The 55,548-nt window shown below is 72.1% G+C and carries 53 protein-coding genes, 5 tRNA genes, 1 other RNA gene and 1 pseudogene (1 of these 60 only partly in view); 23 read left to right on the forward strand and 37 right to left on the reverse strand.

The window, feature by feature from the left end; genetic code table 11:
• Positions 1 to 366 precede the first annotated feature (366 nt).
• Positions 367 to 972, forward strand: coding sequence for a TetR/AcrR family transcriptional regulator C-terminal domain-containing protein (locus AB0447_RS23480; RefSeq protein WP_366478686.1), 606 nt, complete (start codon positions 367 to 369; stop codon positions 970 to 972).
• Here the strand turns inward: AB0447_RS23480 and AB0447_RS23485 are convergent.
• Together AB0447_RS23485 and AB0447_RS23490 are read right to left on the reverse strand one after the other, a co-directional pair.
• On the reverse strand, positions 969 to 2,588 hold the full coding sequence (locus AB0447_RS23485) for an MDR family MFS transporter (RefSeq protein WP_366478687.1): 1,620 nt from the start codon (positions 2,586 to 2,588) through the stop codon (positions 969 to 971). The genes AB0447_RS23480 and AB0447_RS23485 overlap by 4 nt on opposite strands.
• Positions 2,589 to 2,626: 38 nt before the next feature.
• A complete protein-coding gene (locus tag AB0447_RS23490) occupies positions 2,627 to 3,040 on the reverse strand; it encodes a MarR family transcriptional regulator (protein ID WP_366478688.1) in 414 nt (137 codons plus the stop codon).
• Positions 3,041 to 3,159: 119 nt separating this feature from the next.
• Between AB0447_RS23490 and AB0447_RS23495 the strand changes: the two genes are divergently transcribed.
• The gene (locus tag AB0447_RS23495; protein WP_366478689.1) at positions 3,160 to 3,381 is read left to right on the forward strand and encodes a hypothetical protein; all 222 of its coding nucleotides are present in this window, start codon (positions 3,160 to 3,162) and stop codon (positions 3,379 to 3,381) included.
• 6 nt (positions 3,382 to 3,387) lie between these two features.
• Here the strand turns inward: AB0447_RS23495 and AB0447_RS23500 are convergent, their stop codons facing one another.
• From AB0447_RS23500 to AB0447_RS23540, 9 genes are all read right to left on the reverse strand, one after another.
• Complete coding sequence (locus AB0447_RS23500; protein ID WP_366478690.1) at positions 3,388 to 4,242, reverse strand: hypothetical protein; 855 nt, start codon at positions 4,240 to 4,242, stop codon at positions 3,388 to 3,390.
• A gap of 52 nt (positions 4,243 to 4,294) precedes the next feature.
• Positions 4,295 to 5,143, reverse strand: coding sequence for an RNA polymerase sigma factor SigF (locus tag AB0447_RS23505; protein WP_366478691.1), 849 nt, complete (start codon positions 5,141 to 5,143; stop codon positions 4,295 to 4,297).
• Between the two features lie 221 nt (positions 5,144 to 5,364).
• The gene (locus tag AB0447_RS23510; protein ID WP_366478768.1) at positions 5,365 to 6,213 is read right to left on the reverse strand and encodes an RNA polymerase sigma factor SigF; all 849 of its coding nucleotides are present in this window, start codon (positions 6,211 to 6,213) and stop codon (positions 5,365 to 5,367) included.
• A gap of 250 nt (positions 6,214 to 6,463) precedes the next feature.
• Complete coding sequence (locus AB0447_RS23515) at positions 6,464 to 6,625, reverse strand: hypothetical protein (protein WP_366478692.1); 162 nt, start codon at positions 6,623 to 6,625, stop codon at positions 6,464 to 6,466.
• Positions 6,626 to 7,034: 409 nt separating this feature from the next.
• On the reverse strand, positions 7,035 to 7,325 hold the full coding sequence (locus AB0447_RS23520) for a hypothetical protein (protein WP_366478693.1): 291 nt from the start codon (positions 7,323 to 7,325) through the stop codon (positions 7,035 to 7,037).
• 111 nt (positions 7,326 to 7,436) lie between these two features.
• Positions 7,437 to 7,523 (reverse strand) — tRNA-Ser (locus AB0447_RS23525).
• A 48-nt stretch (positions 7,524 to 7,571) separates the two neighbouring features.
• Complete coding sequence (tadA, locus tag AB0447_RS23530) at positions 7,572 to 8,000, reverse strand: tRNA adenosine(34) deaminase TadA (RefSeq protein WP_366478769.1); 429 nt, start codon at positions 7,998 to 8,000, stop codon at positions 7,572 to 7,574.
• A gap of 50 nt (positions 8,001 to 8,050) precedes the next feature.
• On the reverse strand, positions 8,051 to 8,596 hold the full coding sequence (locus tag AB0447_RS23535) for a hypothetical protein (protein WP_366478770.1): 546 nt from the start codon (positions 8,594 to 8,596) through the stop codon (positions 8,051 to 8,053).
• Between the two features lie 214 nt (positions 8,597 to 8,810).
• Positions 8,811 to 8,996, reverse strand: a complete 186-nt coding sequence (locus AB0447_RS23540) for a hypothetical protein (protein ID WP_366478694.1) — start codon at positions 8,994 to 8,996, stop codon at positions 8,811 to 8,813.
• Between the two features lie 121 nt (positions 8,997 to 9,117).
• Between AB0447_RS23540 and upp the strand changes: the two genes are divergently transcribed.
• Positions 9,118 to 9,753, forward strand: coding sequence for a uracil phosphoribosyltransferase (gene upp / locus AB0447_RS23545; RefSeq protein WP_150208633.1), 636 nt, complete (start codon positions 9,118 to 9,120; stop codon positions 9,751 to 9,753).
• Positions 9,754 to 9,808: 55 nt separating this feature from the next.
• Here upp and AB0447_RS23550 read toward each other — a convergent pair whose 3' ends face one another.
• Both AB0447_RS23550 and AB0447_RS23555 read right to left on the reverse strand, forming a co-directional pair.
• Positions 9,809 to 10,459 (reverse strand): LytR C-terminal domain-containing protein, encoded by a 651-nt coding sequence (locus tag AB0447_RS23550; protein ID WP_366478695.1) that lies wholly within the window; start codon positions 10,457 to 10,459, stop codon positions 9,809 to 9,811.
• A gap of 80 nt (positions 10,460 to 10,539) precedes the next feature.
• A complete protein-coding gene (locus tag AB0447_RS23555) occupies positions 10,540 to 10,836 on the reverse strand; it encodes a type II toxin-antitoxin system VapB family antitoxin (protein WP_099173160.1) in 297 nt (98 codons plus the stop codon).
• An 88-nt stretch (positions 10,837 to 10,924) separates the two neighbouring features.
• Between AB0447_RS23555 and AB0447_RS23560 the strand changes: the two genes are divergently transcribed.
• Positions 10,925 to 12,544 (forward strand): helicase HerA-like domain-containing protein, encoded by a 1,620-nt coding sequence (locus tag AB0447_RS23560; protein ID WP_366478696.1) that lies wholly within the window; start codon positions 10,925 to 10,927, stop codon positions 12,542 to 12,544.
• A gap of 9 nt (positions 12,545 to 12,553) precedes the next feature.
• Here the strand turns inward: AB0447_RS23560 and AB0447_RS23565 are convergent, their stop codons facing one another.
• Both AB0447_RS23565 and AB0447_RS23570 read right to left on the reverse strand, forming a co-directional pair.
• Positions 12,554 to 13,039: a cupin domain-containing protein gene (locus AB0447_RS23565; protein WP_366478697.1), complete on the reverse strand. Its 486-nt coding sequence runs from the start codon at positions 13,037 to 13,039 to the stop codon at positions 12,554 to 12,556.
• Positions 13,040 to 13,282: 243 nt separating this feature from the next.
• Entirely contained in the window at positions 13,283 to 13,873 is a 591-nt protein-coding gene (locus AB0447_RS23570; RefSeq protein WP_366478698.1) for an HhH-GPD-type base excision DNA repair protein, read from the reverse strand.
• Between the two features lie 97 nt (positions 13,874 to 13,970).
• Here AB0447_RS23570 and AB0447_RS23575 point away from each other — a divergent pair, with 97 nt between their 5' ends.
• From AB0447_RS23575 to AB0447_RS23585, 3 genes are all read left to right on the forward strand, one after another.
• On the forward strand, positions 13,971 to 14,792 hold the full coding sequence (locus tag AB0447_RS23575) for a VOC family protein (RefSeq protein WP_366478699.1): 822 nt from the start codon (positions 13,971 to 13,973) through the stop codon (positions 14,790 to 14,792).
• A gap of 85 nt (positions 14,793 to 14,877) precedes the next feature.
• Positions 14,878 to 15,675 (forward strand): DUF4097 family beta strand repeat-containing protein, encoded by a 798-nt coding sequence (locus AB0447_RS23580; protein WP_366478700.1) that lies wholly within the window; start codon positions 14,878 to 14,880, stop codon positions 15,673 to 15,675.
• Positions 15,676 to 15,693: 18 nt separating this feature from the next.
• A complete protein-coding gene (locus tag AB0447_RS23585; protein WP_366478701.1) occupies positions 15,694 to 16,113 on the forward strand; it encodes a TOBE domain-containing protein in 420 nt (139 codons plus the stop codon).
• Here AB0447_RS23585 and AB0447_RS23590 read toward each other — a convergent pair.
• A pseudogene (locus AB0447_RS23590) lies at positions 16,103 to 16,204 on the reverse strand (molybdopterin-dependent oxidoreductase); the annotation flags it as partial. The gene AB0447_RS23585 and the pseudogene AB0447_RS23590 overlap by 11 nt on opposite strands.
• A 79-nt stretch (positions 16,205 to 16,283) precedes the next feature.
• Positions 16,284 to 17,303, reverse strand: a complete 1,020-nt coding sequence (locus AB0447_RS23595) for a DUF5937 family protein (protein ID WP_366478702.1) — start codon at positions 17,301 to 17,303, stop codon at positions 16,284 to 16,286.
• Positions 17,304 to 17,385: 82 nt separating this feature from the next.
• Between AB0447_RS23595 and AB0447_RS23600 the strand changes: the two genes are divergently transcribed.
• Complete coding sequence (locus AB0447_RS23600) at positions 17,386 to 18,615, forward strand: MFS transporter (RefSeq protein ID WP_366478703.1); 1,230 nt, start codon at positions 17,386 to 17,388, stop codon at positions 18,613 to 18,615.
• A gap of 120 nt (positions 18,616 to 18,735) precedes the next feature.
• Here the strand turns inward: AB0447_RS23600 and AB0447_RS23605 are convergent, their stop codons facing one another.
• Positions 18,736 to 22,347 (reverse strand): BTAD domain-containing putative transcriptional regulator, encoded by a 3,612-nt coding sequence (locus AB0447_RS23605; RefSeq protein WP_366478704.1) that lies wholly within the window; start codon positions 22,345 to 22,347, stop codon positions 18,736 to 18,738.
• Between the two features lie 176 nt (positions 22,348 to 22,523).
• Here AB0447_RS23605 and AB0447_RS23610 point away from each other — a divergent pair, with 176 nt between their 5' ends.
• The 5 genes from AB0447_RS23610 to AB0447_RS23630 all read left to right on the forward strand — a co-directional run bounded on the left by AB0447_RS23610 (position 22,524) and on the right by AB0447_RS23630 (position 26,494).
• Entirely contained in the window at positions 22,524 to 23,537 is a 1,014-nt protein-coding gene (locus tag AB0447_RS23610; protein WP_366478705.1) for an NADP-dependent oxidoreductase, read from the forward strand.
• On the forward strand, positions 23,537 to 24,190 hold the full coding sequence (locus AB0447_RS23615; protein WP_366478706.1) for an NAD(P)H oxidoreductase: 654 nt from the start codon (positions 23,537 to 23,539) through the stop codon (positions 24,188 to 24,190). The genes AB0447_RS23610 and AB0447_RS23615 overlap by 1 nt, the downstream gene beginning before the upstream one ends.
• A 123-nt stretch (positions 24,191 to 24,313) precedes the next feature.
• Entirely contained in the window at positions 24,314 to 24,703 is a 390-nt protein-coding gene (locus AB0447_RS23620) for an SHOCT domain-containing protein (protein WP_366478707.1), read from the forward strand.
• Positions 24,704 to 24,747: 44 nt separating this feature from the next.
• Complete coding sequence (locus tag AB0447_RS23625) at positions 24,748 to 24,903, forward strand: hypothetical protein (RefSeq protein WP_366478708.1); 156 nt, start codon at positions 24,748 to 24,750, stop codon at positions 24,901 to 24,903.
• Positions 24,904 to 25,267: 364 nt separating this feature from the next.
• Positions 25,268 to 26,494 (forward strand): histidine kinase, encoded by a 1,227-nt coding sequence (locus tag AB0447_RS23630; RefSeq protein WP_366478709.1) that lies wholly within the window; start codon positions 25,268 to 25,270, stop codon positions 26,492 to 26,494.
• Here AB0447_RS23630 and AB0447_RS23635 read toward each other — a convergent pair.
• The 11 genes from AB0447_RS23635 to AB0447_RS23685 all read right to left on the reverse strand — a co-directional run bounded on the left by AB0447_RS23635 (position 26,491) and on the right by AB0447_RS23685 (position 37,652).
• Complete coding sequence (locus tag AB0447_RS23635) at positions 26,491 to 27,255, reverse strand: class I SAM-dependent methyltransferase (protein ID WP_366478710.1); 765 nt, start codon at positions 27,253 to 27,255, stop codon at positions 26,491 to 26,493. The genes AB0447_RS23630 and AB0447_RS23635 overlap by 4 nt on opposite strands.
• Before the next feature lie 72 nt (positions 27,256 to 27,327).
• Positions 27,328 to 27,996 (reverse strand): response regulator transcription factor, encoded by a 669-nt coding sequence (locus tag AB0447_RS23640; protein WP_366478711.1) that lies wholly within the window; start codon positions 27,994 to 27,996, stop codon positions 27,328 to 27,330.
• A 147-nt stretch (positions 27,997 to 28,143) separates the two neighbouring features.
• Positions 28,144 to 28,383: a hypothetical protein gene (locus AB0447_RS23645; RefSeq protein WP_366478712.1), complete on the reverse strand. Its 240-nt coding sequence runs from the start codon at positions 28,381 to 28,383 to the stop codon at positions 28,144 to 28,146.
• Between the two features lie 208 nt (positions 28,384 to 28,591).
• Positions 28,592 to 29,611, reverse strand: coding sequence for an LLM class flavin-dependent oxidoreductase (locus AB0447_RS23650; protein ID WP_366478713.1), 1,020 nt, complete (start codon positions 29,609 to 29,611; stop codon positions 28,592 to 28,594).
• Positions 29,608 to 31,455, reverse strand: coding sequence for an ABC transporter ATP-binding protein (locus AB0447_RS23655; RefSeq protein ID WP_366478714.1), 1,848 nt, complete (start codon positions 31,453 to 31,455; stop codon positions 29,608 to 29,610). Before AB0447_RS23655 ends, AB0447_RS23650 begins: the two co-directional genes overlap by 4 nt.
• Complete coding sequence (locus AB0447_RS23660; protein WP_366478715.1) at positions 31,445 to 34,609, reverse strand: lantibiotic dehydratase; 3,165 nt, start codon at positions 34,607 to 34,609, stop codon at positions 31,445 to 31,447. Before AB0447_RS23660 ends, AB0447_RS23655 begins: the two co-directional genes overlap by 11 nt.
• Positions 34,606 to 34,983 (reverse strand): lanthionine synthetase LanC family protein, encoded by a 378-nt coding sequence (locus AB0447_RS23665; protein ID WP_366478716.1) that lies wholly within the window; start codon positions 34,981 to 34,983, stop codon positions 34,606 to 34,608. Before AB0447_RS23665 ends, AB0447_RS23660 begins: the two co-directional genes overlap by 4 nt.
• A complete protein-coding gene (locus AB0447_RS23670; protein WP_366478717.1) occupies positions 34,953 to 35,822 on the reverse strand; it encodes a lanthionine synthetase LanC family protein in 870 nt (289 codons plus the stop codon). Before AB0447_RS23670 ends, AB0447_RS23665 begins: the two co-directional genes overlap by 31 nt.
• A 107-nt stretch (positions 35,823 to 35,929) precedes the next feature.
• Complete coding sequence (locus AB0447_RS23675) at positions 35,930 to 36,100, reverse strand: hypothetical protein (RefSeq protein ID WP_366478718.1); 171 nt, start codon at positions 36,098 to 36,100, stop codon at positions 35,930 to 35,932.
• Positions 36,101 to 36,281: 181 nt separating this feature from the next.
• Positions 36,282 to 36,866 (reverse strand): hypothetical protein, encoded by a 585-nt coding sequence (locus tag AB0447_RS23680; RefSeq protein WP_366478719.1) that lies wholly within the window; start codon positions 36,864 to 36,866, stop codon positions 36,282 to 36,284.
• Positions 36,867 to 37,564: 698 nt separating this feature from the next.
• Positions 37,565 to 37,652: transfer RNA gene (locus AB0447_RS23685), tRNA-Ser, on the reverse strand.
• A 97-nt stretch (positions 37,653 to 37,749) separates the two neighbouring features.
• On the opposite strand from AB0447_RS23685, the gene ffs reads away from it, so the two are divergent.
• The 6 genes from ffs (at position 37,750) to AB0447_RS23715 (ending at position 46,293) form a co-directional block, all read left to right on the forward strand.
• Positions 37,750 to 37,848: signal recognition particle sRNA small type (gene ffs, locus AB0447_RS23690), an RNA gene on the forward strand.
• A gap of 53 nt (positions 37,849 to 37,901) precedes the next feature.
• Positions 37,902 to 40,271 (forward strand): DNA polymerase III subunit gamma and tau, encoded by a 2,370-nt coding sequence (locus AB0447_RS23695; protein ID WP_366478720.1) that lies wholly within the window; start codon positions 37,902 to 37,904, stop codon positions 40,269 to 40,271.
• Positions 40,272 to 40,331: 60 nt separating this feature from the next.
• Positions 40,332 to 41,585: a phosphoribosylamine--glycine ligase gene (gene purD / locus AB0447_RS23700; protein ID WP_366478721.1), complete on the forward strand. Its 1,254-nt coding sequence runs from the start codon at positions 40,332 to 40,334 to the stop codon at positions 41,583 to 41,585.
• A 319-nt stretch (positions 41,586 to 41,904) separates the two neighbouring features.
• Complete coding sequence (locus AB0447_RS23705; RefSeq protein WP_366478722.1) at positions 41,905 to 43,500, forward strand: hypothetical protein; 1,596 nt, start codon at positions 41,905 to 41,907, stop codon at positions 43,498 to 43,500.
• Between the two features lie 305 nt (positions 43,501 to 43,805).
• Positions 43,806 to 45,320 carry a N,N-dimethylformamidase beta subunit family domain-containing protein gene (locus tag AB0447_RS23710; RefSeq protein ID WP_366478723.1) on the forward strand — a complete coding sequence of 505 codons (1,515 nt, stop codon included), beginning with the start codon at positions 43,806 to 43,808 and terminating at the stop codon, positions 45,318 to 45,320.
• A gap of 70 nt (positions 45,321 to 45,390) precedes the next feature.
• A complete protein-coding gene (locus tag AB0447_RS23715; RefSeq protein WP_366478724.1) occupies positions 45,391 to 46,293 on the forward strand; it encodes a phosphoribosylaminoimidazolesuccinocarboxamide synthase in 903 nt (300 codons plus the stop codon).
• Between the two features lie 210 nt (positions 46,294 to 46,503).
• Here AB0447_RS23715 and AB0447_RS23720 read toward each other — a convergent pair.
• From AB0447_RS23720 to AB0447_RS23755, 8 genes are all read right to left on the reverse strand, one after another.
• Positions 46,504 to 46,576: transfer RNA gene (locus tag AB0447_RS23720), tRNA-Gly, on the reverse strand.
• A 22-nt stretch (positions 46,577 to 46,598) separates the two neighbouring features.
• Positions 46,599 to 47,210: a response regulator transcription factor gene (locus tag AB0447_RS23725; protein ID WP_366478725.1), complete on the reverse strand. Its 612-nt coding sequence runs from the start codon at positions 47,208 to 47,210 to the stop codon at positions 46,599 to 46,601.
• The gene (locus AB0447_RS23730) at positions 47,207 to 48,457 is read right to left on the reverse strand and encodes a histidine kinase (RefSeq protein ID WP_366478726.1); all 1,251 of its coding nucleotides are present in this window, start codon (positions 48,455 to 48,457) and stop codon (positions 47,207 to 47,209) included. Before AB0447_RS23730 ends, AB0447_RS23725 begins: the two co-directional genes overlap by 4 nt.
• Before the next feature lie 22 nt (positions 48,458 to 48,479).
• Positions 48,480 to 49,253, reverse strand: coding sequence for an ABC transporter permease (locus AB0447_RS23735; protein ID WP_366478727.1), 774 nt, complete (start codon positions 49,251 to 49,253; stop codon positions 48,480 to 48,482).
• A complete protein-coding gene (locus tag AB0447_RS23740; protein WP_366478728.1) occupies positions 49,250 to 50,305 on the reverse strand; it encodes an ABC transporter ATP-binding protein in 1,056 nt (351 codons plus the stop codon). Before AB0447_RS23740 ends, AB0447_RS23735 begins: the two co-directional genes overlap by 4 nt.
• A 126-nt stretch (positions 50,306 to 50,431) precedes the next feature.
• A tRNA-Gly gene (locus AB0447_RS23745) sits at positions 50,432 to 50,504 on the reverse strand.
• 78 nt (positions 50,505 to 50,582) lie between these two features.
• A tRNA-Gly gene (locus AB0447_RS23750) sits at positions 50,583 to 50,654 on the reverse strand.
• 88 nt (positions 50,655 to 50,742) lie between these two features.
• Positions 50,743 to 51,060: an Lsr2 family protein gene (locus AB0447_RS23755; protein WP_366478729.1), complete on the reverse strand. Its 318-nt coding sequence runs from the start codon at positions 51,058 to 51,060 to the stop codon at positions 50,743 to 50,745.
• Positions 51,061 to 51,374: 314 nt separating this feature from the next.
• Here AB0447_RS23755 and purS point away from each other — a divergent pair, with 314 nt between their 5' ends.
• The 4 genes from purS to AB0447_RS23775 all read left to right on the forward strand — a co-directional run.
• Positions 51,375 to 51,626: a phosphoribosylformylglycinamidine synthase subunit PurS gene (gene purS, locus AB0447_RS23760; protein ID WP_366478730.1), complete on the forward strand. Its 252-nt coding sequence runs from the start codon at positions 51,375 to 51,377 to the stop codon at positions 51,624 to 51,626.
• Positions 51,623 to 52,303, forward strand: a complete 681-nt coding sequence (purQ, locus tag AB0447_RS23765) for a phosphoribosylformylglycinamidine synthase subunit PurQ (protein WP_366478731.1) — start codon at positions 51,623 to 51,625, stop codon at positions 52,301 to 52,303. Before purS ends, purQ begins: the two co-directional genes overlap by 4 nt.
• On the forward strand, positions 52,300 to 54,549 hold the full coding sequence (purL, locus tag AB0447_RS23770; RefSeq protein WP_366478732.1) for a phosphoribosylformylglycinamidine synthase subunit PurL: 2,250 nt from the start codon (positions 52,300 to 52,302) through the stop codon (positions 54,547 to 54,549). Before purQ ends, purL begins: the two co-directional genes overlap by 4 nt.
• Before the next feature lie 160 nt (positions 54,550 to 54,709).
• On the forward strand, positions 54,710 to 55,548 hold the 5' portion of the coding sequence (locus tag AB0447_RS23775) for a hypothetical protein (RefSeq protein WP_366478733.1). The gene runs 403 nt beyond the window's last position; only the first 839 of its 1,242 coding nucleotides appear in the window; the start codon lies at positions 54,710 to 54,712; the stop codon falls past the right edge of the window.

The following is a 55,548-nucleotide window of genomic DNA, read 5'->3' on the forward strand; positions in this document are numbered from 1 at the left end:
CCGGGCCGCTGGGACGCGAAGACGGCGCCTGCCCCCGGCCCCCCGGGGCGGGTGCGCGGGCTGCGCCCGGCACCCGCCTTCCGGGGCTCCGCCCCCGCGCCCCCGCCTTCCGGGGCTCCGCCCCCGGCACCCGCCTTCCGGGGCTCCGCCCCCGCGCCCCCGCGCCTCAAACGCCGGCGAGGCTGAAAATGCCGGGCTGAGAATGCCTCCGGCCGGGACCCGCGCCTCAAAGCCGGCGAGGTTGAAGGCCCCGGCCGGGCTGAGTGTGGTGGGAACGGGCCCTGGAACCGGGTAGGAACGCTCTAGCATGAAGGGGGCGCACCGGGCATACCGGGCTGGACGTCGGGCGCCTCAGGAGGGTGCCCCATGGTGACTTCGGCCGAACCCGCGCGCACCAGTGTCTGGCTGGCCGTCAGGCCGGTCGGCGGGCGGCGGCGCGGTGGAGCGGTGCCGTCCGGGCTGGACCGGGAGCGGATCACCGGTGCGGCCGTGCAGCTGCTGGACGCCGAGGGGCTCGGCGGGTTCTCCATGCGGCGGCTGGCCGGGCAGCTCGGGGTGACGGCGATGTCCCTGTACTGGTACGTCGACACCAAGCACGACCTGTTGGAGCTCGCCCTGGACCGGGTGATGGGTGAACTGTCCATGTCGAGCAAGGGCGCGGACTGGGGCGCACGCCTGCGGGAGCTTGCCTGTGGCTACCGGCGGGTGCTGGCCGGACATCCCTGGGCCCGGCAACTCGCCGCCGAGTACCCCAACATCGGGCCGCACGCGCGGGCCTTCGACACCGCGCTGTTGCGGACGCTGGAGAGCGCCGGCCTGGTGGAACCCGCCAGGGCCGGCGCTCATCTTGCCGTCGTGCAGTTCCTCCAGGGCTGTGGTGGGACCGTCCGGCGGGCGTCCGAAGAGGACTTCGAGGTTGCGGTGGATGTGCTCGTCGCCGGGATCGAGGCGAATGCCGGGGGGAGGGTTTAGGGGGTGGTGTTCGGGGAGGTCGTGGGGGTCTCGGGGGTCGGGCGGGACTTCAGGGCGACCTCCTTGATGAACACCACCAGCAGCAGCGCGGCCAGGGCGGTCGGCGCCGCGTACAGGAAGACGTCGCCGACGCCGTGCCCGTACGCCGACTCGACCACCTCGCGGAACGGCGCGGGCAGCTTGTCGAGGTCGGGGATGCCGCCCCCGCCGGTGCCGCCGTGGCCCAGTGCCGCAGCCTTCGGGCCGAGGGCGGTCAGGCCGTCCTCGACGTAGCCGGAGACCCGGTGGGCCATCAGCGCGCCCAGTGCCGAGACGCCCATCGCGCCGCCGAGCGAGCGGAAGAAGGTGACCACCGAGCTGGCCGCGCCCAGGTCTTCCGGGGCCACCTGGTTCTGGGTGGCGAGGACCAGGTTCTGCATCATCATGCCGAGACCGAGACCGGTGAGCGCCATGAAGACCGCGATGTGCCAGTACTCGGTGTCGTACCGGAGGGTGCCGAGGAGGCCGAGGCCGGCCGTGAGGAGCACGGCGCCGGACACCAGCCAGGCCTTCCACCTTCCGGTCTTGGTGATGATCTGGCCGGAGACCGTGGAGGAGACGAACAGGCCGCCGATCATCGGGATCGTCAGGATGCCGGACATGGTCGGCGACTCGTTGCGGGCCAGCTGGAAATACTGGCTGAAGAACACCGTGCCGGAGAACATGGCCACGCCCACGAAGAGCGAGGCGGCCGAGGCCAGCGTGATGGTCGGGTTGCGGAACAGGCGCAGCGGGATGATCGGGTCGCTCGCCCGGGATTCGGCCAGGACGAAGAGAACGCCGAGCAACAGCGCGCCGCCGGTCATGGCCCAGGTCTGCCAGGACACCCAGTCGTACGAGTCGCCGGCCTGGGTCACCCAGATGAGGAGCAGGGACACGGACGCGCTGATCAGGAATGCGCCGAGCCAGTCGACCTTGACCTCGCGCCGTACCACCGGCAGCCGGAGGGTGCGCTGCAACACGATCAGGGCGATCACCGCGAAGGGCACGCCGACGTAGAAGCACCAGCGCCAGCCCATCCAGTCGGTGTCGGTGATGACTCCGCCGAGCAGCGGGCCGCCGACCGTGGCCACGGCGAAGACGGCGCCGAGGTAGCCGCTGTACCGGCCGCGCTCCCGGGGGGAGATCATCGCGGCCATCACGATCTGCGCGAGGGCGGACAGGCCGCCGACGCCGATGCCCTGGACCACGCGGCAGGCGATGAGGGTGCCGGTGTTCTGGGACAGGCCCGCGACCACCGACCCCAGGACGTAGATCACCAGGGAGATCTGGACCAGCAGCTTCTTGCTGAACAGGTCGGCCAGCTTCCCCCAGAGCGGGGTGCTGGCGGTCATGGACAGCAGCGCGGCGGTGACCACCCAGGTGTAGGAGGACTGGGTGCCGCCGAGGTCGGTGATGTTCTGCGGGAGGGCGTTCGAGACGATCGTGGACGACAGGATCGCCACGAACATGCCGAGCATCAGTCCGGACAGGGCCTTCATGATCTGCGGGTGGGTCATGGGGGTGCCGTCGGGCGGGGTGGGCGCGGTCTCCGGTCGGCCGTCGCCCCGCACACCGGTGGGTGTGGTCGTGGCCATGTGTGTCCTTCGGTGGTCAGACGGTGGTCAGAGTGTGGTCAGAAGCTCGATCGGAGTCGGGCCAGCAGGGTGTTCAGGGCGGCGATGTCCTCGGTGGACCAGTCGGCCAGCGCCCGCTCCAGTGCGGCCGTGTACCGGGCTGCGATGTCGGCGAGGAGCCGGCTGCCCGCCGGGGTGAGGCGGAGGATCCGGCAGCGGCCGTCGCCCGGGTCGGTCTCCCGGTCGATCCAGCCGCGCTCGGCGACGTGGGCCACGTGCCGGCTGGTCACGGAGATGTCGACGGCGAGCAGCTCGGACAGCCGGCTGAGCCGCATCTCGCCGTGCCGGTCGAGCACGGTGAGGACGGCGGCGGGGCCGGGCGGGCAGTCGGCGGGAAGGTTGCGGGCGAGATCGCGCTTGACCGCGCCGATGCCGGTGAGCCGGCGGGCCAGCTCCTCGTAGTGGCTCGGCACGGAGCACCCTCCCCATCTTGTTGCTTAGAGCAACCATAAAAGCGGATGGTTGCTACAGGCAAATGAATCTGGGGGGAGGGGCGGTAAAGGAAAGGGAAAACCCGCTAGGGTCCGTGTCCATGGCTGCACACAGCAACTCACAGGGCCCCGAGGGAAACTACGACCCCGCGGGCAGCACGCAGATGTTCCGAGCCTTCGTGGACGAGGGCGAGCCGGCCCGTCCGGGGGCGGCCGCCGGTCACCGCCAGCAGGCTTCCGGTTCGAAGTCCCTGGTCTGGCTGGGCCTCGGCTTCGGCCTGGTGCTCGTGATCGGTGCGGTGGCCTGGCTCGCCCTGCGCTGACGCCCGCTAGCGCCAGGTCGCGGTGACCTGCTGGGTCTCGATGTGCATGCCCAGCGGGACCCGCCAGGCGTCGACGCACACCGTGTAGGTGCGCGTCTGCGACGTGCCGCCCGCGATCGGTGCGGGCAGCGGCTGGCTGCTGGTGATGGTGGCCCAGTCGATGCCGAGTGCGCCGATGATGTGGGTGGCGAAGGTCACCGTGCCCGAACGCGCCGCGGTGGTCCCGGTGTTGGTGAAGCGCACCGTGACCTTCTCGCACCAGCGGTCGGCCGTCGCCGTGCGGACCGGGGTGCCGAGGAGCAGCTTGGCCGGGGTGGCCGGGGCGGTGGTGCCCGGCTTGGTGGGCGAGGTGGTGGGCGGGGCGGGTGTGGCCGGTGGGCTGGGTGTGCCCGGTCTGCCGGGAGTGGCCGGCGGCGCCGTGGCGCCCGGGGTGCCCGGGGTGCCCGGGTCCCCCGGGGTAGCCGGGGCTGTCGTGCCCGTGTCCGTGTCCGAGCCGCCCGAGCCTCCGGTGCCTCCGGTGCCGCCCGCACCCGGGCCTTCGGAGCCCGTGCCGGTGCCCGGCGGGGTTCCGGGTGTGGCGGAGCCGGGTCGCGGAGACGGGTTCGCCGGGTCGGCCGACGTACTCGAGGTACCGGATGTGTCCGACGGGCCGGACGGGCCGGACGGCGCGGGGGACAGTGCCTGGAACTCCACCGGTCCCTTGGGCGGCACGGTCTCGCCCCAGGCCCGCTCCGGGCCGGCTCCCGCCGCGCCCACGGCCACGTAGCCGTCACGCGCCGGACCGCCACAGCCGGTCAGGACGGCTGCGGCGGCCAGACACCCAGTGAGCGCAGTCAGCGCGGTCAGCGCTCCCCTTCGCATCGCGCCAGTGTTGCTGACGCTACGTCAAATGACCAGAGGAGTACGCCGGTTGCTACTCGCCGATGAGGCCCTGCCGGAGCTGCGCCAGGGTGCGGGTCAGCAGCCGGGAGACGTGCATCTGGGAGATGCCGACCTCCTCGCCGATCTGCGACTGGGTCATGTTGGCGAAGAAGCGCAGCATGATGATCTGCCGTTCCCGGGGCGGGAGTTTGGCCAGCAGCGGCTTGAGCGACTCGCGGTACTCCACCCCCTCCAGCGCGCTGTCCTCGTAGCCGAGCCGGTCCGCGAGGGAGCCCTCGCCGCCCTCGTCCTCCGGGGAGGGCGAGTCGAGCGAGGAGGCGGTGTACGCGTTGCCGACCGCGAGCCCGTCGACCACGTCCTCCTCGGACACGCCCAGTACGGCGGCCAGTTCGGGCACGGTCGGCGAGCGGTCCAGTTTCTGGGCGAGCTCGTCGCTGGCCTTGGTCAGGGCCAGGCGCAGCTCCTGGAGCCGGCGCGGGACCCGGACGGACCAGGAAGTGTCCCGAAAGAATCGTTTGATCTCGCCCACGACGGTCGGCATCGCGAACGTCGGGAACTCCACGCCCCGTTCGCAGTCGAACCGGTCGATCGCCTTGATCAGCCCGATCGTGCCGACCTGGACGATGTCCTCCATCGGCTCGTTGCGGCTGCGGAACCGGGCCGCGGCGTACCGCACCAGCGGCAGGTTCAGCTCGATCAGGGTGTCGCGCACGTAGGCCCGTTCCGGGCTGTCCGCGTCCAGGGTGGCGAGTCGCTGGAAGAGGGAGCGGGAGAGGGTGCGGGTGTCGATGGCTTCCGAGCGGTCAGACGCTGCAGGTGCCGCCGGAGCCTCGCTCTTGACGAGCGTGAGCACCTTGGAGCTGCCCTGGTCTACGGACATGCCACCCCCTTGAGGTCGCGGACGGTCGCGTCGGGCGCGCCCGTCGGAGGAACGCAGCCTCCACCTGAATACCGGAGGCGGGGCTGCGGCAAACGCGGTTCCAGCAGAATGTCACATGTCGGCAACACGCTGTAGCGCCAAGTCGACATATCACTGCAGCGACAGACCGGAATGAGCCCGTTCTGTCGGGAAACGAGCGGAGCGATCTCCACTCGTTCCGGTTACGCCTCGATCCTGTTTGCGGATCGGAGTCGAGCGAAGCTCCGCGCCAGCAGCCGGGAGACGTGCATCTGCGAGACCCCGAGCTCCGCGCTGATCTGCGACTGCGTCAGATTGCTGTAGTAGCGCAGGAGCAGGATCCGCTGCTCGCGCTCGGGCAGTTGTACGAGCAGATGGCGGACCAGGTCCCGGTGTTCGACCCCGGCCAGCTCCGGGTCCTCGTATCCCAGCCGGTCGAGCAGGCCGGGCATCCCGTCGCCCTCCTGGGCGGCCTCCAGCGAGGTGGCGTGGTAGGAGCGTCCGGCCTCGATGCAGGACAGCACCTCGTCCTCGCCGATGCGCAGCCGCTCGGCGATCTCCGCGGTGGTGGGGATCCGCCCGTGCAGGGTGGTGAGGTCCTCGGTGGCCGCGTTCACCTGCACCCACAGCTCGTGCAGCCGGCGGGGCACGTGGACGGTGCGGACGTTGTCGCGGAAGTACCGCTTGATCTCGCCCACCACGGTCGGCATCGCGAAGGTCGGGAACTGCACCCCGCGGTCCGGGTCGAACCGGTCGATCGCGTTGATCAGCCCGATCGTGCCGACCTGGACCACGTCCTCCATGGGCTCGTTGCGGCTGCGGAAGCGGGCGGCCGCGTAGCGGACGAGCGGGAGGTTGGCCTCGATCAGGGCCCCGCGGACCCGGTTATGTTCGCTGGTGCCCGGTTCCAGGCCCTTCAGCTGCCCGAAGAGGACCTGGGTGAGGGCGCGGGTGTCGGCACCCCGGCTCTGCGGCCGGGCGGCCACAGGAGGCTCTTCGGGCGGCTCCTGCTGGGGTGGCACCTGAGGCGCAGTACTGGCCGGCACGGTCACGCCACCCCTATCGATGTCCACTCGGTCGACTCGACCGAGTCGTCCGTCTCATCCGTCAAAAGCGGTCATAGCATCACAAGACATGTGCACTGTGTGCAAGCACCGTATATCGCCGTGTTGAGGGCAAGTTGGACAATTGGCGGCTATCGTCGGGCTGGTGTCGGCGCAGAAGTGCGGCGGATACACAGAAAGCCCTCCACCGCTCGGGGTGAAGGGCCGGTATGTCCCGAATTGGGATCAGCGTACGGGTTCAGTTCACCAGTTCGGTCATGAACTCGCCGATTCCCTTGGCGGCATCCGATATGCCCTGAAAACCGATCTCCACCATCTCGGCGGCGCGCTTCGGCTGGGTGATGATGACGAACAGGACGAACACGGTCAGGGCGCCCGTGATGAGCTTTTTGGTGTCCACGAGCGGTTTCGGCCTCCCCTGCCGGTCCTGCGGAACTCGGGTGAGTCTAACCGGTCGGGTTCGGACACTCACCAGGTCTTTAGGGACCAACGACCCGCCATGAGGGGCCGTTCGCCGCGGGATCCGCGGCCGGGAGGAGCGCAGGATTGTTCGTGAGCCCTCCGGTTCTGGCAGGAAACCGGAGGGTGAGGGACGGGACCTCACTGCGGGGTCCGAGCCGCAAGCTTCCCCCTGACTGCGGCTCGGGCCGACGGGTTCCCTCCTCGTCGGGGGAAGCGGCTTGTCCCCCCGATGCCGCTTTCCCCGTCCCCGCGTGCGAAGGCCCCGACCCCGGTCGGGGCCTTCTGCGTGCCGTGCGTGCCGTGCGTGCCGTGAGCCGTGCGTGCCGTTGAGCCGTGCAGGGCGGGTGCTACCCCAGGCCGCCCGCCAGGCCGAGCACCGGCTGCAGGGGGTCGATGACGGGCGACAGGTGGTTCGGCAGGTTCATCAGTTCGCCGAGCTGGTTCACCCCGGTGCTCACCTTCCCGCCGATCTCCTGTACCGAGGCGGGCTGGGCGTCGGCCGGCATGCCGGGGGCCGCCTGCGGCAGGTCCGGGAGGGTCAGGGGAGCCACCGGCAGGGCGGAGGCGGACGGGGCGGCGAGGCCCGTGGCGGCCCCCGCGAGGGCGATGGCGGCGAGCATGCGCTGGGTCTTGGTCATGCCGTGACAACGGCCGAGCGCGCGGCCGGTCACGCGGCGGCCGGACACCGCTCACCGGTGCGGAGTACGACGAGAGCCCCGACCCTTGCGGGGCGGGGCTCTCGATCAGAGCGGTAGCGGTGGGATTTGAACCCACGGAGGAGTTGCCCCCTCACACGCTTTCGAGGCGTGCTCCTTCGGCCGCTCGGACACGCTACCGAGAGAGAGCTTAGCCCACGCAGGCCCGTGCGCCGAAATCCGTATGCGTCACAGCGCGCGGAAGAAGTCCGTCAGCTGTTCCGCGCACTCCTCGGCCAGCACTCCGCGGATCACCTCGGGCCGGTGGTTGAGCCTGCGGTCCCGTACGAGGTCCCAGAGCGACCCGGCCGCGCCCGCCTTCTCGTCGTCCGCGCCGTAGACGACCCGCGCGACGCGGGACTGCACCAGGGCGCCCGCGCACATCACGCACGGCTCGAGGGTGACCACCAGGGTGCATCCCGGCAGCCGCCACTCGCCGAGCTCCGCCGCGGCCCGCCGGATGGCCAGCACCTCTGCGTGCGCGGTGGGATCCCCCGTGGCCTCACGCTCGTTGTACCCGGTGGCCAGGACCCTGCCCTCGGGGCCGAGCACGACGGCGCCGACCGGTACGTCACCGGCCGGCACCGCCCGGGCGGCCTCCGCCAGCGCCAGGCGCATGGCGTCCCGCCACGGATCCCGCAGGGGATCGGGGTCGTGCAGATCGCTCACTAGCGGACGGTCTCCAGCACATCGGTGGCGCCGAGCGCGTCCGCGAGCTCGCCGAGTGCGTCCTCCTCGAGGGCGAGCAGCTGCTTGCGGCTCACTCCGAGGTCGGCGAGCAGGTCGAGGTCACCGAGCGGCCCCACCGGGGCCGGGTCGGCACCGGGCCGCGCCTCACTGTCGTCTGGGTCCTCCTCCTCGTAGGCGGCGACCGCCTCCTCCTCGCCGTCCTCGGTACCGTCGAGGTCCAGCTCGTCGAGTTCGTCGTCGTCCTCGTCGCGGCCCAACAGCTCGTCGGTGAGCATCGAGCCGTACGAGCTGCGGGCGGCAGACGCGGCATTGGAGACGAAGATCCGCGGATCGTCCTCACCGTCGACCCGGACGACGCCGAACCAGCCGTCCTCCTGCTCGATGAAGGCGACCACCGTGTCGTCGTCGACCGCGGCGGCGCGGGCGAGATCGGTCAGATCCGTCAGCGACTCGACGTCGTCGAGTTCCATGTCGCTCGCTTCCCACCCGTCTTCGGTGCGCGCGAGCAGTGCGGCGAAGTACACCGTGACTCTCCCACTGGTCATAGGCGTGATGCCGGTTGGAGGTCCCCCCGGCCGGAGGTTGGGGGTGGAACGGCCGTCGTGCGTGCCGTTTCGTGCCCCGCCCCATCGGCATCGTGGCAGAAACAGCGGCTTTGCGAGAGGTCTTCCGCGCTTGCGTCGTGCCGCGCCGCGCGCCGGGTGTGCTGCTCGGGGGGTTGCGCGGCCGTGGTACGGCTCACCAGCGGAACGTACGCATCCGCATCTGTTGGCGCATCCGGGCGGCCCGGGCGCGCCGCGGCTGGACTCGGTCGCGCAGCTCGCGGGCCTCGTGCAGCTCGCGCAGGAACTGCGCGCGGCGCGCTCGGCGCTGCGCCGTCGTCTCTGGTTCCTCTTCTTCCCGGATCGGCTGCTCGTCTGCCATCGGCCACCATCCCAGGCTGGTCCGTCGTCCTCCTCCGCGTCGCGAAGCAGACCCCCCTGCCCCAGCTTCCCCCGGACAGCCGCATTGATGCCAGAGCCTTCGGCGCGGTTACTGTGGGGTTATGCGGATCCACGTCGTCGACCACCCGCTGGTGGCGCACAAACTGACCACCCTGCGCGACAAGCGCACCGATTCCCCGACCTTCCGGCGGCTCGCCGACGAGCTGGTGACCCTGCTCGCGTACGAGGCCACCCGGGACGTGCGCACCGAGCAGGCCGACATCGAGACCCCGGTCGGCCCGACCACCGGGGTGAAGATGTCCCATCCGCGCCCGCTGGTGGTGCCGATCCTGCGGGCCGGCCTGGGCATGCTCGACGGCATGGTGCGGCTGCTGCCGACCGCCGAGGTGGGCTTCATGGGCATGGTGCGCAACGAGGAGACCCTGGAGGCCTCCACGTACGCCACGCGCATGCCGGAGGACCTCTCGGGCCGCCAGGTGTACGTCGTCGACCCGATGCTGGCCACCGGCGGCACCCTGGTCGCGGCGATCCAGGAGCTGATCAAGCGCGGTGCCGACGATGTCACGGCCGTGGTGCTGCTGGCCGCGCCCGAGGGCATCGAGGTCATGGAGCGCGACCTGGCCGGCCAGCCGGTGACCGTGGTCACCGCCTCCGTCGACGAGCGGCTCAACGAGCACGGCTACATCGTGCCGGGGCTGGGCGACGCGGGCGACCGCATGTACGGCGCGGCCGAGTAGCTCGGTACCTCCGAGTGGCTCGGCACTTCCGAGTGGCTCGGTATCTCCGAGCGGCTCAGCACTTCGCGGAGGGCGCGGGCGCGGGATTGGCCAGGACGGCCAGTGCCTTGTCGGCGTCCTCCTTGGTGCTCAGCGCCTTGAAGGCGTCGCCCAGGATCAGGTCGATGTCCGCGCTCTCGCGGGCGTCGGTCTGCTGGGTGGTGCCGGCCAGCTGGGTGCCGAGCACCGAGTAGGCCGCCTTGTCGGTCCGGGGGGAGCCCAGCAGTATCCCGGCGCCGGGCACCTTCTTGTCGAAGTCGGCGGGCGCGTTGCCCACCTTGCCGATGACGAAGCCGCGTTTGCGCAGCTCGTCGCCGACGGCCTTGGCCAGGCCGGAGCGCGGGGTGGCGTTGTAGACGTTGACCGTGATCTGTCCGGGCTTGGGCAGTGCCACGGCCGGGGCCTTGGAGACGGCGGCGGGCGCCGCCGGCTTCCCCTGCTTGTCCTGGACGCAGTCCGTGCCGGTGCCGGCGGCCGTCTTCTTTTCGTCACCGCGGAACACGTCGACGAGCTGCAGCGTGCCGTAACCGAGCAGGCCGAGCGCCACGACGGCACCGAGGACGGCGAGCACGATCCGACGGCGGCGCCGGGGACGGGACATGCGGGGGTAAGCGGCTCCCGTTACGCGGTACTTTCCGCCCATGCCGGGGGGAGTGAGCATGCTCATGTGCGGCAGCGTAGTGCGGCCCGGTGAGGATGCCTACTAAATGATCTGTTGATAGTGCAGACCAGACCCGAAAGGCGCAATCAGCCCAGTTCGAGAACGCGCGCGTGCAGTACCTGGCGCTGTTGCAGCGCGGCGCGGACGGCGCGGTGCAGCCCGTCCTCCAGGTAGAGATCGCCCTGCCATTTCACGACGTGCGCGAAAAGATCGCCGTAGAAGGTCGAGTCCTCGGCGAGCAGCGTCTCGAGGTCCAGCTGGCCCTTGGTGGTCACCAGCTGGTCGAGCCGGACCGGGCGCGGCGCGACGTCCGCCCACTGCCGGGTGGTTTCCCTGCCGTGGTCGGGGTACGGCCGCCCGTTTCCGATGCGCTTGAAGATCACACGGAAAGCCTACCGGGCCGGTGCCCGGGGGCGCAGCCTCGCGACGTTGGTGCAAAGGTGTCAAACAGGGCTATTTCGGGAGTGAGAGATGAGCGACAGCACCGCCGCGGGCTCTTCGGGCACCCCGGGGACCCCACCGGCCCCGGCCGAAGCGATCGCCGCCGGCTACGCCTTCGACGGACCGGCCCTCGACCTGGGTGCGCTGCTCTGGGACGGGGCCTGCCTGCCGGAATTCCAGATCCGCATCCCGCTGTCGATGCTGAACCGGCACGGCCTCGTCGCGGGGGCCACCGGCACCGGCAAGACCAAGACGCTCCAGCTCATCGCCGAGCAGCTGTCGGAGAACGGGGTGCCGGTCTTCCTCGCCGACGTCAAGGGCGACGTATCGGGAATCTCGGCGCCGGGCGTCCCCAGCGAGAGGATCGGGGAGCGGGCGAAAGAGGTCGCGCAGGAGTGGGAGGCGAACGGATATCCCAGCGAGTTCTACTCACTCGGCGGTATCGGTCCGGGAATTCCGGTGCGGGCCACCGTCACGAGTTTCGGCCCGGTCCTCCTGTCCAAGGTGCTGCAGCTCAATCAGACACAGGAGCAGTCGCTCGGACTCATCTTCCACTACGCCGATTCCAAGGGCCTCGAACTCATCGACCTGAAGGATCTCCGGGCGGTCGTCGCATTTCTCGTCTCGGACCGCGGAAAGCCGGAACTCAAGGGGATCGGCGGGCTGTCGACGGTCACGGCGGGCGTGATTCTCCGGGCCCTCACCGCATTCGAGCAGCAGGGTGCTTCGGAGTTCTTCGGCGAGCCAGAGTTCGACTCCGGCGAATTCCTGCGGACGGCGGCGGACGGCCGCGGGACGGTCTCCGTACTGGAGCTCCCGGCGGTGCAGGACAAGCCGCAGCTCTTCTCGACCTTCCTGATGTGGCTGCTGGCCGACCTCTACAACGACCTTCCCGAGGTCGGCGACTTGGAGCAGCCCAAGCTGGTGTTCTTCTTCGACGAGGCGCACCTGCTGTTCAACGGCGCGTCGAAGGCGTTCCGGGAGTCGATCACCCAGACGGTCCGGCTGATCCGGTCGAAGGGCGTCGGCGTGTTCTTCGTGACCCAGACGCCGAAGGACGTTCCGTCGGACGTGCTGGGGCAGCTCGGCAACCGGGTGCAGCACGCGCTGCGGGCCTTCACGCCGGACGACGCGAAGGCGTTGAAGGCCACGGTGAGGACGTTCCCCAATTCGGAGTACGACCTGGAGGAACTGCTCACCCGGCTGGGGACCGGCGAGGCGGTGATCACGGTGCTGAGCGAGGACGGTGCGCCGACCCCGGTGGCGGCGACCCGGCTGCGGGCACCGCGGTCCCTGATGGGACCCGTCGAGGCGGGCGCACTGGAGCGGGCGGTCAAGTCCTCGCTCCTGTGGTCCCGTTACGCCGAGCCGGTCGACCGGGAGTCGGCGTACGAGAAGATCAGTGCGGAACAGGCGGCCGCGGAGTCCGCGGCGGAGGCGGCGGCAGCGGCTGCGGGGGCGGAGAAGGGGGCGGAGAAGGGGGCGGAGAAGGCGAAGCCGGCGGAGAAGGCGGCGCCCAAGCCGGACCCGTCCCTGGTCGAACAGGTGGTCGGCAGTGGCCTGTTCCGCTCGCTCGCCCGCTCCGTCGGCACCCAGCTGGGCCGCGAGATCTCCCGCTCGATCTTCGGCACGGCCCGGCGGCGCCGCTGAACCCTGCCCCTAGCGGGTGCGGGCCGCCCAGGCAGAGCTCTCGGCGTAGTGGTTGTCGTACACCGGGGAGGAGTCCTTGATGTCCTGGACGGTGGCCTCGCCCGCGTTGACCCGGCCGAGCAGGCGGTAGTAGTCGAAGCGCTCCATGCCGGGGGTGAAGCCGACGAGCACCTGGGCGGTGGATCCGGCGGCGGGCGCGAAGGCGTGCTTGGTGCCGGGGGGCACGGCCAGGAAGTCGCCCGTGCCGAGGGTGGTGATCTCGTCGCCGACGAGGACGTCGAGCCGGCCCTCGGTGACGAAGAAGAACTCGGTGGCCCGGGTGTGGAAGTGGACGGGCGCGCCGGCCGCGCCCTCGTCGAAGGTGGCCGTGTTGCAGGTCAGGCCGGGCTGGTCGGCGAGCAGGGTGATGAGGCTGCCGGGGCCGTCGTAGATGGCTTCGGCGGTGGCCGCGCGGGTGAGGAGGGGCTGGGCTGCGGGGGTCGTCTGCGCGTTCATGTGATCAATCTATGCGAGGGAGTGACCGGGTGGGAGTGTCATTTGGCTGCGCGCAATCCCGGTCAATTTCGGGGCGTGGGCGGCGGCGCGTGGGAGTGCGGGCCGTGGGCTTGTGCGGGCCTGTTGCCGGGGGCGCTGCCCCCGGACCCCCGCGCCTCAAATGCCGGCGGGGCTGGGGAGGCGGGGGCGGGGGTGACCCGGCGGGGCGGGGAGTGAACCGGCGGGCCGGGTGTTGGAGAGCGGTCAGGTTTTGGCGGCCTTGGCTGCTGCCTTTGCCGCCTGTTTGTAGGCCCGGACCTTCGCCAGGGACTCCGGGCCGGTGATGTCCGCCGCCGAGCGGTACACGCCGGCCGGGCCGTAGCCGCCGGCCGCCTCGCGCCACCCCTTGGGGCGCACGCCCATCCGCTTGCCCAGCAGGGCCAGGAAGATCTGGGCCTTCTGCTCCCCGAAGCCCGGCAGGTCCTTCAGCCGGCGCAGCAGCTCCGCCCCGGTCCCCGCGTCCGCCCAGACCGCCGCCGCGTCGCCGTCGTAGTGCTCGACCAGGTACGCGCACAGCTGCTGCACCCGCTTCGCCATCGACCCGGGGTACCGGTGCACGGCCGGCTTGTCCGAGAGGAGCGCGGCGAAGGCCTCCGGGTCGTACGCGGCGATGGTGTGGGCGTCCAGGTCGTCGGAGCCCAGCCGCTGGGCGATGGTCCAGGGGCCGGTGAACGCCCACTCCATCGGTACCTGCTGGTCCAGCAGCATGCCGACCAGCGCGGCGAGCGGGCTGCGGCCCAGCAGTTCGTCCGCCTCCGGCTGCTGGGCGAGCCGGAAGGTGTTGTCCGTGTCCATGCCTCCAGCGTGCCCCGCCACCGCGCTCCCCGCGCGATTGTCGGACCCCCGGCCTAGCGTGGGAACCGAGCGCACACCCGACAGGAGTGGATCGATCATGACTGACTTCCCCGAGGGCGCCCCGTGCTGGGCCGACGCCATGTTCAACGACGTGGAGGGCGCCAAGGCCTTCTACGGAGACGTACTGGGCTGGACCTTCGGTGAGGCTTCCACCGAGTTCGGCAACTACACGCAGGCGTTCTCCGACGGAAAGGCCGTCGCGGCCGTCGTCCCGCCCATGCCGGGCGGCGAGGACATGCCCTCCGCCTGGTGCCTCTACCTCGCCTCGTCCGACGTGGCCGCCACGGCCGAGAAGGTGAAGGCGGCGGGCGGCAACCTCCTGATGGAGCCGATGCAGGTCGGCACCTTCGGCTCGATGGCGCTGGCGCAGGAGCCCAGCGGCGCGATCTTCGGCATCTGGCAGCCGGGTGACCACAAGGGCTTCGAGAAGATGGGCGAGAACGGCTCCTACGCCTGGGCGGAGGTGTTCACCCGCGAGCCGGACAAGGCCGACGCCTTCCTCAAGAAGGTCTTCCCGTACCAGGCGCAGACGATGGAGCCGGGTGACGACCCCGAGACGGCCGGGATGGACTTCAAGGTATTCAGCGTCGGCGACAAGGGGAACCCGGTGCTCGGCCGGATGAAGATGGGGGAGGAGTTCCCGCCGGAGGTCCCGTCCTACATCCAGCTGTACTTCACCGTCCCGGACTGCGACGCGGCGGTGGAGAAGGCCAAGGCCCGTGGCGGCATGCTGCACTTCGGCCCGATGGACAGCCCGTTCGGCCGCTTCGCGGCGCTCGCCGACCCGCAGGGCGCGGCCTTCGCGGTCATCGACATGTCCAAGACCGTCGGGGAGATGCCGCAGATGAGTGACGCGTAAGACCTCCGGAACGGGGGTTAACCCCAGGGTGGTTCGGGGTCCAGCACCATCGGATCCGGGCGGCTGTCTGCCCAGAATGGCGGGCATGGCCTTTTACCGCACCGTCCGTGCCGCCCGTACTGCCCGTACTGCCCGTGCTGTCCGCCCTGCCGCCGTCGCCGCAACGGTCGCCGCCGTTGCGGCGGGGCTGCTGGTCACCACCGGCTGCGGCATGGTCGAGAAGCGGAAGACGAGCACCGCCGACGCCACGGTCACGGAGCCCGTGACGGCGGTCGAACTGGAGGACACCGGGTCCGGATCCGTCACCGTCACGCCCGGGGACGGCGCGGGCGTGACGATCCACCGCACGGTGCGCTACCGGGGCGACCGCGAGCCCGAGCCGGGCCAGAAGGTGTCCGGCGGGGTGCTCACCTTCAGCGACGGCGGCTGCGACGACAACTGCTCCATCGACTACGAACTCAAGGTGCCGGCCTCGGCGACGGTGAAGCTGGACAGCGGCAGCGGGGACCTCGAGGTGACCGGCGTCGCGGCGGCCGACCTGCACACCAGGTCCGGGGACGTGAAGGCGGACCGGATCGCCGGCCCGCTGACCGTACGCACCTCCTCCGGCGACATCACCGGTACGGCCCTGGGCGCGCCGACCGTCCAGGCCGAGTCGAGCTCCGGGGACATGACCCTGGGGTTCGCGAAGGCGCCCCGGTCGGTCGCGACCGAGGCGAGCTCCGGCGATCTGAAGCTGCGGGTGCCGGGCGGCCCGTACCGGGTCGACGTGTCCACCTCGTCCGGCGACCGCGAGGTCTCGGTGCCGACGGATCCGTCCGCGACACCCCGCCTCACGGTCAGGAGTTCCTCGGGGGACGTGCGTATCCTGTCCGCCCCCTGACAACAAGAGGAACGTTTCATGAGCCTGAGCATTCGCAATCAGCTCGCCGGAACCGTCACCGCCGTCACCACCGGTGAGGCCATGGCCGTCGTCAAGGTCCGGCTGGAGGGCGGCCAGGACATCGTCGCCGCCATCACCGCCGAGGCCGTCAAGGACCTCGGCATCACGGCCGGTTCCGCCGTCACGGCGCTGGTCAAGGCCACCGAGGTGGCCGTGGCCACCGGTCCCGTCGACGGGATCTCCATCCGCAACCAGCTGGCCGGCACCGTCGCCGATGTCGCCGCCGGCCCGGCCATGGCCTCCGTCAAGGTGGACGTGGCCGGAGGCGGGCTCACCGCCGCCATCACCGCCGACGCCGTCGATGCGCTCGGCCTGGCCGCCGGCAACTCCGTCGTCGCCCTGATCAAGGCGACCGAGATCTCCCTCGCTACGGTCTGACCATCGCGCCGAACCACACGTGCGTGACCGCACTGACGTAGCGGGCCCCGCACCGGTCCGAAGGGACCACCAGCCGGGTCCCCGCCTCATCGCCTTCCCGGGGCCCTGCGAGCTTCCCGGGGCCGTGCGGCTTTTCCCGGGGCCGTGCGGCCTTCCCGGGAGGCGGACCGCTACCCGGGCTGGGTGATCGGCTCCGGCTGCAGTCCCAGCAGGGCGTCGGCGATGGCCGTACGCGCGTACAGGACCGACCGGCCGCTGCGGTGCGCGGTGACCAGGCGGGCGTCGCGCAGGGCGGTCAGGTGCTGGGAGACCCCGGCGGCGGACAGGCCGCAGAGCCGGGCGAGCCGGGTGGTGGAGGCGGGCGTGTCCAGTTCGGCCAGCAGCAGCGCGCGCGAGCGGCCGAGCACGGCGGCCACCGCCTCGGTGGCTCCGGTCCCCCGGGGCTCCCACAGACTCCCGATCCCGCGCGCCGGATAGGCGAGTTGCGGGACCTCGGGCAGGGCGATCCGGGTCAGCACCCGGGGCCAGGCGAACGCCGTGGGCACCAGCAGCAGGCCGGATCCCGCCTGGTCCCGGCTGAGCGTGCAGTGCCGGCGCAGCAGGGTCAGCGTGCCGTCGTCCCAACGGACCGTCTCGTGGAGCTCGTTGAGGACGTGCGCGGCTCCGTGCTCGGCGACCTGGCGGGCCCGGTGGAAGACGTCCGCCTCCAGGAGCCGGCGGATCCGCGCCCAGTACGGGGCAAGGGCGAGCTCCCAGTAGGCCTCGATCTCCTCGGTGACCTTGGCCAGGGCCTGTTCGGGGGCCTCGTGCAGCAGCCGGAGCCGGGCGGAGGGCGGCCGGGAGTCGCGCATGCGGTTGTCGGCCAGCAGGTCCAGATCCGCCCGGACCCGGTCCGGCCGGCTCCGCCGGATCTGCTCGAGCTCGGCGGCGAGTTCGGGAAACGGGCTGGCGGCGGCCGGGTTGAGGAAGTCGGCCAGGTAGCCGTGGGCCGGGACCAGTTCGGCGAGCCAGCCGCGGTCCAGGCCGGCGGCGGCCACCCTGGGCCACACCTGGGCGGTCCAGCGGTGGTGCACCGGGGATTCGGCCGGATCGCGGAGCAGCCGGTAGCTGGTCACCACCTCCCACATGGGCGAGACGGCGAACCGCGTCTGCGCCAGGTCCGTGGCGGAGAAACTCAGCTCGGACTCCATGTCGGCCCCCTCCACGCGGCGTTGGATTCGGTCTCAGCTTAATCAATCGGCGCCGAGGGTGTGCGGGCCGCAGTCTCCTCGCATGCCCTCCACCTTCCGCGGACTCCCGCCCACCGTCTGGACCGTCTTCGCCGGCACCGTGATCAACCGCCTCGGCTACATGGTCACGCCCTTCCTCGTCTTCTTCCTGGCCGCCCGCGGGGTCACCGGCACCGAGACCTCGTACGTCCTCGGTGCCCTGGGTGCGGGCAACCTGCTCGGCCCGGCGGTCGGCGGGCTGCTGGCGGACCGGATCGGGCGCCGCCCGACGATGCTGATCGGGCTGCTCGGCTCGGCGGCCGCGCAGGGCGCGCTGTTCGCGGCTCCGGGCGTCGCCACCATGGCCGCCGCGGCGCTGCTGGTCAGCGCGGCCGGCGCGATGGTGAGCCCGGCGGCGTACGCGCTGATGGCGGACACGGTGGACCCGGAGCGCCGGCAGCGGGCGTACGCGCTGCTCGGCTGGGGGGTGAACATCGGCACGGCGGTCGCCGGCGTGCTGGGAGGCTTCCTGGCCGCGCAGGGCTACTGGCTGCTGTTCGCCGTGGACGCGACCACGATGGTCGTGTACGCGGTCGTGGTCGCGACCCGGCTGCGGGAGCCGGCCCGCCCGGTGGCGGTGGCGGCCTCGCAGTCGGGGGCGGGGGCGAAGGCGGGCTCGCGGTCGCCTGCGGCGGGGGCGGGCTACGGCGTGGTGGTCCGCGACCGGCTGCTGCTGGTGCTGCTGGCCGTCTTCGGGGTCCAGCTCTTCGTCTACTCGCTCACCGAGGTCGCCCTCCCGATGGCCATCCACGACAGCGGGCTCTCCCCGGCCGTCTACGGGGCGATGGCGGCGGTCAACGCGGCCCTGGTGGTCCTGCTCCAGCCGTTCGCGACGGCCCGGCTGGCGCACCTGCCGCAGCTCCCGGTACAGAGCGCGGCCGGCGCGCTGGTCGCTCTCGGAGTGGCCCTGACCGGCCTGGCGGACGGCGTCCTGGGCTTCGCCTTCTCGGTGGTCGTCTGGTCCCTCGGCGAGGTCGTGGGCGCCGGAATCGCCGCGGCCACCATCGCCAACCTGGCCCCGGCCCACGCCCGCGGCCGCTACCAGGGTGCCTTCAGCTGGGCCTGGGGCCTGTCCCGCTTCGCCGCCCTCACCCTCGGCGTCACCCTCTACACCTCCGTCGGCCCGGCGGCCCTGTGGTGGACCGCCCTGGCCCTCGGCGCGCTGTGCTCGGCGGCAACGCTCGCCCTGGCGGGCCGGGTGACCCGCCGGACGGCACACGCCCTGGCGGCCTGACGCCGCCGCACTGAACCCCGGGCGCTCGGGGCGGTTCGCAACGGCCTTCCGGCCCTGTGGACCCCGGGCACCCGGTGCATCGCCCGGCCGGCCGGCCCCGCCACAGGGGAGCGGGGCCGGTCAGCCGGGCTCGATCCCGTCGGGGGACTGCTCGCGGCCGCGCGCGAACGCGGCCGCGAACGCCGGCTCGCCCAGGGCCGTACGGGCGCGGCCGGCCGCGCGGTCCGTGTCCGTGCGCTCCCCCGGGGGCAGCGGGGTGCCGACCGAGTCGCGCAGGGCGGCGGCGGTGCCCAGCAGGGACGCGGCCCGTTCGGGCCGGCCGGCCACCGCATGGGCGCCCGCCAGACCCTCCAGCGCGAGCGCGAGCGCCCGGGGGTCGCCGGTCCGGCGGGCAGCGGCCAGGCCCTCCCGGTGCAGGGCCAGCGCGCGCTCCGCATCACCGCGCTGCTCGGCGGCGTACCCGAGCTGCGCGAGGATCAGGGCGGCGCCGGAGTCGACGCCGAGGCGCCGGTTCCACTCCAGCCAGGGCAGCAACAGTGCCTCCGCCGCCTCCAGTTCGCCGCGCCGCCGGGCCCCGAGGGCCAGGCCGGTCTCCGCGAACTGCTGCGCGGGACCGTGCGCCTGCTCGACCGCCAGCTTCCGGGCCCGCTCGTGGAACTCCGTGGCCTGCGCGTCGTCACCGGTCAGCAGCGCGAGCCGGCCCAGCCGGGCCAGCCCGAAGGAGGCGCTGGTCCAGAGCCGGAGCTCCTCCGCGTCCCGTACGCCGTCCCGGTGCAGCCGGGCCGCTGCCTCGTAGTCCCCGGCGATCTCGGCGAGGATGCCGAGCTGCTCGGCGGTCAGCAGATCGCCCCAGCGGTCCCCGAGCCCGGCGAACAGGGCAGCGCCGCCCTCGGCGTACCGGCGCAGGCCCGGCAGGTCCCCCTGGTACAGGGCGCGGGTGGCGCGGACCCCGAGCGTGGCGGCCTCGCCCCAGCGGTCGCCGAGCGCCTTGAACTCCGCGCCCAGCGCCGCCAGCGCCGCGGCATCCGCCTCCAGCTCGGACGGGCCGACGAAGCCGCAGCGGGCGAAGAGGAGCAGCCAGCGGGCGTGCGGGTCCGCGCCGGTGATGTCCTGGTCGGCCGGTACGTCCTGCCCGGTGAGCAGCGCACACGCGGCGCGCCGGACCCGGGCCGAGGCGTGGTCCGGCCCCTGACCGGGGGCGTGCGGGCCGTCCGGGGAGTCCGGGCCGTCGGGGCTGTGCCGGGCCAGGGCGAGGTCCAGCGACCGGACCGCCTCGCCGATCCGGCCGCGCAGATGCCAGTACCAGGTCAGGGAGTTGACCAGGCGCAGCCCGAACGGTCCGGCGTCCAGGGCGGCCCGCAGGTTCAGGGACTCGGTGTCGAGGCGGTGCAGCCACTGCCGCTGCTCCCGTCCGCGCAGCAAGGGCTCGGCCTGCTCGGCGAGTTCGGTGAAGTACAGGGCGTGCCGGTGCCGGATGTCCGGGGCCGTGCCCGTCTCGTCGAGCCGTTCCCGGCTGTAGGCGAGTACGGACTCCAGCATCCGGTAGCGGGTGCCCTCCGCAGGGACAGCCGCAGCGCCCGGCACGCCCGGGGCGCCCGGGGCGCCCGGCATGATCGGCACGCCCGGGACGCTCGGTACGACCAGGGAGCGGTCCACGAGCCGGGTGAGCAGGTCGAGCACCTCGTCCGCGGATATGCCGTCCCCCGCGCACACCGACTCCGCCGACTCCAGGGTGAACCCGCCCGCGAACACGGAGAGCCGCCCGAGCAGGATGCGCTCGGGCGGGGTCAGCAGCTCCCAGCTCCAGTCGATCATGGCGCGCAGGGTGCGCTGCCGGGCCGGGGCGTCCCGGCGTACCTGGTTGAGCAGCCGGAACCGGTCGTGCAGCCGCTCGGCCAGGGCGTGCACGCCGAGCGCCCGGACCCGGGTGGCGGCCAGTTCGAGCGCGAGCGGGATGCCGTCGAGCCGGCGGCAGATCAGGGCGACGGCCTCGGTGTTCCCCGGCTCGAGGACGAAACCGGGGGCGCCGGCGGCGGCCCGGGCGGCGAACAGCTCCATGGCCTCGGCATCGGCGAGCGGGGCCACCGCCTCCAGGACCTCGCCGGACAGGGCCAGCGGCTCCTGGCTGGTGGCGAGGACGTGCAGCCCGGGGGCCCGGCTCAGAAGCCGGCCGACGAGCGCGGCGAGCGGTTCGACGAGCTGCTCGCAGTTGTCGAGGACGAGCAGCAGCCGACGCGCCGCCAGCGCACCGGCCAGCCGGTCCTCGGGCGCGCGCCCGTCGCTCCCCTCGCGCCCGCCGGAACCCTCGTACCCCTCGTACCCCTCGTACCCCTCGCGCCCTTCCGGCCCGTCACCGTCCGCGCCGTCGCGGATGCCGAGGGCGGCTGCCACGGCGTCCACCGCCTCGGCGTCGGTTCCGATCCCGGCGAGCTCGACGAACCAGACGCCGTCGGGGAACACCTCCGCGCGGTGCTCGGCCAGCCGGGATGCCGCCGCCAGCGCGAGCCGGGTCTTGCCGACCCCGCCGGGCCCGGTGAGGGTGACCAGCCGACCCGCCTCGGCCAGCCCGCACACCCGGTCGGCCGCGTCCTGCCGCCCGACCAGCGAACTGACGGGCGCGGGCAGGTTCGTACGGGTCCACTGCCGGGAGGCGCCGGATGGTCCGCCGGCGGACGTGGCGGGCACGGCGGACGGGGCCGAGGCGAGCGCGGGAGCTGAGGCCGGAGCCGGAGCCGGGGACAGGGTCGAAGCCAGTGCGGGAGCCGAGGCCGGAGCCGAGGCCGGAGCCGAGGCCAGGGCCGGAGCCGGGTCCAGGGCCGAGGCCGGAGCCGGGTCCAGGGCCGAGGCCGGAGCCGGGGCCAGGCCCGAGGCCAGAGCCAAAGCCGGGGCCAAGCCCGGAGCCGGAGCCGGAGCCTGGGCCAGGCTCGGGGCCAGAGCCCGCCCCGGCGCCAGGGCCGGCCGGGCCAGGCCCGGCTCCAGTGCCAAGGCCGGGTCCTGGCGGAGGATCGCCTCGTGCAGCGCGGCGAGTTCCGGCCCGGGGTCGATGCCCAGCTCCTCCGCGAACCGCTCCCGCAGCTCGCGGTACACGGTGAGCGCCTCGCTCTGCCGGCCGGACCGGTAGAGCGCCCGCATGAGAACGGCCGACAGCCGCTGCCGCAGCGGATTCCGCCCCACCAGCGCCGCCAACTCGTCTGCCAGCAAGGCATGTTCGCCGAACGCGAGGCGCAGCTCCGCGCACTCCTCCCACGCCGTGAGCCGCTGCTCCGCCAGCCCGGCGACGGCCGCCTGCGCGAAGCCGGCATCGCGCTGGTCGGCGTACGCATCCTCCCCACGCCACAGCCCTAGGGCCTCCGACAGCAGCGAGACCCGTGCCGCCGGGTCGGACTGCTGCCGGGCCCGGGCCGTGAGCGCCGCGAACCGGCCCGCGTCCACCGCCTCCTCGGACACCTGCAGCGCATAGCCGGCCGGACCGAACTCCACCAGGGCGCGGGCCGCGGGGTCCGCCTTGGCGAGGGCCCGGCGCAGCTGGGAGACCTTGGTCTGCAGGGTGTTGGCGGGATTGCCGGGTACGGCGTCGCCCCACAGGTCGTCGATCAGCCGGTCCGCCGGCACCGGCCGGCCGCGGTGCACCAGCAGATCGGCCAGCAGGGCCCGGACCTTGGCCTCGGGCACGGGGACGGGAGTTCCGTCGTCGGTTCGGACGGTGACCGGTCCCAGCACCTCGAAACGCATGTGATCACGCTAACCGGTGGCCGCACGGCCGTGCCGGGCGGTCGTGTCGGGCGGTCGTGTCGGCGGCCGTGTCGGCGGCCGTGCGCGGACCGTCAGCGGTTCGTGCGCGGCCCCCCGCATCGTGATGTCCGTGACCACGACCGGTCACCCCGACCATTCCCCGGAGGCCAACTCCCATGTCCCTAACGTCCCGTGAGATCCAGCTCGCCGCCCGTCCCGTCGGCGCGCCCGGCCCGCAGCACTTCGCCCTGGTGAGCACCGAACTCCCCGAGCCCGCCGAGGGCCAGATCCTCGTCCGGAACACGTGGATGTCCGTCGACCCCTACATGCGCGGCCGGATGGACGACGCCCCCTCCTACATCCCGCCGTTCGCGCTCGGTACCGCCCTGGAGGGCAGCGCGGTCGGCGAGGTGATCGCCTCCCGCGCCGAGTCCGTGCCGGTCGGCTCGACCGTCTCGCACTTCCTCGGCTGGCGCGAGTACGCCGTCCTGGACGCGGCCACGGCCACCGTCGTCGACCCGGCGCTCGCCCCGCCGGCCGCCTACCTGGGCGCCCTCGGCACCACCGGCCTGACCGCCTACGCCGCACTCACCCGCACCGCGCCGGTCCGGGAGGGCGATGTCGTCTTCGTCTCCGCGGCGGCCGGGGCGGTCGGCAGCGTGGCTGGCCAGCTGGCCCGCAAGCTGGGCGCCTCCCGGGTGATCGGGTCGGCCGGCGGCCCGGAGAAGACCAAGAAGCTCCTCGACGTGTTCGGTTACGACGCCGCCGTCGACTACCGCGCCGGCGGCCTCGACGAGCAGCTCGCGCAGGCCGCACCCGACGGCGTCGACGTCTACCTGGACGCGGTCGGCGGCGACCACCTGCGCGCGGCCATCGGCACCATCCGGCCCGGCGGGCGGATCGCCATGGTCGGGGCGATCAGCGGCTACAACGCCACCGCGCCGGTGCCGGGCCCGGACAACCTCTTCCGGGCCGCCGCCCAGGAGGCGACCCTCCGGGGCATGCTCGTCAGCAGCCACTTCGACCTCTTCCCGGAGTGGATCGGCAAGGCGGCGGGCTGGCTGGCGGACGGCAGCCTGCGCACCGAGCAGACCGTCGTCGAGGGCATCGAGCGGGCGCCGGAGGCCTTCCTCGGCCTGCTGCGCGGCGCCAACACCGGCAAGATGCTGGTCCGGCTGGGTGACCGCTGATGCTGCACACGGACGCACACACGGACGCACACACGGACGCGCACACGTCCACGCAGACGCAGGTTCCGGCTCGAGCCCTGCTGGTGGTGGCCCACCCCCGGACCGATTCACTGACCGCCCAGCTCGCCGCCCGGTCCCGGGACCGGCTCGTGCGCGAGGGCTTCGAGGTGGACGTCCTCGACCTCCACGAGGAGGGCTTCGACCCCCGCATGAGCCCGGTGGACGAGCCGGACTGGGCCGACCGCGAGAAGCCGTACTCCCCCGAGGTCCACGCCCACATGCGAAGGATCGAGGAGGCCGACGCGCTCGTGGTGGTCTTCCCGCTGTGGTGGTTCGGGCCCCCGGCCATCCTGAAGGGCTGGATCGACCGGGTCTGGAACCACGGGTTCGCGTACGGCCGGAGCAAGCCCCGGCTGGCCGGCAAACGGATGGTGTGGATCAGCCTGGTCAGCTACACGGAAGAACAGTTCACCGAGCTGGGCTGGGACCAGGTCGTCGCCCGTACCTTCCGGGAGGGGATCTCCGGCTTCTGCGGCATCGAGGACGCGGCGGTCCACTTCGTGTACGACTCCCTGCAGGCGGGGGAGCAGGCCCTGGCGGTGGCCGCCGGCCCGGCACTCGACGGACTCGCCCCCGCTCGGGAAGGGAGCTGACGGGGCCACCCGGGTCACCCGGCCGGCCGCACTCCGAAGGCGCGCCCGTTGAGCCGACGGTATGACTGGAATCGGTCCGGACGCACGAGTCCGGCCTGGCCGGCGAACGGAGCCGAACACACCATGGACGACTACCCGCTGCTCAACCTCTTCTGGACGATGCTGTGGCTGTTCCTGTGGGTGATGTGGTTCTTCCTGCTCTTCAAGGTCGTCACGGACATCTTCCGCGACCACAGCCTGCACGGCTGGGGCAAGGCCGGCTGGCTGGTCCTCGTCCTGCTGCTGCCCTACATCGGCGTCCTCATCTACCTCGTCGCCCGCGGGCGCAGCATGGCCGAGCGGGAGGCGAAGCAGATCAAGCAATCGGAAGAGGCCTTCCGGGAGTACGTCCGCAAGTCCGCCGGTACCGGCGGCAGTTCGGCGGAGGAGCTGAGCAAGCTTTCCACGCTGAAGGACAAGGGCGACATCACGCAGGAGGAGTTCGAACGGGCCAAGGCCAAGATCCTGGCCTGACCCTCGTGCCCGCCGCCGCGGTGCGTCGGCTCGGACCGGTTCTATTGACCGGCGCGGAAGGCCTGGCCCACCACACCGGCCTGTACTTCTACGACCGGCCGGCCGTCGCCCTGTACGCGTTCCTCCTCGCGACCTGGGCAGTAACAGCCTCCTGCACCCTCCACGGCCTCCTCACCGGCACCCTCCTCCCCCGATCCTGAGCCGCCGCATCCTGTCCCAGCCGTACTGCTCGGCGTCACGCCGGGGCCTCTCGAGACCCGCATCACGCGGCCGGTACCGACCCGCGGGCGGACGGCAGGTGAGAAGTGGGGGCGGCCGGGAAACGCAGAAGACCCCGGCCGGTATCCCGGTCGGGGTCTTGGCGGGGTGGACGGACGGCTCCCGCCCGCACCCTTTCCCTCCGTGCTCCGTCGCCCTGGCCTTCCCGAAGTCAACGGCTGGACTTGGACCTTCGGCCATCAAAGCAGGCGACCACGGTGATACCCGCGTACTTCCGTTCATAGATACTGCCGGAGAGGGCGTAGCGGCCCACATCTGTGAGGTACCGGGGGAAGGAACCACCACATGAGCACAGCCATGCCCGAACCCGTTTCGGCTTCACCGCCCGCTTCCGGCGGCCCGCCCCTCCGAGGCCGCCGCACGGCCCGCGCCGGCGACGCACTCGTCACCGCTGTGGCTGCCCTGGAACTGCTCCCCCTCCAGGGCTACCTCGACACCGAGTCCGTGCTCGTGTGCACGCCCGCAGTTCTGGTCCTCCTGCTGCGTCGCAGGTTCCCGGTGACGGCTTTGCTGGTTACCCTCCCGTCCATGGCCACCGGCTACCTCTGGCTGGCCCCAATGATCGCCATGTTCACGGTGGCATCCTGTACGGTCCGACGCCGCATAGTCGTGGGTGCCGGGTCAGCCCTGTTCGGAGCGAGCCTGTGGGCCGGCATCACCGTCGACGCTTCCTCCATGACGTGGGGTGACCATCTGGTCGCCGTCCAAGTGGCCCTGATGTTCAGCATCGGACCTGCCGGCGTGGGAATTCTGGCCCGGACCCGCTCCGAGCTGCGGGCGCGCCTCGCCGAACTCTCCGCGTCACAGGCGTACGGCCGCCGCCTGGAGGCCGAGCGGGCCGTTGCCCAGGAGCGAACGCGCATGGCCCGCGAGATGCACGACACCGTCTCGTATCACCTCGGTATCATCGCCGCCCAGTCCGGAGCACTGTCGAGCACCGCGCCGGACGACACGGTCCGCGAGGACGCCGAAATAATGCGCCGCCACAGCGCCAGCGCCATGGCGGAACTCCGCGACATCGTTGGCGTCCTGCGCCACACTGCGGGCGGACGGGCCGACGCAGGCGACCCTGCCCGCCTGGCCAACCTGCGCACCCTGGTCAAGGAGGCCCGGCTGGACGCAGTCCTCCACCTCGACCTCGACCTCCCCGACGGCCGCACCTGCGTCCCGCTTGTCGAGCGGACCGCCTATCGCATCGTCCAGGAGGCGCTGACCAACGTCCGCAAACACGCCCCCGGCGCACACGTCGTCGTCACCGTGGGCCCGTCCGCCCAGGGGGACAGCCTCGTCGTAGAGGTCCGCAACGAGCCGCCGAGCACCCAGCGGCAACCCGGCCCGGCGCTCGGCGCACCCACCAATGGCTACGGCCTGATCGGACTGGAGGAGCGCATCGCGCTCGTCGAAGGGGCGCTGCGGGCGGGCCCAACCCCCGACGGGGGATTCGCCGTACGGGCAGAGCTGCCGCTCGTGGGCTCCGCGTACCCGTCCACCGAGCTGACCGGAACCCGCTAGCTGGCCCCGGCAACCCAGGGCGAACCGGGATCGCGCTCGTACACCGACACGTGCCGCAGGCTGGCAGCGGTGTACGGCGTGCCCGCCCAGTCCTCGGCGCGCTCGACCAGCCGCAGGCCGGACAGTTCGGCCAGCAGGTCGATCTCGAAGGGGAACGCGTAGCGCAGCAGGTGCTCCCGCGTCTGCGGGACTCCTCCGTCGATGATGGTGTGCGTGGACAGCATCAACTGCTGCGACCGGTCCACGGTCAGTGTGTCGAGCATGACGGCCCCCTCGTCGAGATGGCGCATCGAGAAGTCGCGCTTCTCCATGTGGTGGTACGGGGCCGGGTCGAACGCCTCCAGGACGAACCGGCCCCCGGGCGCCAGCTGTTCCCGCACCAGCCTCAGGCAGCCGAGCTGCTGCTCCTTGGTGATCGCGACGAAGAAGGTGTTGAGCACGAGCGTGACGGTGTCGAAGACCCGCCCGCTCCCCTCCTCGGTGAAGTCGCCGAACTGCGTGGTGACCGCGCCCAATGCGTCGCGCTCGCGCAGTTCGGCGAGCATCGCCTCCGAGCCGTCGATGCCGTGCACCCCGAAGCCGCGCTCGGCGAGCGGCAGGGCGACCCGGCCGTTGCCGACCCCCAGTTCGAGGATGGTGCCGCCGGCCGGCGTGAGGCCGGCGACGAACTCGACGGCCTGGTCGGTGTCGTGGTCGATCGGGTACATGCGGTCGTACACGCTCGCCAGTTTCTGGTCGTACAGCGCGTTGCCAAGGGCCATGCGGGGTTCACTCCAAACAGCGTGCCGGAGGCACAATCGAGGAAACAGGGTGGAGCCGGACCCGTCGATCGCTCAGCGGGTCCCGGCCAGGGCCAGTGATCGCTTCCGGCCTTCGGCGGCCGCAGCGCGGTGTGCCACGACGGCGGCCTGCACGCGGTTGGCCAGCCCCAGCTTCGCCAGGATCGCGCTGACGTGCTCCTTGGTCGTCGAGGCGCTCATGATCAGCCGGCGGCCGATGTCGGCGTTGGTGCGGCCCTCGGCCAGCAGGTCCAACACCTGCCGCTCACGCTCGGTGAGCGAGTCCAGGCGCTGGTCCGGCTCGTCCTGCCACGGGCCGCCACCGAGGTAACCGTCGACCACGATGCGCGCCGCCGCCGAGGACATCACGGTCCCGCCGGAAGCCAACACGCGTACCGAATGCGCGAGTTCCGTGGGAGTGGCGTCCTTCAGCAGGAAGCCGGACGCGCCGGAGCGCAGCGCGGCCGTGATCTCCTCGTCGGTCAGATACGTCGTCAGTACCGCGACGGCGGGCGACGTCGTGCATCTGTCGATCCCGTCCAGGACGGCCAGCCCGTCGACTTCCGGCATCCGGAGATCGAGCAGCACCACATCGGGCCGATGGGCGTCGATCCCTTCGAGCGCATCTCGCCCGTCGCAGGCGAGCGGCACTTCGATGTCCGGCTCGCTCTCCAGAATGCGCTGCATACACGACCGCAGCAGAATTTCGTCGTCGACAATCATTACGCGGATCACCGCGCCCCCTTACAGCAGCCTCCCCGTTCGGCCGCATTACTGATCAACTTATCAATCGATCAGCGGACTTGACGGTGCGGGGTGTGCGGCGAGGGGTTCTCCGGGATTCGTTTCGGGCCCGGTCCGCGGCACGGGTCAGGCGGGGCCGGAAACGGTCTCCGTGATGAGTCGCACCATCTGCGCGTCCCAGGTCAGGATGAGGAGAACGGCCTTCCCGCTGGGGTCGCCGGCCGGGTCGACGGTGCAGGTCAGCGCCGTTCCCCCGCGGCCGCCGCCGGTCGCGGCGGTCACCGGGCCGGCGAGCTGGAGGGGCTTCGCACCCGGGCCCTCCAGGACGGCGCCCGATCGGCTCAGGGTGATTTTCCCGCGCAGCATCGCCGGGGCCTGCGGGCCCATTCGATAACGGCAGCGCAGAGTAACCGACTCACCACGCCCGAACGCTGCGATTCGGCGCGCCGACCGGGACCGGTCCAGAGCCTTACCCCCTATCCACAGCACAAGGTCCATCAAGGAATACACCGCAAACTCCAGCAACAGCACTCGCTCGCTCCTCCGTTCGGACGGCTCGTAAATCGGGGGAAGGTCATCGGACGCCGACCGCGGCCCGGTCCCGCATCGCCTCGGTGATATCCCGTACGTCGGCCAGTGCCGCTTCGGGCCCCTCGGTCAACAGCACCCCCGCACAACTCAGCGCGATCTCGGTCGCCCCCGCCTCACCGTAACGGGCGAGCCGGTCCGCCACCTCCTCCGGTGTGCCGTAGGCGAAGACGCCCCGGTCGACCAGCGCACACGCGCCGGCCCACGGGTCGGCGGCATCCACGTCCAGCCCCGCAGACCGGAGCATCGCCGCGTACTGCTCGCCGCTCAGGTGCAGTTCATGCGCCGCGAACGCCAGCTTCCGCGGATCCCGGCCGGGCCTGCGCACCGCACACGGCACTATCGACGTCACGCGTGGCGCCGCCCGGTCCCGCGAGGCGGCACCCTGCGCGAGGGCGGGCACGATCTGCTCCTCCAGGTGGGAGGCCGGTGTCAGCAGCGTGATGGCCACGTCGGCGACCTGGCCCGCTGTGTACGCCATGCGCTGGCGCAGTACGCCGACGCCCAGGGCCACGGGCGGATGCGGCACGTGCTGGAGCCCTTCGCCGAGCCGCACGTACCGCCCGTGGAAGTCCACGGCGTCCCCGTCCAGCAGGCTCCGCATGACGGTCAGGTACTCGGCGACGGCCGTGCGGGGGCTCTCGTACGGCTCGCCGCGCAGCGCGGACACGAACTGCGGGTCCCCGGTGCCGAACCCGGCCACCACCCCGGTGCCGGTCAGCAGAGCGAGCGATCTGGCCTGCACGGCCGCGTCCAGCGGGTGGCGCAGCGGGGTGACGGCGACGCTCGTCCCGACCGGCACCCGGATGCCGCGCCCGGCGAGGTGGGCGAACGCCTGATGGGTGTCGACGAGCACCGACTGGCCCATGTACAGACGTTCCAGGCAGAGGTCCTGGACGGCTTCGCCGAAGGCGGCGATGTGGTCCAGGTCGTAGGCCATGAGCGGGTACATGAGGGACAGTCGAGGGGGCCGGGCCGTGGGTGCTTCCGTGTCGGCGGTCGTCATGCGGCGTCCTCCCGGAGATAGGCGTCGGCCTGGAGGCGGAACAGGTAGGCGTACGTGCCGCCGAGCGCCATCAGTTCCTCGTGGGTCCCCTCTTCGATGAGCGAACCCCCTTCCACCACCAGGATCTTGTCGGCGATGCGGACGGTCGAGAACCGGTGGGAGACGACCAGGGACGTGGCCTGGGTGCAGATGGCGCGCAGCCGGCCGAAGATGTCCGCCTCCGCCTCCGGGTCGATCGCGGCGGTCGGTTCGTCGAGGATCGCGATCGGCGCGTCCCGCAGGAAGGCACGGGCCAGGGCGATCTTCTGCCACTGCCCGCCGGACAGCTGGTGACCGCCCTCGAAGTGTCGTCCGAGCACGGTGTCGTACGTGTGGTCGAGCTGCTCGACGAACTCGGCGGCGCCGCTGGACGCGGCGGCCGAGCGGACGCGGTCGGTGTCGTCGAGTTCCTCGACGCGCCCGAAGCCGATGTTGTGCCGGACGGGCATCTCGTAGCGGACGAAGTCCTGGAAGACGACGCCGATGTTCCGCTGGAGGTCCGTGGTGTCGTACTCCTCGATCGGCACGCCGTCGATGAGGATGCGGCCGCTCGTCGGCTCGTAGAGGCGGGAGAGGAGCTTGACCACGGTGCTCTTGCCCGCGCCGTTCGCGCCGACGATCGCGCAGCAGGTGTTGGCGGGGATGAAGCAGCTGAAGCGGTCGAGGGCGGTGATCTCGGTTCCGGGGTACTGGAAGGTGACGTCCTGGAACTCGATGCCGTGCGCGAGCCGCGACGGGAACGGACGGGTGCCGCCGGTGATGCGGCCCTCGGGCAGCGACAGGTAGTCGAAGAGGTTCCCCGTGAACAGCGTGTTCTGGTAGAGCGTCGCGACACCTATCAGGAGTCCGGTCGCCGCGACGTGTACCGCGCCCAGCGCCTGGAGGTAGCCGGCCAGCTCGCCGAGCCGCCCGGTCGAAGCGGTCGATTTGAGCGCGAACACCAGCGTTCCGGCCGAGCACACGACGCTGACCAGGCCGAGCACCGCCGACCAGCTGTGCCGGCGGCGTGCCAGGAGGCGGTCGGTGTGGAAGAACTCCCGCACGAGGGCGCGGTAGCGGTCGACGAAGTAGGGGCCGAGCCCGTACAGCTTCACCTCCTTGTAGGAGGAGTCCGTCGTCGTCAGGTCCTGGTAGTAGAAGGCACGCCGGCGGTCCTGGGCGCGGTGGTACTCGATGGCGTAGCCCTGCTTGCTGAACACGATGTGTGCCACGAGGGCCGGCAGCGGGGCCAGCACGATGGCGGTCGCGAGCCAGGTGTTCCAGGAGAACAGCACCGAGCTGACCATCACCAGCGAGGCCAGCGAGGTGAGCGTGCGCAGCATCTCCTCGAACACCTCGAAGGCCGTTCCTCCGCCGCTCTCCCGCACGGCCCGCTGCAGCCGGTCGTACGATTCGGGATCCTCGTACGCACTGAGGTCCATACGGGTGCCCTTGACCATCACCTGCTCGCCGATCTTGGCCGAGAACTCCAGGTGGAGGAGCGCGTTCAGGTACTGGGCGAGGGACGACAGGATGTGTTCCGCCACCGCCACCGCCACCAGCGCGGCCGCGGAGCGGGTGAGCCGGTCCATGGCTCCCGGCACGCCGTCGACCGCGTCGGCGACGGCCTGCACGGCTTCGGCCGTCAGCCAGACCCCGGCGGCCGGTACGGCGGCGGTGAGGAACGTCGCCAGGGCGAGCGCGGTGACCCGCAAGGAGCTGAGTCCCCAGAAGGTGCGCAGGACGAGCCACCAGTAGCGCATGTCGCGGGAGAGCCGCCGGTGTTCCTCCGGCACGGCCCCGGCCACGGATTCGTCAGTGGTCACGGGGCCTCCCCCGCAGACAGCTGAGTACGTGGCCCCACACGAGGTAGCAGCGGTTCTCGGCGGGCCGGTCGATCGGCAGCAGCCGGTTGACCTGCATGTGGGCAAGGCTCGCCAGGATGCCGTCTCGGGTGCCCCACAGCGTTCCGGCCGTCTCGGCGTCGGCGACGGCACGCGCGGCGCGGCGTACGGCGTCGGCCTGCTGGTCCAGGACGACTGTCAGCAGGTCGTGGTGCGCGCGGCCGAGGGGGTGCGGGCGGCGGTCCCACGGTTCGAGCAGTTCGCACAGGTAGTCGCGGTCCTTGCGGTACCGCTCACGGGCCTCCTTGTCGTCGGCCGGCCGGGGCATGGCGTCCAGCCGCTCGCGGATGCCGAGCCCCCACTGTGCGTACAGCCTGTCGACGGCGGCGACGGTGACGGCTTCCGGCGTGAGCCCGGGCGCCCTGTCCCACAGGATGCGCAGCAGCGCGGCGGAGACGGCGCTGTTCGCCGCGAAGAGCTCCTCGATGTCGTCGTACACGGAGGGGCCGCCGTAGCGGCTGATCTCGGGGTGGTACGTGGCGAGTTCGGTGCGCTCGGCCAGACCGCGGTGGACGAGGTCGCGCCCCCATCCCAGGATCGGTTCCAGCGCGGGCGCGGCGGCACGGACCCTGATCCGCAGGTGCGGGTCGGGGTCGGCGTACCGGAGGTAGAACCATCGGTCGGGTGCGGCGCCGGTCTCCCGGATCCGTTCCAGCAGGCCGGGGAGCTCGACGGCGGCCAGCTCGTCGTGGACGTCGCGGGCGGCGTAGAGCTTGAGGTACGTCCAGTCGGAGCCGGGAAGGTGGGCGGGGTGCGCTGCGGGGGCGGCCTTGCGCCGTACGTGCGGCTCGGCGGCCTCGCGGGCCGGCGCGGCGGCGGGGGAGGCGATGAGCGGGACGACGACCTCCGACAGGTGCCCGCGTCCCGCCGCGTCACGCAGCCAGAGCCGGTCCGGGCCGGGCAGGGCCTCCTGCAGCGTGACGCGCTCGGTGGCGGTGCGCAGCACGGCCAGGAGCTCGTCGACACAGACCGGGTGGTCGAGGTCCAGGATCAGCCGGTTGTCGTCGTCGGCCAGGTAGACGTGGCGCGGGACGCCCCACGTGCCGCGCCAGTCGGCGACGTCGGCCGGGGTGCGCGGTACGGGCACGGGGCCGGCGCCGGCGGGCGCCTCGGCCCCGGCCGGGTAGAGGCTCCACTCGGCGGCACGCACGACGACGCGGCCGCGGGTCACGCGGGGCAGCTGGGGAGCGCCCTCGACGGGGCCCCAGCCGAACACGGCCGGCACCGCGTACCGGGCCCGCGACACCTCCAGCAGGAACCGGCACACGTTGGGCGCGCCGAGCGGAGTGAGCATGTGGTTCTGGACGACGACGAGCTCGCGGCCCAGGCGCGCCGAGAAGAGCCGAAGGGCGTCGTCGGTGGCGCCGACGAGGATGTCGGCGAGGTCGATGACCTGGTCCGCAGGGACCGACGGGGCGACGTTGACGGCTATCTCGTAGTCGTGGACGGTGGGCCGGATCGCCACGTTGGCACCGCGCCCGTTGCCGGGCAGGTAGGCCAGCTCGGCGACGGCGACGTCCGGTTCCAGTGCCTCGCGGGCGCGGGCGTAGTCACGGAGGCGTTCCGTCACGGAGGGGTCGAGGACGTGGAAGAACCGGCCGAAGGTACGACCGCCCTCGCCGAGGCCGTCGTGGTTGAGGACTGCACGCCAGTTCCCGTCGTCGATGGCCTGGGCGCTGTCGGCGGCGATCTGTACGTACGCGTCGATGCCGGGGCAGACGCGCCGCGTGCCCCCGGTGTCACCGGGGGGCAGGAGCCGCGCCAGCACCTCGTCGCTCAGCTCGACCTCCTCGAGGCCGCGCCGCCACGCATCGGCGGCGAGCGCGACCAGGGCCCGCTCGGTGTGCGGGACGCCCTCGCTGCCGGGCTGGTTCATGACCATCGCGCGGGGCGGATTGAAGTAGCCGTTGGGCGCGTCGAGGCCGCGCTCGGGGCTGAGAAGTTCGAGGACCGGGACGAGCGCGTCCGTGCCGTACCGCTCCATGAACGCATGGTGGTACGCGGAGAGGTGGTCGTACCCGCCGGGCGCGGCCTGGCTCAGCCGTGCAAGGCAGCCGACCGCGTCGGCGACCTCGTCGGCGACCCGGCGGTTGAGCACGGTCTCGGTGAGCCCGAGCGCGGAGTCGACCTGGAAGGGCTGGTGCCGGTGGCCGGGAACCAGATCGCGCTGGGCCAGGCGCAGCTTCTCCAGCGTGCCGGTGTCGTCGTGGCCGGCCTGTGCCGTCAGCTCGACGATCTCGCGCAGGGCGGCGACCGACGGGTGTTCCACCCCGGCCGCGGTGAGCCTGTCCAGGACGTACGTCTCGGGGCGGGGCTGGGACACGGGCGGGCGCAGGTCCGTGACGAGCAGCCCGAGGCCGACCAGCTCGGTGACGAACGCGGAGATCCGCTCCGGGCCGACCTCTGCGAACCGCTCGGTGAGTTCGTCCACGAGCACGGCGAAGGGGACGGGAGAGCCGACCGGTGCGAGGCGTTGGATGTGGCCGAGCGCGGCGGTGTGCCGTACGCGGACGGACCGCCGGTCGAAGTTGCCGTGTACGTCGCACGAAGGCAGGACGAGGCGGTCGCCCACCTGGTACGCGAGGGCGTTCATGGCCACGTCGAGCTGTTCGAGTACCTCCTGTTCCCCTTCCAGCCGTTGGACGAGGGCGAGCAGCCACCCCATGTCGGTCCGGACGCGGGCGAAGGCAACGGCGGTGTCGCCGAGACGGGTCGTGGTGGTGTCGCCGAACGTGCCGACGGCGACGCCGGAGAAGGCTCCGAAGGGGGTGGGGCGGGTGCTCATGCGGGTGAGGTAGCGCAGGGCGCTGGATCGGACCCGCCGCGCGTCCTTGACCCCGGCGTTCATGCCGTCGGTCTTCGCGAGTCCGTCGAGCAGCCCGCTGCCGGCCGCGACGAGCCCGTGCCGTACGCGCGGGTCGTCGGCCATTGCGACGAGCCGGGTGTGGGTGCGGGCGGGATCAGGGTCGGCGAGCGCGTCGCGCCAGACGTCGACGGGCAGGGCCGGTGCGCGCAGGAGGTGGAAGTCGAGGGCGTCGTACCGCGGCATGAGAGCTGTGGGGTCCTTGTCGGTCACTGGAGGAAGAGCACCTCCCACCAGCTGGGCCGCTCACCGGTGGCGACGGCGCGCAGGGTGAGGGCGACGCCGGCCGCGCCGGTGAGGAGGCCGGGGTTGTCGACCAGCTGGCCGGTGGTCTCGTGGTCCCGGTAGACGAGTGGTCGGTCCGGGTCGGCGGTGTCGAGCAGGTCCTCCACGAGCCGGGGCACGGCGCGGGCCGCCCCGGGGCTGCCGTGGGCGGCGAACTCCTGGGCGAGCGCGACGAGTCCTGCCAGCCCGTGGCACACGGTGGGCGAGCGGGGTGCGTCCCCGGCGGCGACCCGGTCGAGCAGCCCGTCCAGGGCGGAGAACGCCTGCGCCTTCAGGGCCTCGTCGCCTGTCGCGGTGGCCACGGCCAGCAGCGCGACGGCAACACCCCCGGTGCCACGCGCGAGTCCGACGGAAGCTCCTTCGGCCACTGGAGCCGGCGTCCTTCCGCGGTGCCGGCCCACAGCAGCCACTCGACCAACCGGTCGAGGACGAGCCGCTGCCCCGGCAGCCGATGGCCGTGGCGCCAAGCCGCGGCGAGGGCTGCGGCGATACCGGCGGCACCGTGGGACATGCCGGTGCACAGGCGGCCGCCGACGGCCCACCGACGCTCGTTGCCGACCCACACGAGGTGGTCGAGGCACCGCTCCAGGGCCTGCTCCACGAGTGGCGTCGTGGAAGGAGCGGCGCAGAGCTGGGCGAGGACGCCCGCGCTTCCGTAGACGAGGTCGAAGTGGTGGCCGGCCACGGCGCCGGACCGGCGGGGCAGTTCCATGGCGAGCGTGTGCCGGGCAAGCTGCTCATGCAACCTCGCGAGACTGGGCAGGAACCGCTGTTCGTCGACGGAGACGTCCTGGAGCACGAATGCGAGGCCGGCCATCCCGTCGAAGAGCCCGGGGTGGGTGAGGGGACTCTCCTGAGTGGCGGAGAAGGCGGCACGGACGAAGGCGAAAGCTCGGTCGAGTGACCGCTTCCGATCGGTCTCGTCCCGCGCGCCGCGCGAAGCGTGCAGGTGGAGCAGGGCGAGCCCGGCGTACCCCTCGCTGAGGGAAGCGCCGGTCCAGAACGACATGTCGGTCTGGCCTGCGGCTCGTACGGCGTGCGCGTCGGCCCGTTCGGGAGTGTCCAGGCGCTCCCTGATCAGGGAGGCCACGGCGTCTGCCCGCGCGGCGAGGCTGGCCGGGAGGAGGGGGGCTGGGTGCATGAGGCGGGTTTTACGAGGCTCCGGTGGAGGGGGGTGGGGTCCCCCGGCTCGCGCCGGAGGACCCCGCCGTGGCGGTCAGACGTGGTCTGACGCGATCGGCAGTGTGGTCAGCACTTGCCGTTGGTGCGGACGGCGGCGCACGCGGCCGACATCGCGATCGTCCGCTTGATGGTCTGGCGGATGACGACGCGCGAGGCGACGCTGACGGCCGGGGAGAGCGACGTCTCGGCCGGGTCGGCGGAAACGGTCACGCGAGCGTCGAGGTTGAACTCGTTCATGAAGAAGTACACCTTTCAATTTCACGATGGACCGCCCCGTCAGGAGGCGCCGGAAAGGCGCTCCGGCGGCGGCCCGGAAATGAAATTACTGGCGTCCCGAGCGCGTGATAACCCGACGATCTTCCGTTTCCGCCCCACCGGGTGGGGGGGAACGGAACAGCCGATCGTCGGGGGCGGTCGGTCACCGCCCCTGCAGGGCGTCGAGACCGGCGGCCATGCAGAGGGCGAGGGTCCGGTCGAGCTCCGGGTCCTGGACGCGGATGACGTACCGGTCGCGCAGGCCCCACTTCCGTTCGACCGACAGGACGGGTTGACCGTCCCGTACGAAGTCGAAGTGGTACACGAAGGGCACCGACGGCACGGGGACGATCGGCACGACGGCGTCGAGCAGCTCCCATCCGCGCCGTGCGAGCGCCACACCCACCCGTCTTTCCCTGCCTACGGCGGCGGTCGAGTCGTCCTGGGTCAGGTGCCACGTGGACCGTAGGAGAGACGCCTTGACGTCCTTCCTGAACGTTCCGATGACCGCTCCGTCCGATCCGGCCACGTCGTAGATGCCTCCGAAATCGATCGCCTTCCGTGCCTTGAACCCGCCGATCTTCATGGCCCGGTCCTCACCGTTCCAGAAGGTCAGCTCCTCCCTGACCGCAAAGCGCTTTTGCTCGCCAAAGGCCAGAACGTCCCCGCCGTCCAGCGCCGTGACCGCGTAGCGGTTGACCAGCGGGGTCATCTTCTGTGTCATAAGGAATTCGGTGAGATGCTCCATACGGGAACACTAGGCAGCCCGGAAGCACCGCTCTCGTACGCCTGAAGGGGGATTGCACCCCGCCGATCGGAGGGGCAGGCCCGCCTCTCTCCCCGCACGTCCGGCGGATACGAGGCCGTGCTCCCGAGTGCCGGCGCAGGGCAGAGACGGCCGCCGCCGGCTGCGGCCCCGGGCTGTCCCCTGTGGGAGGTCGGCCCGTGCATCCGGTGCCCCCAGTTGATGCGCCGGTACGGGCGCAACGCGGCGATGGCCCGTGGCGCCTGCCGCGCCGGGGTCATCCCGGGGCGGCGATGACGGTTTCCTGGTGGTCGCCGGTGCCCAGCACCTGAGCGGCACGGCGGAGCAGAACGGCATCCACGCTGACCGAGTGGCTCGACTCCTGCGCGGACGGGGTGGTGGGCTCAGGGGCCGGCCTGGCCTTGCGGCGGGGTGCGGACGGTGCCGGAGTACGGCGTGGGCTCGGCCGTCGGCGGGGGTTCGGGCGCAAGGTGTCGGGGCTGCCGAGCACCGTGACCACCGGCTTTCGATGGCAGAGGCTTCTACCTGTCTTGGTCGTGAGGACGACGCGCTCCATGGTGAGGTCGCAGACGGTCGGGCCGTCGACGCGTGGGTCCCGTCAAAGCTCGACCTGAGACCAGAGAACGCAGAAGACCCCGGCCGGTTTCCCGGTCGGGGTCTTCAAGTGCCCGGTGAGGCACTGGCGGAGGATACGAGATTCGAACTCGTGAGGGGTTGCCCCCAACACGCTTTCCAAGCGTGCGCCCTAGGCCTCTAGGCGAATCCTCCGCCGCAAACAATACAAGACGTTGAGGGGTGCTAGCGAACGTGATCCCCGGGGTGGGGAGCGGACTCGATACCGGGGGCATCCATCCGCTACGCTGGGGCCAGCCCCTCACGTGGCGCTATCTCACCCAACTCCCCCAGGGCCGGAAGGCAGCAAGGGTAAGTGGGCTCTGGCGGGTGCGTGGGGGGCGCTTGCGTTTCCGGGCGGCTGGTGGCCGTCCGTTGTCGGCGGGCCCGGATAACCTCGTAAGTGTGTCGTCCCTTGCGCTGTACCGCCGCTATCGCCCCGAGTCGTTCGCCGAGGTCATCGGGCAGGAGCATGTCACTGCACCGCTGATGCAGGCCCTGCGGAACAACCGGGTCAATCACGCGTACCTGTTCAGTGGGCCGCGCGGCTGCGGGAAGACGACCAGCGCGCGGATCCTCGCCCGGTGCCTGAACTGTGAGCAAGGTCCCACTCCGACGCCCTGCGGGGAGTGCCAGTCCTGCCGTGACCTGGCCAGGAACGGCCCCGGCTCGATCGATGTCATCGAGATCGACGCCGCCTCGCACGGTGGCGTGGACGACGCCCGCGACCTGCGTGAGAAGGCCTTCTTCGGGCCCGCGTCCAGCCGCTACAAGATCTACATCATCGACGAGGCCCACATGGTCACCTCGGCGGGCTTCAACGCCCTGCTGAAGGTGGTCGAGGAGCCGCCGGAGCACCTCAAGTTCATCTTCGCGACGACGGAGCCGGAGAAGGTCATCGGGACGATCCGGTCCCGGACCCACCACTACCCCTTCCGGCTGGTCCCGCCGGGGACCCTGCGGGAGTACCTCGGCGAGGTCTGCGGGCGCGAGGGCATCCCCGTCGAGGACGGGGTGCTGCCGCTGGTGGTGCGGGCCGGCGCCGGGTCGGTGCGTGACTCCATGTCGGTCATGGACCAGCTGCTGGCGGGCGCGGCCGAAGCCGGTGTGACATACGCCATGGCGACCTCGCTCCTCGGGTACACGGACGGCTCTCTGCTCGACTCGGTGGTGGACGCGTTCGCGGCCGGGGACGGCGCCGCGGCCTTCGAGGTGGTCGACCGGGTCGTCGAGGGCGGCAACGACCCCCGGCGGTTCGTCGCCGACCTGCTGGAGCGGCTGCGGGACCTGGTGATCCTCGCGGCGGTCCCGGACGCGGGCGAGAAGGGCCTGATCGACGCGCCCGCCGATGTGGTCGAGCGGATGCAGGCCCAGGCCTCGGTGTTCGGCGCGGCCGAGCTGTCGCGGGCGGCCGACCTGGTCAACACGGGGCTGACGGAGATGCGGGGGGCGACCTCGCCCCGGCTTCAGCTGGAGCTGATCTGCGCTCGGGTGCTGCTGCCCGCCGCGTTCGACGACGAGCGTTCCTTCCAGGCCCGGCTGGACCGGCTGGAGCGGGGCGGTCTTGCACTGGCCGCGCCGCCGACGGGTGGCCCGGCGATGGGTTACGTGCCGGGGCCCGAGGCGCATGCGATGGCGCCGGTGGCTCCGGGTGCCGGGCCGGCGGCCGCCCGCGCGGCGGTCCGGGGTCCGGCCGCGGATGCGGGTGTAGGGGCCGGTGCGGGTGCCGGCGCTGCCGATGCCGGTGCCGGTGCCGGCGGGCCGGTTCCGGTTCAGCCCGTAGCCCCTGCCCAGCCCGCGCCTCCCGTGCAGCCCGCCGGCGCGTGGCCCGGTGCCGCCGCGCCGGGCGGGCAGCCCGTGGCCGCCGAGGCCGGGGCAGCCCCGGGGGCCTGGCCCGGTGCGGGCGCGGCGCCCGCGCCTGCTCCCGCTCAGGCCCCGGCGCCCCAGGAGGAGCCCGCTGCCGCCCCGGCGGGGCCGGGGGCCTGGCCCGGTGCTGCCCAGCCGGGTTCCGGTGGCCAGGCGGCCGCCCCCGCCCCCGGCGCCTGGCCGGGTGCCGGGGCCGGCAACGGTGGTCCGGCCGCGCAGGGTCCCGGTGCATGGCCGGGTGCGGCGCAGCCCGGTTCCGGCGCGCAGGCCCCGCAGCCCGCCGCTCCGGCCGCGGCCCCGCCGCCGCAGGCCGCCGCGCCGAGCGCCGGCATGGCCGCCGGCGCCGGGCAGGTGCAGGCGATGTGGCCGAGCATCCTGGAGGCCGTCAAGAACCGGCGACGGTTCACCTGGATTCTGCTCAGCCAGAACGCCCAGGTCAGCGGGTTCGACGGGACCACGCTCCAGCTCGGCTTCCCCAACCCGGGGGCCCGTGACAACTTCTCCAGCAGCGGCAGCGAGGACGTCCTCAAGGCCGTGCTGGCCGAGCAGTTCCAGGTGCACTGGAAGATCGACGCCGTGGTGGGCGGTGGCGGCCCCGCGCCGGCCGCCGGTTCGTACGCGCCGCCCGCCGCCCCCGCCTACACCCCGCCGCCCGCTCCGGCCCCGGCCGCCCCCACCCCCGTACAGCACCAGGCACAGCAGTCACAGCAGTCACAGCAGCCGCGTCAGGCAGGATCGGCCGCCCCCGCGCCCCGGCAGTCGGCCCCGCCGCCGCCCGCTCCCGTAGCGCCCGAGGACGACGTACCGGAAGAGGACGACCCGGATCTGGTCGAGAGCGCGCTCACCGGTCACGACCTGATCGTGCGCGAGCTCGGAGCCACGGTGGTGGAGGAATATACGAACGAGTAGCGGCCCGGGATTGGGTGGCCGCACGAAGGGCACACCGCCGCGCGGGCTAGGCTGCACCCCGTGAAGGTCCTCGTCATCGGCGGCGGCGCCCGCGAACACGCCCTGTGCCGCTCTCTGTCCCTCGACCCCGACGTCAGCGCGCTCTACTGCGCCCCCGGTAATGCGGGGATCGCGGATGTGGCCGAGCTGCGGGAGGTCGACCCGCTCGACGGCGGCGCCGTCGCGCGCCTGGCCGGTGAGCTCGGCGTCGGACTGGTCGTCGTCGGCCCGGAGGCGCCTCTCGTCGCCGGGGTCGCCGATGCCGTCCGCGCCGCCGGCATCCCCGTCTTCGGCCCGTCCGGCGAGGCCGCGCAGCTGGAGGGCTCCAAGGCCTTCGCCAAGGACGTGATGGCCGCGGCCGGCGTGCCGACCGCCCGCAGCTACGTCTGCACCACCGCCGAGGAGATCGACGCAGCCCTCGACGCCTTCGGTGCTCCGTACGTGGTCAAGGACGACGGCCTCGCCGCCGGCAAGGGCGTCGTCGTCACCGACGACCGGACCGCCGCCCGCGAGCACGCCCTCGCCTGCGACCGCGTGGTCATCGAGGAGTACCTCGACGGGCCCGAGGTCTCCCTCTTCGCCATCACCGACGGCGTCACCGTCCTGCCGCTGCAGCCCGCACAGGACTTCAAGCGCGCCCTCGACGGCGACGAAGGCCCCAACACCGGCGGCATGGGCGCCTACTCCCCGCTGCCCTGGGCCGATCCCAAGCTGGTCGAGGAGGTCATGGCGACGGTCCTGCAGCCGACCGTCGACGAGCTGCGCCACCGCGGCACCCCCTTCTCCGGACTGCTCTACGCCGGTCTCGCGATCACCTCCCGCGGCGTCCGGGTGATCGAGTTCAACGCGCGCTTCGGCGACCCGGAGACCCAGGTGGTGCTGGCCCGGCTGCGCACCCCGCTGGCGAGCGTCCTGCTGAACGCGGCCAACGGCACCCTGGACGCCGAACCGCCGCTGAAATGGCGCGAGGACGCGGCCGTCACCGTGGTCATCGCCTCCCACAACTACCCGGGCACGCCGCGCACCGGCGACCCGATCGAGGGGCTGGACGAGGTCGCCGCCGAGGACGGCCCGGAGGCGTACGTGCTGCACGCCGGCACCCGCCGGGAGGGCGACAGCGTCGTCAGCGCGGGGGGCCGGGTCCTCTCCGTGACCGCGACCGGATCCGATCTGGCGCAGGCCCGCGAGCGGGCGTATAAGGCGGTGGCCCGGATCCGGCTGGACGGCTCCCAGCACCGTACGGACATTGCCGCCAAGGCGGCCGAGGGCCGCTGACCGGCAGGGCGCCCACGACGCGGGCCCGGTGCGCACGAACTGCGCCCGGGCCCGCGCGTGCGAGTGCATCCGGCCGCCTTCGAACGCACCCAGCTTTACCCAAAGCCATTCCATCGGGTGATCGATGTGCCCTTCGCCTGACGGCCGCCCACACCCCAACTAGGGTGCGGCGCAAGCATTCCGGCGCTCGTTCCGGCACTTGGCCCACCGGCATTGCGATGTCAGTGGCGGGTGTCACAGTGGGGGAGTGAGCAAAGCCGCCGCAGGGCAGAGGGGGTGAGGTCCGGCCGTGTCCGGAACCGGTTCGACCATGGAGTCGATGACGGAGGTGGGCGCGCTGACCGCGCGTCTCCGGGCCCTTGCCGTGCTGCGGGTCCGCAGCAGGGCACTGGCCGTGGCGCTGCTGCCCGCCGCCCTCGCGGTGGTCCTGGTGGCGGCCCGGGCGACGGGCCGGCTGGCCGGGGATCCCTGGCCTGCCGTGGCCCTCGTCGTGTGCGCGGTCGCCGCGCTGGTGCTGCTGGCCGGCGGGATCTTCGCCGCCGTGGTGCTGCGGGCCAGTCCGGCCGTGACGCCCACGGTGCCGCTGTCGGAGGCGTCCGCCCCCGATCTCTACCGTCTGGTGCGTGACCTGGCCGAGCGGCTGGAGGTGCCGGCGCCGTCCGCGATAGCGCTGACCCCCGACTGCGACAGCTGGCTGGAGGACCGCACGCATGCGGCCCACCGGCGCCGCGGGATATCCCCCGATGTCGCCGACCCCGCCGCGGCAGCCCCGGTGCTCGTCATCGGGTCCCCGTTCCTGTGGTGGATGCGGGTGGCCGAACTGCGGGCCGTACTGGCCCCGGTCGTCGCCGGTACGGGCCCCTCGGCGCAGCCCGACATAGCCGATGCCCGGCGCTTCGTACGCGGGCTGGACGCCGCCGTGGACGTGGGCAACCGGCGCGGGCTCGGCTGGATCGCCCGCCCGGCCAGGCTGCTCCTGCGGCTGTGCCGGACCGACGCCACCGAAATGGAGCGCGGGGTGGCCGCGGCCGCCTCGGAGCGGGCCCAGGGCGTGGACTACGGGCTGCGGATCGTCGCCCAGGAGCAGGTCGGCCTCGCCTACGCGGGCTGGGACCGGCTGCTCACCCGGGTCGCGCTGCCCGCCTGGCGGATGGGCCGCTGGCCGGCCCACCTGGACGCGGGCGTGGTCTCGGCGCTGACCGAGCTGTCCCGCCGCGACCGGCTGGCCGAGGGGTTCACCTCGCGGCTGGGCGAGCGCCCGGCCTGCGACCTGCTGGAGCGGCCCGGCGTGATCGACGAGGCGGCCTCGCTGCTGGCGGCCCGCCTGTTCCACGGCGGTCCGTCGGAGTCCGGCCCGGACTGGTCCCCGGTGGACTGGTCGGCGTACCCGGAGGAAGTGGTCGACCGCAAATGGCGCACCGAGGCGGCCCGGCTGCACACCGCCCTCGACGCCCTCGCGGCGCCCTCCGGGGCGACGGCCCGGACCGTGCTCGCCGGCCCCACCCTGGAGCGGGTCATCGGCTACCTCGCCGACGAGGACGGCTCGGCCGGGGAAGCCCTGGCCGGACGGCTCAGCGGGGACGTGGCGCGCGAGGAGCGGTCGGCCGGAGCGGAGGCGGCGAAGGCGCGCGGCGCGGATGCCGTACCGCTGTTCCCGCTGCAGCCGCCGCGCACCGGCCGGGACCTGCTGGCCGACCACGTCACGGCGATGGTCTGCTGCGCCGCGGTGGACTCCGCCGGGGCCGACCCGGGCCTGGACTGGCTCGACGGCCCGGTGCTGCTGGTCGGCGGCGAGCGCCGCTCCGACCTGACCCCGCGGGTGCTCTCGCTGGTCGAGGACGGGGACCCGGAGCCCCTGCGCGACTGGCTGGCCGGGCTCGGGATCCGACCGGAGAAGCCGGTCCGGCTGGTCTGATCCGGCCGGACCGGCTCTCCGCCCGGCTCCGCCCGCCTCCGCCCGGCACCGTCCCCGACCCGACCGCCGAACAGGCCTCGCCGCCCCGCTGAACAGGCCCGCTCCGCCCGCTGAAGGGGCCCTCGCCGACCGGCAAACCCGTCTCCGCTCCGACCGGTAAAGCGGAGAAGTTGATTCCGGTCACGTCAATTCACGACGAACGGTGACGGAGTGCGTGCGTTATGTGATGTGCTGGGACCGGTCGCGGGCAGGACCCGCGCCAGACCGAGTCATGGATCTACGGGGGAGCGAGGGAGGGGAGCGGAATGGGTGCGGACCAGATCCGGCGGTGGGAATCGGGTGCGCTCGCGCATGCGGTGACCGACCCCTTCGGCCAAGGACCGCTCCCGTGGTTCCGCGGCAGCGAGCTGTACTTCGACGACACGGGCCAGGTGGTCCCCTGGTACGTCGACCCGGCCGCGGCCGGACCCGGCCAGATCCCGGCGCCCCGCGGCCGCACCAACGCCCCTCGCACCAACAGCCCCCGCACCAACGGCCCCCGGACCGCCGACGACGTGCACCGGCAGATCAAGGGCTTCGCCTCCACCGGGGCCGTCACCCCCGGCGAGGCCATCGATTTCCACATCACCGTGGACCCGCCCCAGGAGTTCTCGGTCGACATCTACCGGATCGGGCACTACGGCGGCGACGGCGCCTCCAAGATCCATTCGAGCCCCCGGCTCTCCGGCATCGTCCAGCCCGCCCCGCTCACCGCCGACCGCACCGTCTCCTGCCACCACTGGTGGCTGTCCTGGCGGCTCCAGGTCCCCAGCTACTGGAATGTCGGCGCGTACGTCGCCGTCCTCACCACCGCCGACGGCTACCGCTCCCACATCCCCTTCACCGTCCGGGACGACCACCCGGCCGATCTCCTGCTGCTGCTCCCGGACATCACCTGGCAGGCCTACAACCTCTACCCGGAGGACGGCCGTACCGGCGCCAGCCTCTACCACGCCTGGGACGAGGACGGCCGGCTGCTCGGCGAGGAGGACGCGGCCATCACCGTCTCCTTCGACCGCCCCTACGCGGGCGCCGGCCTGCCCCTGCACGTCGGCCACGCCTACGACTTCATCCGCTGGGCGGAACGCTACGGCTACGACCTCGCCTACGCCGACACCCGGGACCTGCACGCCGGCCGGATCGACCCGGCCCGCTACCGCGGCCTGGTCTTCCCCGGCCACGACGAGTACTGGTCCGTGCCCATGCGCCGCACCGCCGAACGCGCCCGCGACCACGGCACCTCACTGGTCTTCCTCTCCGCCAACACCATGTACTGGCAGGTGGAGCTCAGCCCCTCCCCCTCCGGAGTGCCCGACCGGCTCCTCACCTGCCGAAAACGCCGCGGTCCCGGCCGCACCGCCCTCTGGCGCGAGGTGGACCGCCCCGAGCAGCAGCTGCTCGGCATCCAGTACGCCGGCCGCGTCCCCGAACCCGCCCCGCTGATCGTCCGCAACGCCGGCCACTGGCTGTGGGACTCCACCGGAGCCGTCGAGAACGACGAGCTCGACGGCCTGGTCGCGGGTGAGGCCGACCGCTACTTCCCGCGCACACAGCTCCCCGAGCACCAGGACCGGATCCTGCTCGCCCACTCCCCGTACGAGGACACCGAGGGCCACCGCCGCCACCAGGAGACCTCCCTCTACCGGGCACCCAGCGGCGCCCTGGTCTTCGCCTCCGGCACCTTCGCCTGGTCCCCCGCCCTCGACCGCCCCGGCCATGTCGACGAGCGGATCCAGAAGGCCACGGCCAACCTCCTCGACCGGATCTGCAAGCGCGACTGACCCCCTGCCGGAGACACGGGGCCCGGTACGCGAGAATCGGTGTGCTCATACAGAACCACAGGGAGACCTCGTGTCCGGATTCGTCGAAAAGCCCGAGCCGGTTCAGGTTCCGGGCCTCATCCACCTCCACACCGGCAAGGTCCGCGACCTCTACCGGGACGAGGCCGGCAACCTCGTCATGGTCGCCAGCGACCGCATCTCCGCCTACGACTGGGTGCTGCCCACCGAGATCCCGGACAAGGGCCGCGTCCTCACCCAGCTCTCCCTGTGGTGGTTCGACCAGCTCGCGGACCTCGTCCCCAACCACGTCATCGGCACCGACCTGCCCGCCGGCGCCCCCGCCGACTGGGCCGGCCGCACCCTCGTCTGCAAGAACCTCGACATGGTCCCCGTCGAGTGCGTGGCCCGCGGCTACCTGACCGGCTCCGGCCTCGCCGAGTACCGGCAGACCCGCACCGTCTGCGGACTCGCCCTCCCCGAGGGGCTGGAGGACGGCTCCGAGCTGCCCGCGGCTATCTTCACCCCGGCCGCCAAGGCCGAGGTCGGCGAGCACGACGAGAACGTCTCCTACGAGGAGGTCGCCCGCCAGACCGGTGCCGAGACGGCCGCCCTGCTGCGCCAGACCACCCTCGCCGTCTACGGCCGGGGCCGGGACATCGCCCGCGAGCGCGGGATCATCCTCGCCGACACCAAGTTCGAGTTCGGCTTCGACGAGACCGGCACGCTGGTCGCCGCGGACGAGGTGCTGACCCCGGACTCCTCCCGCTTCTGGCCGGCCGACCAGTGGCAGCCCGGCCGCGCCCAGCCCTCCTACGACAAGCAGTTCGTCCGGGACTGGCTGAGCTCGCCCGCCTCCGGCTGGGACCGCACCGCCGAACTGCCGCCGCCCGCCCTGCCCGCAGAGATCGTCGAGCAGACCCGGGCCAAGTACATCGAGGCGTACGAGCGCCTCACCGGCCAGAACTGGTCTTAGGGGGTCTCCGCAAAGTCCCGCCCGGCCCGCGGCGCCTGGCACCGCACCTCGCCGCGTTGTCGGAGCGCCCGAGTACATCCAGTACAGGGGCGCCCCTCCGCCTTGCGATGCACGGCGCCAGACGCCGCGGGCCTCAACGGCGCTACTTTGCGGACACCCCCTGCGGAACGCAGAAGGCCCCGGTCGTATGACCGGGGCCTTCTGAATCTGAGCGGACGACGAGATTCGAACTCGCGACCCTCACCTTGGCAAGGTGATGCTCTACCAACTGAGCCACGTCCGCATGCGCCGTAGCGCGAGAACCACTATACCCAACCTCGCTCCCGTGCGAGACGCACTGCCGCATGGCGGTTCTCCGCACCCAGCTTCGCGGCCGCGGCCGACAGGTAGTTCCGCACCGTCCCCTGGGACAGCGCGGCCCGCTCGGCGATCTCCGCGATCGGCGCCCCGTCGGCCGCGAGTTCCAGCACCTCGGCCTCCCGCGCGGTCAGCGGGGAGTCCCCGGCGCTTATCGCGTCGGCCGCCAACTCCGGGTCCACATAACGCCCTCCGCCGTGCACGGTCCGGATGATCTCGGCCAGCTTCTGTGCCGAAACGGTCTTCGGAGCGAAGGCCCGAACCCCCGCGGACAGGGCCCGCTTCAGATGCCCGGGACGGCCGTGACTGGTCACGATCATGGTCTTGCAGTCCGGGAGTTCGGCCCGCAGCGATGTGGCGACACTCACACCGTCCGCCCCCGGCATCTGCAGGTCCAGCACCGCCACATCCGGCCGGTGCGCCCTGGCCATGGCCAGCGCCTCCGGCCCGGAGGCGGCCTCCGCCACGACCAGCAGATCGTCCTCCAGCGCCAGCAGCGCGGCGACCGCCCCCCGGATCAGATGCTCGTCATCGGCCAGCAGCACACGCACGGGGCTCACGCCCGCACCCCCTGTTCAGGAATCTTCGCCATCTCCGCCTGCAGTTCCCGTGCCGGGACGACCGCCCGCAACCGGAACCGGCCCCCCGCGACCGTCCCGGCTTCCAGCGTTCCCCCCAGCACGGACAACCGTTCCCGCAGCCCGGCCAGACCCGAACCGGGCGCCCCGGCCGGCTCGCCCGGCGCGCCGTCGTTCTCGATGACGAGCGCCAGGTCGTCCCCGTCCGCCGCGAGCCGGATCACGCAGTTCCGCGCGTCCCCGTGCCGGAGCACGTTCGTGGTGCCCTCCCGGACCACCCAGCCCAGGGCCGACTGCACCGGCGCCGGCAGCTCGCGCCGGTCCCGCAGCTCCACCCGGCAGGCGATGCCGGCCGCCTGGAGCACGCCGCGCGCACCGTCCAGTTCCACCGTGAGGTCCGCCTCCCGGTAGCCCCGCACCACGTCCCGCACCTCGCGCTGCGACTCCTGCGCTATCCGCTGCACCTCGACCATCTGCTCCACCGCCTCCGGCCGCCCGCGCCGCGCCAGCTGGACCGCCAGCTCGCTCTTCAGCGCGATCACCGCCAGGTTGCGGCCCATCACGTCGTGCAGGTCCCGGCCGAACCGCAGCCGCTCCTCGGCCACCGCCAGCCGCGCCCCCAGCTCCCGCGACCGGTCCAGCTCCCACACGGCCTTCAGCAGCCAGGCGGAGAAGCCGCAGGTGAACGCGATCAGGGTGCCGCCGAACAGCAGGCCGATCGTGTACCCGAGGGCATCCGGGAGCGGCAGCCCCACCCCGAACGCCGCCAGCCCCCCGGCCAGGGCCGCACCCGGTACGACGTACAGCATCAGCCGCATCCGGCGCAGGCACAGGGTCAGGGTGCCCAGGCCGAAGGTGACCACGCCCGACACCAGGGTGGGCGCGGGGTTGGGGCCGTCCCCGGCCCGGCTCGCGTGCAGGACGAGGAAGTAGACCGCTGCCGCAGCGGTCAGCACGGCCAGCGCCAGGGCCCCCCGCATCGGCCGCTCGGCCCGGTCCAGTACCCAGTCCAGTGCCCTGGACGAGACGAACGCGCAAAGGCCGGCATGGGCGAGGACCATCAGGCCCGCGACGGCGTCGGCCGGGGTGGGCTGCCCGGCGCCCGCCAGCGCGCCCAGCCCTATCGCCGTGACCTCGATCAGCGCGAAGCTGTGGAAGGACCACCGGGTGTACAACTCCACCTTGGCCGCGCTGCCGCGGCCGCTCCACCATCCGGTCAGTTTCGACACGGCCCCCGTCCCCCCGATCGATCTAACGGCGCGGTTCCCAGCGGAACCACCGCTGCACAGCAAACACGGTGATCACGGTCCAGGCCAGCGTGACCACGGCCGCGGTCATCAGGTCCCCGCCCTCCCCGGTGCCCATCCAGCCGGCCCGCACCATGGTCATCACGCCGGTCAGCGGCAGCAGTTCGCACACCGAGGCCAGCTTGTCGGGCAGGGTCTCCAGCGGTACGAACAGCCCGGAACCCATGGAACTGATCAGGAACAGCGGCAGCGTGGTGAGGCCCGCGCTCTCCACGTTGCGGGTGAAGGCGCTGGTCACCGCGGACATCCCGGACAGCAGCACGATGCCCGCCAGGACGCCCGCGACCAGCAGCAGCGGGTTCTCCGGGGTCCGTACGTCCAGGGCGGCCGCGCCCGCCACCGCCAGCACCACCACCTGGAGCAGGGCCAGCACGGCCGACGGCAGGGCGCTGCCGGCCAGGATCTCCAGGTCGTTGGCCTCGCCCGTGCGCAGCCGCTTCAGCACCAGCTCCTCGCGCCGGGCAACGTACGCCGAGACCAGGTTCATGTAGACGACGAGGAGCAGCACCATCCCTATGCCGCCGGTCAGCGTCGCCTCGCCGATGGCCGCCGTGCCGCCTTCGAGGTCGAACTCGCCGAGCGAGGACTGGAGGACGAAGACCATCACCAGCGGCATCATCAGGGCCACGGACAGCGCGGCCCGGTTGCGGACGAGCAGGGTGAGCTCGGACCGGCCGAGTGCGAAGAGCCGGCCGGGGTTGAGGGTCAGCGTGTTCATCGGGTGCCCGCCATCGTGTCGTTGCGGTCGGTGGGGTCGGTGGGGTCGGTGGGGTCGGTGTGGTCGTCGCGGCCGGTGCCGCCCGCGTCGGTGACTGCGCCGCCGGCCGCATCGGTGGCCGTGGCCGGCCCCCGCCCGGCGGCCCGGCGGTTCTGCGCTATCTCCAGGAAGGCCTCCTCCAGCGAGGCGGACCTGGCGTCGAGCCCGGCCAGCTCCACGCCCTCCTGCTCGGCCCAGCGCAGCAGCTCGGCCAGCGAGGTCTGAAGCCGGTCGGTCCGTATCTCCACCCGCCGGCCCTCGGCACCCGCGTGCAGCGACAGCGGTAGCCGGGCCGGAGCCACCCCCTCGGGCAGGGTGAACCGGATCCGGGACGGCCGGGTGGCGGTCACCTCGGCGGGGCTGCCGGACAGCACCAGCTCCCCCTCGTGCAGGATCGCCAGCCGGTCCGCCAGCTCCTCCGCCTCCTCCAGGTAGTGCGTGGTCAGCAGCACCGTGGTGCCCTCGGCCTGCAGGGACCGGACCAGTTCCCAGGCGTCCCGGCGGCCTTCCGGGTCCATGCCGGTGGTCGGCTCGTCGAGGAACAGCACCTCCGGCCGCCCCAGCAGGGCCAGCGCCAGGTCCAGCCGCCGCCGCTCGCCGCCGGACAGCTGCTTCACCCGCACGGAGGACCGGTCGGCCAGCCCCACCAGCTCCAGCACCTCGGCTCCGGGCCGGGCCCCGCTGGTCACCCCCGCCCACATCCGCACCGTCTCGGTCACCGACAGATCGGACGGGAACCCGCCCTCCTGCAGCATCACCCCGGTCCGCGGCCGCACCTCGGCCCGCTCCCGGTAGGGATCCATCCCGAAGACCCGGACCCGGCCCGCGCTCGGCGCCGCGAGCCCCTCCAGCAGTTCCACGGTGGAGGTCTTGCCGGCGCCGTTGGTGCCGAGCAGGGCGAAGATCTCGCCGGGAGCGACGGAGAAGGAGACTCCGCGGACGGCCTCGAAGCCCCCCGAGTAGCTGCGGCGCAGCTCCTCGACTTCGATCACGGACTGGTCGGTGTTGGTCATGGATCCAGCGTCGGGCCGGATCCAAGGCCACAGCAGTGCGCGCTGTCACGATCACCGATGACAAATGTCATGAGTGATCCGGGAAACGCAGAAGACCCCAGTCGTATCGACTGGGGTCTTCATCTGAGCGGACGACGAGATTCGAACTCGCGACCCTCACCTTGGCAAGGTGATGCTCTACCAACTGAGCCACGTCCGCATGCATCCACTCGGCTTTCACCGGTGGCGCGAGCACCACTCTACCTGATCCACCGGAGTGGTTGGCAAAGAGATACAGAGCGGGTGACAGGAATCGCACACTGCGCCTTCCCCCTGGAAGGGGGATGTTCTGCTACTGAACTACACCCGCACGACCTTCGGGGTTCTGACCTGCGGCCTTGCCCCTCGGCGTGATCCACACACTAGCGGATCGGATGGGGTGGTTGGCAAATCGGCGCTCAGTGGGCTTCGTTGTACGCCTCGTAGACCTTCTTCGGGATGCGCCCCCGCGGCGGCACGTCGAGCTGGTTGGAGCGCGCCCAGGCGCGGACCACCGCCGGGTCCGGGGCGAGCGAGGTGTGCTTGAAGGCCTTCCCGGACCGCGCCTTCCGGCGGCCGGCAGCAACGTAAGGCGCCAGGCTCTTACGCAGTTTCTTTGCGTTGGCGGGATTGAGGTCGATCTCGTACGACTTCCCGTCCAGACCGAACACGACCGTTTCCGCCGCTTCTCCGCCATCGATGTCGTCGGAGATCGTGACTACTACGCGCTGCGCCACGGATATCGGTCCCTTCGTGCGACGCCCCCGCCTCTGACGTGCGGTGATGTCGACTGTGTGGATGTTTCGTACCAATGCTGCTTTCCGGGGCAATCCCCGGGGATTCCTTTGTACCGCGATTTCTCGCGCATTGCGAAGCTCAGTTAATTCTCTCCGCGTGTCCCACCGCAATCCCGGGCCGGTGGTTTTCCGGTGGATTTTGCGAAGCGTTGGTGAAGCGCCGAGGCCGAAGAGGGATATCTACCCGCGTAGAAATTTCGGCCGGGTACGCTGAGGGAACCGCCTTCGCACCAACCACCTCATCGGGAGTGCCAGTGGCACGCGTCGTAGTCGACGTCATGCTCAAGCCGGAGATCCTCGACCCCCAGGGCCAGGCGGTGCAGCGTGCACTGCCGCGCCTGGGCTTCGAGGGGATCGCGGACGTCCGCCAGGGGAAGCGCTTCGAGCTCGAGGTCGAGGGGCCGGTCGACCAGACCGCTCTCGACCGCATCCACAAGATGGCCGAAACGTTCCTCGCCAACACCGTCATCGAAGACTTCGTCGTCAAGGTGGAGTCCGAGTCGTGACCACTCGCATCGGAGTCGTCACGTTCCCCGGAACCCTCGACGACCGCGATTCGCTGCGCGCCGTCCGCATCGCGGGCGCCGAGCCGGTCTCGCTCTGGCACCGCGACAAGGACCTGCACCAGGTCGATGCCGTCGTCCTCGCCGGCGGCTTCTCCTACGGCGACTACCTGCGCGCCGGGGCCATCTCCCGCTTCTCGCCGGTCATGGAGACGATCATCGAGCAGGCGAAGGCGGGCATGCCCGTCCTCGGCATCTGCAACGGCTTCCAGGTCCTCACCGAGGCCCACCTGCTGCCGGGCGCGATGCTGCGCAACAACCACCTGCACTTCATCTGCCGCGACCAGAAGCTCGTGGTGGAGAACGCGGACACCGCCTGGACCGGTGACTACGAAACCGGCCAGGAGATCTCCGTCCCGCTCAAGAACATGGACGGCCGGTACGTCGCCGACGAGCGCGTGCTCGACGAACTGGAAGGCGAAGGCCGAGTGGCCTTCCGCTACCGGGACGTCAACCCGAACGGCTCGCTGCGCGACATCGCCGGCATCACCAACGCCGCGGGCAACGTCGTCGGCCTCATGCCGCACCCCGAGCACGCGGTCGAGCCGCTGATCGGGACCGGCCGCACCGACGGCCTCCCGTTCTTCACGTCGGTCCTGAAGAAGCTGGTCAACGCATGACTCTCGACACCGTCAAGAACGCCACCGAGACGCCGGATGCCTCCCAGCCCTGGAAGGAACTCGGCCTCAAGGAGGACGAGTACGCGCGCATCCGGGAGATCCTCGGCCGCCGCCCGACCGGCGCCGAGCTCGCCATGTACTCCGTCATGTGGTCCGAGCACTGCTCCTACAAGAGCAGCAAGGTCCACCTGAAGCAGTTCGGCGAGAAGGCCCCCGAGAACACGGCCATGCTCGTCGGCATCGGCGAGAACGCCGGCGTCGTCGACGTGGGCCAGGGCTACGCGGTCACCTTCAAGGTCGAGTCGCACAACCACCCCTCGTACATCGAGCCCTACCAGGGCGCGGCCACCGGCGTCGGCGGCATCGTCCGCGACATCCTCGCCATGGGCGCCCGCCCGGTCGCCGTCGTCGACCCGCTCCGCTTCGGCGCGGCCGACCACCCCGACACCAAGCGCGTCCTGCCGGGCGTGGTCGCGGGCATCGGCGGCTACGGCAACTGCCTGGGCCTGCCGAACATCGGCGGCGAGGTCGTCTTCGACTCCTGCTACCAGGGCAACCCGCTGGTCAACGCCGGCTGCATCGGCGTGATGAAGCACGAGGACATCCACCTCGCCAAGGCCTCCGGCCCCGGCAACAAGGTCATCCTCTACGGCGCCCGCACGGGCGGCGACGGCATCGGCGGCGTGTCCGTGCTGGCCTCGGAGACCTTCGACGACTCCAAGCCCACCAAGCGGCCCGCCGTGCAGGTCGGCGACCCCTTCCAGGAGAAGCTCCTCATCGAGTGCACCCTGGAGATCTTCAAGGAGAAGCTGGTCGCCGGCATCCAGGACCTCGGCGGCGCCGGGCTCTCCTGCGCCACCAGCGAGCTGGCCTCCGCCGGTTCCGGCGGCATGCGCGTCGAGCTGGACACCGTCCCGCTGCGCGACGCGACCCTCTCGCCCGAGGAAATCCTCATGAGCGAGTCGCAGGAGCGCATGTGCGCGATCGTCGAGCCGCAGCACGTCGGGCGCTTCATGGAGATCTGCGAGAAGTGGGACGTCATCGCCACCGTCATCGGTGAGGTGACCGACGGCGAGCGCCTGGAGATCTTCTGGCACGGCGAGCAGATCGTGGACGTGCCCCCGGGCACCGTCGCCCACGAGGGTCCGGTCTACCACCGCCCGTACGCCCGCCCCGAGTGGCAGGACGCCCTCCAGGCGGACGACGCGAACAGGCTCCCCCGCCCGCAGACCTCCGAGGAGCTGCGCGCACAGGTGCTGAAGCTGGTCGCCTCCCCGAACCAGGCCTCCAAGTCCTGGGTCACCGACCAGTACGACCGCTTCGTGCAGGGCAACACGGTGCTGGCCCAGCCCGAGGACGCCGGCATCGTCCGGATCGACGAGAAGACCAACCTCGGTGTGGCCATGGCGACCGACGGCAACGGCCGGTACGCCAAGCTCGACCCCTACACGGGCGCGCAGCTGGCGCTGGCCGAGGCGTACCGCAACGTCGCCGCGACCGGTGCGAAGCCCCTCGCGATCTCCGACTGCCTCAACTTCGGCTCCCCCGAGGACCCGGGCGTCATGTGGCAGTTCGCCGAGGCCTGCCGCGGTCTCGCGGACGGCTGCCTCGAGCTGGGCACGCCGGTGACCGGCGGCAACGTCTCCCTGTACAACCAGACCGGCGACACGGCCATCCACCCCACCCCGGTGGTGGCGGTCCTCGGCGTGATCGACGACGTCAACCGCCGGACGCCGATGGCCTTCAAGGAGGCCGGCCAGCTGCTGTACCTGCTCGGCGACACGGCCGAGGAGTTCGGCGGTTCGGCCTGGTCCGAGGTCGTCCACGACCACCTGGGCGGCCTGCCGCCGAAGGTGGACCTGGGCCGGGAGAAGCTGCTCGCCGAGATCCTGATCTCGGCCTCCCGCGACGGCATGGTCGACGCGGCGCACGACCTCAGCGACGGCGGCCTGATCCAGGCGGTCGTGGAGTCCTGCCTGCGCGGCGGGCAGGGCGCGCGGCTGGTCGTCCCGGACGGTCTGGACGCGTTCACCTTCCTGTTCTCCGAGTCCGCGGGCCGGGCCGTGGTGGCCGTCCCGCGCAGCGAGGAGCTCCGCTTCACCGACATGTGCGGGGCGCGCGGCCTGCCGGCCACCCGGATCGGCGTGGTGGACGGCGAGGAGATCGAGCTGCAGGGCGAGTTCACCCTGCCGCTGGCCGAGCTCCGCGAGGCCCACGAGGCGACGATCCCGGCGCTGCTGGCCTGACCGCTCTACGGCTCTACGGCTGTACGGCTGTACGGCTGTACGGCCAGGAGGCTCCGCCCGGATTCCGGGCGGAGCCTCCGCGCTGTCGGACCCCCTTGCTACGGTCGATTCGAGTCGAGTCGGATCGACTCGTCGCAGTTGCACGATCGGGGGGTGGGCGGTGCTGCCGGACCGGGGCAGGTGGCGCAATGCGGTCAATCTGCTGCTGTGCATGGCCGCCGTGGCCGGGGTGCTGGTCGGCGGCTGGTCGATGCTGGATACGTACGAGACGCGAAAGCACCGCGCGGAGAGCCGCCGGGTGATCGGTGAGGCGTGCGCCGGGCTGGCGGATGCCGACGAGGTGATGCGCCTGGACGGCGGTGCGGACCGGCTGGGGATCTCCGGCCTGAACCCGGAGATCATCGACATCGAGGGCCTGCCCGACCGGTGCGAGCTCGGCCGGGTCGGGGTGAAAGCGGGCAAGGACTACTTCCGCTCCCACTTCACCCTGGCGGTGCGTGCCCTGCCGCAGGCCGATCCCCTCCATGTGCTGGACACCTTCCTCGACGAATCGCCGTTCGTACGCCGCGTCTCCGGTGACGACGCGGACATCACGGCGCGGACGCGGATCGAGCAGCGCCATCCGCTGGGGGACGGCAGTGCGGGGGACTACGACAGCAGCGCGGTCGCGGTGACCGTCCGGTGCGCGGCCCCCGCCGAAGGGGGCACCACCGCGATACGGGCGTCGGCCATCGCCGACTACGCGGCCGGGACCACCACCGCCGCCGACCGCCGCCGGCTGAGCCGGCTGGCCCGCACGGCGGCCGGGCGGGCGGCTGCCGAGGTGGGCTGTGCGACCAGCGTGCCCGAGCTGCCCGCGGACCTGCCGGTCCCCGCCCGGGACCTGGGCTCCGCGACCGGCCGGCAGGACAGCTGCGGCTGGTACGCGGAGTACCTGCGCGGCCAGGACCGCGGCCGGCTCCCCGACCGGGCGCTCGGCGTCCCCGTCGCCGCCGCGTC

This window comes from Streptomyces sp. NPDC051211 (genome assembly GCF_040689505.1).
Taxonomy (GTDB): domain Bacteria; phylum Actinomycetota; class Actinomycetes; order Streptomycetales; family Streptomycetaceae; genus Streptomyces.

Bases quoted from the DNA above. Each gene is read 5' to 3' on its own strand.
- AB0447_RS23480 (WP_366478686.1), top strand. From the start codon at position 367: ATGGTGACTTCGGCCGAACCCGCGCGCACCAGTGTCTGGCTGGCCGTC.
- AB0447_RS23485 (WP_366478687.1), bottom strand. From the start codon at position 2,588: ATGGCCACGACCACACCCACCGGTGTGCGGGGCGACGGCCGACCGGAG.
- AB0447_RS23495 (WP_366478689.1), top strand. From the start codon at position 3,160: ATGGCTGCACACAGCAACTCACAGGGCCCCGAGGGAAACTACGACCCC.
- AB0447_RS23500 (WP_366478690.1), bottom strand. From the start codon at position 4,242: ATGCGAAGGGGAGCGCTGACCGCGCTGACTGCGCTCACTGGGTGTCTG.
- AB0447_RS23505 (WP_366478691.1), bottom strand. From the start codon at position 5,143: ATGTCCGTAGACCAGGGCAGCTCCAAGGTGCTCACGCTCGTCAAGAGC.
- AB0447_RS23520 (WP_366478693.1), bottom strand. From the start codon at position 7,325: ATGACCAAGACCCAGCGCATGCTCGCCGCCATCGCCCTCGCGGGGGCC.
- tadA (WP_366478769.1), bottom strand. From the start codon at position 8,000: ATGCGCCTGGCGCTGGCGGAGGCCGCCCGGGCGGTGCCGGCCGGTGAC.
- AB0447_RS23540 (WP_366478694.1), bottom strand. From the start codon at position 8,996: ATGGCAGACGAGCAGCCGATCCGGGAAGAAGAGGAACCAGAGACGACG.
- upp (WP_150208633.1), top strand. From the start codon at position 9,118: ATGCGGATCCACGTCGTCGACCACCCGCTGGTGGCGCACAAACTGACC.
- AB0447_RS23550 (WP_366478695.1), bottom strand. From the start codon at position 10,459: ATGAGCATGCTCACTCCCCCCGGCATGGGCGGAAAGTACCGCGTAACG.
- AB0447_RS23560 (WP_366478696.1), top strand. From the start codon at position 10,925: ATGAGCGACAGCACCGCCGCGGGCTCTTCGGGCACCCCGGGGACCCCA.
- AB0447_RS23565 (WP_366478697.1), bottom strand. From the start codon at position 13,039: ATGAACGCGCAGACGACCCCCGCAGCCCAGCCCCTCCTCACCCGCGCG.
- AB0447_RS23570 (WP_366478698.1), bottom strand. From the start codon at position 13,873: ATGGACACGGACAACACCTTCCGGCTCGCCCAGCAGCCGGAGGCGGAC.
- AB0447_RS23575 (WP_366478699.1), top strand. From the start codon at position 13,971: ATGACTGACTTCCCCGAGGGCGCCCCGTGCTGGGCCGACGCCATGTTC.
- AB0447_RS23580 (WP_366478700.1), top strand. From the start codon at position 14,878: ATGGCCTTTTACCGCACCGTCCGTGCCGCCCGTACTGCCCGTACTGCC.
- AB0447_RS23585 (WP_366478701.1), top strand. From the start codon at position 15,694: ATGAGCCTGAGCATTCGCAATCAGCTCGCCGGAACCGTCACCGCCGTC.
- AB0447_RS23595 (WP_366478702.1), bottom strand. From the start codon at position 17,303: ATGGAGTCCGAGCTGAGTTTCTCCGCCACGGACCTGGCGCAGACGCGG.
- AB0447_RS23600 (WP_366478703.1), top strand. From the start codon at position 17,386: ATGCCCTCCACCTTCCGCGGACTCCCGCCCACCGTCTGGACCGTCTTC.
- AB0447_RS23605 (WP_366478704.1), bottom strand. From the start codon at position 22,347: ATGCGTTTCGAGGTGCTGGGACCGGTCACCGTCCGAACCGACGACGGA.
- AB0447_RS23610 (WP_366478705.1), top strand. From the start codon at position 22,524: ATGTCCCTAACGTCCCGTGAGATCCAGCTCGCCGCCCGTCCCGTCGGC.
- AB0447_RS23615 (WP_366478706.1), top strand. From the start codon at position 23,537: ATGCTGCACACGGACGCACACACGGACGCACACACGGACGCGCACACG.
- AB0447_RS23620 (WP_366478707.1), top strand. From the start codon at position 24,314: ATGGACGACTACCCGCTGCTCAACCTCTTCTGGACGATGCTGTGGCTG.
- AB0447_RS23630 (WP_366478709.1), top strand. From the start codon at position 25,268: ATGAGCACAGCCATGCCCGAACCCGTTTCGGCTTCACCGCCCGCTTCC.
- AB0447_RS23635 (WP_366478710.1), bottom strand. From the start codon at position 27,255: ATGGCCCTTGGCAACGCGCTGTACGACCAGAAACTGGCGAGCGTGTAC.
- AB0447_RS23640 (WP_366478711.1), bottom strand. From the start codon at position 27,996: ATGATTGTCGACGACGAAATTCTGCTGCGGTCGTGTATGCAGCGCATT.
- AB0447_RS23645 (WP_366478712.1), bottom strand. From the start codon at position 28,383: ATGCTGCGCGGGAAAATCACCCTGAGCCGATCGGGCGCCGTCCTGGAG.
- AB0447_RS23650 (WP_366478713.1), bottom strand. From the start codon at position 29,611: ATGACGACCGCCGACACGGAAGCACCCACGGCCCGGCCCCCTCGACTG.
- AB0447_RS23670 (WP_366478717.1), bottom strand. From the start codon at position 35,822: ATGCACCCAGCCCCCCTCCTCCCGGCCAGCCTCGCCGCGCGGGCAGAC.
- AB0447_RS23675 (WP_366478718.1), bottom strand. From the start codon at position 36,100: ATGAACGAGTTCAACCTCGACGCTCGCGTGACCGTTTCCGCCGACCCG.
- AB0447_RS23680 (WP_366478719.1), bottom strand. From the start codon at position 36,866: ATGGAGCATCTCACCGAATTCCTTATGACACAGAAGATGACCCCGCTG.
- AB0447_RS23705 (WP_366478722.1), top strand. From the start codon at position 41,905: ATGACGGAGGTGGGCGCGCTGACCGCGCGTCTCCGGGCCCTTGCCGTG.
- AB0447_RS23710 (WP_366478723.1), top strand. From the start codon at position 43,806: ATGGGTGCGGACCAGATCCGGCGGTGGGAATCGGGTGCGCTCGCGCAT.
- AB0447_RS23735 (WP_366478727.1), bottom strand. From the start codon at position 49,253: ATGAACACGCTGACCCTCAACCCCGGCCGGCTCTTCGCACTCGGCCGG.
- AB0447_RS23740 (WP_366478728.1), bottom strand. From the start codon at position 50,305: ATGACCAACACCGACCAGTCCGTGATCGAAGTCGAGGAGCTGCGCCGC.
- purL (WP_366478732.1), top strand. From the start codon at position 52,300: ATGACTCTCGACACCGTCAAGAACGCCACCGAGACGCCGGATGCCTCC.